The 57,671-nt window shown below is 74.5% G+C and carries 39 protein-coding genes and 1 riboswitch (2 of these 40 cut by a window edge); of the genes, 18 read left to right on the top strand and 21 right to left on the bottom strand.

The window, feature by feature from the left end; genetic code table 11:
* The 13 genes from ACZ52R_RS15930 to ACZ52R_RS15870 form a co-directional block, all read right to left on the bottom strand.
* Window positions 1-5,017, bottom strand: partial view of a non-ribosomal peptide synthetase gene (locus ACZ52R_RS15930; protein WP_465753607.1) — the 5' end (the start) only. The gene continues 8,363 nt to the left of window position 1, outside the view; 5,017 of the gene's 13,380 nt are visible here — the first part of the coding sequence; its start codon is at window positions 5,015-5,017; the stop codon falls past the left edge of the window.
* 74 nt (window positions 5,018-5,091) lie between these two features.
* The gene (locus ACZ52R_RS15925; protein WP_465663370.1) at window positions 5,092-6,087 is read right to left on the bottom strand and encodes a TauD/TfdA family dioxygenase; all 996 of its coding nucleotides are present in this window, start codon (window positions 6,085-6,087) and stop codon (window positions 5,092-5,094) included.
* A gap of 8 nt (window positions 6,088-6,095) precedes the next feature.
* The gene (locus ACZ52R_RS15920; protein WP_465621388.1) at window positions 6,096-6,308 is read right to left on the bottom strand and encodes an MbtH family protein; all 213 of its coding nucleotides are present in this window, start codon (window positions 6,306-6,308) and stop codon (window positions 6,096-6,098) included.
* Window positions 6,309-6,404: 96 nt separating this feature from the next.
* Window positions 6,405-7,589 carry a cytochrome P450 gene (locus tag ACZ52R_RS15915; RefSeq protein ID WP_465621387.1) on the bottom strand — a complete coding sequence of 395 codons (1,185 nt, stop codon included), beginning with the start codon at window positions 7,587-7,589 and terminating at the stop codon, window positions 6,405-6,407.
* Window positions 7,583-8,368 (bottom strand): thioesterase II family protein, encoded by a 786-nt coding sequence (locus ACZ52R_RS15910; RefSeq protein WP_465621385.1) that lies wholly within the window; start codon window positions 8,366-8,368, stop codon window positions 7,583-7,585. The genes ACZ52R_RS15915 and ACZ52R_RS15910 overlap by 7 nt, the downstream gene beginning before the upstream one ends.
* On the bottom strand, window positions 8,365-10,185 hold the full coding sequence (locus ACZ52R_RS15905; RefSeq protein ID WP_465753606.1) for a non-ribosomal peptide synthetase: 1,821 nt from the start codon (window positions 10,183-10,185) through the stop codon (window positions 8,365-8,367). The genes ACZ52R_RS15910 and ACZ52R_RS15905 overlap by 4 nt, the downstream gene beginning before the upstream one ends.
* A 9-nt stretch (window positions 10,186-10,194) precedes the next feature.
* On the bottom strand, window positions 10,195-14,685 hold the full coding sequence (locus ACZ52R_RS15900; RefSeq protein ID WP_465753605.1) for an amino acid adenylation domain-containing protein: 4,491 nt from the start codon (window positions 14,683-14,685) through the stop codon (window positions 10,195-10,197).
* Window positions 14,686-14,717: 32 nt separating this feature from the next.
* Window positions 14,718-19,457 carry an amino acid adenylation domain-containing protein gene (locus ACZ52R_RS15895; RefSeq protein ID WP_465753604.1) on the bottom strand — a complete coding sequence of 1,580 codons (4,740 nt, stop codon included), beginning with the start codon at window positions 19,455-19,457 and terminating at the stop codon, window positions 14,718-14,720.
* Between the two features lie 162 nt (window positions 19,458-19,619).
* Window positions 19,620-20,891 carry a glutamate synthase-related protein gene (locus ACZ52R_RS15890; RefSeq protein ID WP_465621377.1) on the bottom strand — a complete coding sequence of 424 codons (1,272 nt, stop codon included), beginning with the start codon at window positions 20,889-20,891 and terminating at the stop codon, window positions 19,620-19,622.
* Window positions 20,888-21,898: an asparagine synthetase A gene (locus tag ACZ52R_RS15885; protein WP_465621375.1), complete on the bottom strand. Its 1,011-nt coding sequence runs from the start codon at window positions 21,896-21,898 to the stop codon at window positions 20,888-20,890. The genes ACZ52R_RS15890 and ACZ52R_RS15885 overlap by 4 nt, the downstream gene beginning before the upstream one ends.
* 61 nt (window positions 21,899-21,959) lie before the next feature.
* Window positions 21,960-23,252 carry a methylaspartate mutase gene (locus ACZ52R_RS15880; RefSeq protein WP_465621373.1) on the bottom strand — a complete coding sequence of 431 codons (1,293 nt, stop codon included), beginning with the start codon at window positions 23,250-23,252 and terminating at the stop codon, window positions 21,960-21,962.
* Window positions 23,249-23,641, bottom strand: coding sequence for a cobalamin B12-binding domain-containing protein (locus ACZ52R_RS15875; protein ID WP_465621416.1), 393 nt, complete (start codon window positions 23,639-23,641; stop codon window positions 23,249-23,251). Before ACZ52R_RS15875 ends, ACZ52R_RS15880 begins: the two co-directional genes overlap by 4 nt.
* Before the next feature lie 315 nt (window positions 23,642-23,956).
* A complete protein-coding gene (locus ACZ52R_RS15870) occupies window positions 23,957-25,231 on the bottom strand; it encodes a helix-turn-helix domain-containing protein (RefSeq protein WP_465621372.1) in 1,275 nt (424 codons plus the stop codon).
* Window positions 25,232-25,545: 314 nt separating this feature from the next.
* On the opposite strand from ACZ52R_RS15870, the gene ACZ52R_RS15865 reads away from it, so the two are divergent.
* Together ACZ52R_RS15865 and ACZ52R_RS15860 are read left to right on the top strand one after the other, a co-directional pair.
* The gene (locus tag ACZ52R_RS15865) at window positions 25,546-26,529 is read left to right on the top strand and encodes a molybdopterin-dependent oxidoreductase (RefSeq protein WP_465753603.1); all 984 of its coding nucleotides are present in this window, start codon (window positions 25,546-25,548) and stop codon (window positions 26,527-26,529) included.
* Window positions 26,530-26,596: 67 nt separating this feature from the next.
* A complete protein-coding gene (locus ACZ52R_RS15860) occupies window positions 26,597-27,850 on the top strand; it encodes a threonine/serine exporter family protein (protein ID WP_465621369.1) in 1,254 nt (417 codons plus the stop codon).
* Window positions 27,851-27,921: 71 nt separating this feature from the next.
* Here ACZ52R_RS15860 and ACZ52R_RS15855 read toward each other — a convergent pair whose 3' ends face one another.
* The gene (locus tag ACZ52R_RS15855; protein WP_360498981.1) at window positions 27,922-28,635 is read right to left on the bottom strand and encodes an IclR family transcriptional regulator; all 714 of its coding nucleotides are present in this window, start codon (window positions 28,633-28,635) and stop codon (window positions 27,922-27,924) included.
* Between the two features lie 200 nt (window positions 28,636-28,835).
* A riboswitch (SAM riboswitch) is annotated at window positions 28,836-28,978 on the bottom strand.
* Window positions 28,979-29,175: 197 nt separating this feature from the next.
* On the opposite strand from ACZ52R_RS15855, the gene ACZ52R_RS15850 reads away from it, so the two are divergent.
* The 3 genes from ACZ52R_RS15850 to ACZ52R_RS15840 are packed head-to-tail and all read left to right on the top strand — an operon-like array spanning window position 29,176 to window position 34,771.
* The gene (locus tag ACZ52R_RS15850) at window positions 29,176-32,127 is read left to right on the top strand and encodes a hypothetical protein (protein ID WP_465753602.1); all 2,952 of its coding nucleotides are present in this window, start codon (window positions 29,176-29,178) and stop codon (window positions 32,125-32,127) included.
* A complete protein-coding gene (locus ACZ52R_RS15845) occupies window positions 32,124-33,266 on the top strand; it encodes a ComEC/Rec2 family competence protein (protein WP_465663361.1) in 1,143 nt (380 codons plus the stop codon). The genes ACZ52R_RS15850 and ACZ52R_RS15845 overlap by 4 nt, the downstream gene beginning before the upstream one ends.
* A 2-nt stretch (window positions 33,267-33,268) precedes the next feature.
* Window positions 33,269-34,771 (top strand): patatin-like phospholipase family protein, encoded by a 1,503-nt coding sequence (locus ACZ52R_RS15840; RefSeq protein WP_465753601.1) that lies wholly within the window; start codon window positions 33,269-33,271, stop codon window positions 34,769-34,771.
* Window positions 34,772-34,854: 83 nt separating this feature from the next.
* Here the strand turns inward: ACZ52R_RS15840 and ACZ52R_RS15835 are convergent, their stop codons facing one another.
* Entirely contained in the window at window positions 34,855-35,838 is a 984-nt protein-coding gene (locus tag ACZ52R_RS15835; protein ID WP_465621362.1) for an aldo/keto reductase, read from the bottom strand.
* 132 nt (window positions 35,839-35,970) lie between these two features.
* Here ACZ52R_RS15835 and ACZ52R_RS15830 point away from each other — a divergent pair, with 132 nt between their 5' ends.
* The gene (locus tag ACZ52R_RS15830; RefSeq protein ID WP_465663359.1) at window positions 35,971-36,324 is read left to right on the top strand and encodes an ArsR/SmtB family transcription factor; all 354 of its coding nucleotides are present in this window, start codon (window positions 35,971-35,973) and stop codon (window positions 36,322-36,324) included.
* 131 nt (window positions 36,325-36,455) lie between these two features.
* Window positions 36,456-37,850, top strand: coding sequence for an MFS transporter (locus ACZ52R_RS15825; RefSeq protein ID WP_465663382.1), 1,395 nt, complete (start codon window positions 36,456-36,458; stop codon window positions 37,848-37,850).
* Between the two features lie 22 nt (window positions 37,851-37,872).
* On the opposite strand, the gene ACZ52R_RS15820 is transcribed toward ACZ52R_RS15825, so the two are convergent.
* Window positions 37,873-39,678 (bottom strand): acyl-CoA dehydrogenase, encoded by a 1,806-nt coding sequence (locus ACZ52R_RS15820; protein ID WP_465753600.1) that lies wholly within the window; start codon window positions 39,676-39,678, stop codon window positions 37,873-37,875.
* A 186-nt stretch (window positions 39,679-39,864) separates the two neighbouring features.
* Here ACZ52R_RS15820 and ACZ52R_RS15815 point away from each other — a divergent pair, with 186 nt between their 5' ends.
* The 3 genes from ACZ52R_RS15815 (at window position 39,865) to ACZ52R_RS15805 (ending at window position 43,015) form a co-directional block, all read left to right on the top strand.
* Window positions 39,865-40,443, top strand: coding sequence for a TetR/AcrR family transcriptional regulator (locus ACZ52R_RS15815; RefSeq protein ID WP_465621358.1), 579 nt, complete (start codon window positions 39,865-39,867; stop codon window positions 40,441-40,443).
* A gap of 290 nt (window positions 40,444-40,733) precedes the next feature.
* Window positions 40,734-41,768, top strand: coding sequence for an agmatine deiminase family protein (locus tag ACZ52R_RS15810; RefSeq protein WP_465753599.1), 1,035 nt, complete (start codon window positions 40,734-40,736; stop codon window positions 41,766-41,768).
* 77 nt (window positions 41,769-41,845) lie between these two features.
* Window positions 41,846-43,015 (top strand): agmatine deiminase family protein, encoded by a 1,170-nt coding sequence (locus ACZ52R_RS15805; RefSeq protein WP_465753598.1) that lies wholly within the window; start codon window positions 41,846-41,848, stop codon window positions 43,013-43,015.
* Between the two features lie 116 nt (window positions 43,016-43,131).
* Here the strand turns inward: ACZ52R_RS15805 and ACZ52R_RS15800 are convergent, their stop codons facing one another.
* On the bottom strand, window positions 43,132-44,028 hold the full coding sequence (locus ACZ52R_RS15800) for a DUF4436 family protein (RefSeq protein ID WP_360498960.1): 897 nt from the start codon (window positions 44,026-44,028) through the stop codon (window positions 43,132-43,134).
* Window positions 44,025-45,194, bottom strand: coding sequence for an agmatine deiminase family protein (locus ACZ52R_RS15795; RefSeq protein ID WP_465753597.1), 1,170 nt, complete (start codon window positions 45,192-45,194; stop codon window positions 44,025-44,027). Before ACZ52R_RS15795 ends, ACZ52R_RS15800 begins: the two co-directional genes overlap by 4 nt.
* A 472-nt stretch (window positions 45,195-45,666) precedes the next feature.
* On the opposite strand from ACZ52R_RS15795, the gene ACZ52R_RS15790 reads away from it, so the two are divergent.
* The 5 genes from ACZ52R_RS15790 to ACZ52R_RS15770 all read left to right on the top strand — a co-directional run bounded on the left by ACZ52R_RS15790 (window position 45,667) and on the right by ACZ52R_RS15770 (window position 49,890).
* Entirely contained in the window at window positions 45,667-46,059 is a 393-nt protein-coding gene (locus ACZ52R_RS15790) for a DUF302 domain-containing protein (RefSeq protein WP_465753596.1), read from the top strand.
* 36 nt (window positions 46,060-46,095) lie between these two features.
* On the top strand, window positions 46,096-46,938 hold the full coding sequence (locus ACZ52R_RS15785) for a universal stress protein (RefSeq protein WP_465621348.1): 843 nt from the start codon (window positions 46,096-46,098) through the stop codon (window positions 46,936-46,938).
* A 213-nt stretch (window positions 46,939-47,151) separates the two neighbouring features.
* Window positions 47,152-48,612: a diacylglycerol/lipid kinase family protein gene (locus ACZ52R_RS15780; RefSeq protein WP_465753595.1), complete on the top strand. Its 1,461-nt coding sequence runs from the start codon at window positions 47,152-47,154 to the stop codon at window positions 48,610-48,612.
* On the top strand, window positions 48,605-49,183 hold the full coding sequence (locus tag ACZ52R_RS15775) for a phosphatase PAP2 family protein (protein ID WP_465621344.1): 579 nt from the start codon (window positions 48,605-48,607) through the stop codon (window positions 49,181-49,183). The genes ACZ52R_RS15780 and ACZ52R_RS15775 overlap by 8 nt, the downstream gene beginning before the upstream one ends.
* The gene (locus ACZ52R_RS15770; protein WP_465621342.1) at window positions 49,180-49,890 is read left to right on the top strand and encodes a DUF1345 domain-containing protein; all 711 of its coding nucleotides are present in this window, start codon (window positions 49,180-49,182) and stop codon (window positions 49,888-49,890) included. The genes ACZ52R_RS15775 and ACZ52R_RS15770 overlap by 4 nt, the downstream gene beginning before the upstream one ends.
* A gap of 93 nt (window positions 49,891-49,983) precedes the next feature.
* On the opposite strand, the gene ACZ52R_RS15765 is transcribed toward ACZ52R_RS15770, so the two are convergent.
* Window positions 49,984-52,176, bottom strand: a complete 2,193-nt coding sequence (locus ACZ52R_RS15765; protein ID WP_465621340.1) for a HelD family protein — start codon at window positions 52,174-52,176, stop codon at window positions 49,984-49,986.
* A 188-nt stretch (window positions 52,177-52,364) separates the two neighbouring features.
* Window positions 52,365-53,987 carry an ADP-ribosyltransferase domain-containing protein gene (locus ACZ52R_RS15760; RefSeq protein ID WP_465621339.1) on the bottom strand — a complete coding sequence of 541 codons (1,623 nt, stop codon included), beginning with the start codon at window positions 53,985-53,987 and terminating at the stop codon, window positions 52,365-52,367.
* 254 nt (window positions 53,988-54,241) lie between these two features.
* Between ACZ52R_RS15760 and ACZ52R_RS15755 the strand changes: the two genes are divergently transcribed.
* The 3 genes from ACZ52R_RS15755 to ACZ52R_RS15745 all read left to right on the top strand — a co-directional run bounded on the left by ACZ52R_RS15755 (window position 54,242) and on the right by ACZ52R_RS15745 (window position 56,713).
* Window positions 54,242-54,928 (top strand): macro domain-containing protein, encoded by a 687-nt coding sequence (locus ACZ52R_RS15755; RefSeq protein ID WP_465753594.1) that lies wholly within the window; start codon window positions 54,242-54,244, stop codon window positions 54,926-54,928.
* Between the two features lie 249 nt (window positions 54,929-55,177).
* Entirely contained in the window at window positions 55,178-55,774 is a 597-nt protein-coding gene (locus ACZ52R_RS15750) for a DUF1349 domain-containing protein (RefSeq protein ID WP_360498944.1), read from the top strand.
* A 57-nt stretch (window positions 55,775-55,831) separates the two neighbouring features.
* Window positions 55,832-56,713: an N-acetylglucosamine kinase gene (locus ACZ52R_RS15745; RefSeq protein ID WP_465621335.1), complete on the top strand. Its 882-nt coding sequence runs from the start codon at window positions 55,832-55,834 to the stop codon at window positions 56,711-56,713.
* A 14-nt stretch (window positions 56,714-56,727) separates the two neighbouring features.
* Here ACZ52R_RS15745 and ACZ52R_RS15740 read toward each other — a convergent pair whose 3' ends face one another.
* A protein-coding gene (locus tag ACZ52R_RS15740) for an SUKH-4 family immunity protein (RefSeq protein WP_465753593.1) crosses the window boundary here: on the bottom strand, window positions 56,728-57,671 show its 3' portion. 310 nt of this gene lie beyond the right edge of the window; only the last 944 of its 1,254 coding nucleotides appear in the window; its start codon lies beyond the right edge, outside the window — the gene reads right to left on this strand; the stop codon is at window positions 56,728-56,730.

Here is a 57,671-nt window from a genome sequence, read left to right as displayed (position 1 = left end):
GGCGGCCGGTGGAGCCGGAGGTGTGGATCACGTACGCGGCGTCGGCCGCCGAGGCCCGCGGGGCCGGGTTCTCCTCGGCGTCCGGCGCGTCCTCGGCCCCGGTCGTGGCCCCGGCCGCGGCCTCGGCGAGGTCGAGCACCCGGTGTCCGTCGAGCACCTCGGGCAGCGGCCAGCGCCCGTCGGTCAGCACCAGCGCCGGGCGGGCGTCCGCCAGCGTGTCGGCGGTGCGCTCGGCCGGGTACTCGGGGTCCAGCGGCAGGTAGGCGCCGCCGGCCTTGAGGACGGCGAGGATGGCGACCACCGTCTCCGCCGAGCGCGGCAGCGCGAGGGCGACGACGCACTCGGGGCCGATGCCCGCCGCGATCAGCCGGTGTGCGAGGCCGTTCGCCCTGGCGTTCAACTGTGCGTAGGTCAGGGTGAGTTCACCGCAGACCAGGGCCACCGCCGCCGGGGTGTCCGCGGCCTGCGCCTCGAAGGCGGCCGGCACCAGGGGCACCCGCTCGGGCAGTGGCGGGTGGCCCGCCGCGGAATCGGCCTGCTCACCCGCCGGCAGGACGTCCAGCTCGGCGACCGACCGCGCCGGATCCGCCACGACCTGACGGAGAATCAGCTCCAGTGCTGCTGCCAGCTGTTCGGCGGTCTCGCGGTCGAAGAGCTCGGTGGCGTACTCCAGGACGCCGGCCAGCCCCGCGGCGGCGCCGTCGGCGCCCTGCCGCTCGACCAGCCGGAGGGTGAGGTCGAAGGTGGCGGTGCCGAAGTCGACCGGTTCCTCCGCCACCGTCACCCCGGGGAGGGCGGGCCCGTCCGCGGCGGCGCCCGCGAAGGCGAGCATCACCTGGAAGAGCGGGTGGCAGGCGGTCGACCGGGTCGGGTTCAGCTCCTCCACCAGGCGCTCGAAGGGCACGTCCTGGTGGGCGTGGGCGGCCAGGTCGGTCTCCCGGACCCGGGCCAGCAGCTCGCCGAAGCTCGGGCGGCCGGACAGGTCGGTGCGCAGCACCAGGGTGTTGGCGAAGAAGCCGACCAGCTCCTGCGTGGCCTCGTCGAGGCGGCCGGCCAACGGGGTGCCGATGGTGAGGTCGGGGCCCGCGCCGAAGCGGTGCAGCAGGGTGGCGTACGCGGCCCGCAGGACCATGAAGAGGGTCACGCCGTGCTCGGCGGCGAGCGCGCCGAGCCGGGTGTGCAGGGCGGTGTCGAACTCCAGCGGGACGACCGCGCCGCGGTGGCTCGCGACGGGCGGGCGGGGGCGGTCCAGCGGCAGCGGCAGCTCCTCGGGCGCACCGGCCAGCGCCTGGCGCCAGTGGGCGAGTTGACGGGCGAGCAGGCTGTCGGGGTCGTCCTCCGCGCCGAGCAGCTCGTGCTGCCAGAGCGCGTAGTCGGCGTACTGGACGGGCAGCGGCTCCCACTGCGGGGCCGCGCCGTCGAGGCGGGCCGCGTAGGCGTCGGCGAGGTCGCGGTAGAGCGGGCCCAGCGAGGCACCGTCGCCGGCGATGTGGTGGACGACGAGGACGAGCACGTGCTCCTCGGCGCCGTCGGGCCGCAGGTAGGCGTGGATCGGGAGGTCCGCGGCGAGGTCGAAGGTGTGGCGGGCGAGTTCGTCCGTCGGGCGGTCGGTGACGGTGAGCAGGCCACCGGTGGGGGCGTCGAGGACGCGCTGGTACGGGGTGCCGTCCTGCTCGCCGAAGACGGTGCGCAGCGCCTCGTGCCGGTGGACGACGTCGCCGAGGGCGGCTTCGAGGGCGGTGGCGTCGAGCGGGCCGCGCAGGCGCAGGGCGAGGGTGACGTTGTAGGTGGCCGAGGGACCCTCGGCCTGGGCGAGGAACCAGAGCCGGCGCTGGGCGAAGGAGAGCGGCACCCGGTCGGGCCGGGCGGCGGGCCGCAGGGCCGGGCGGGCCGGGGCGGGGGCCTCGGGGGTGCGGCCGGCGAGCCGCTCGACGAGTCCGGCGACGGTCGGGGCCTGGAAGAGGTCGCCGATGGAGAGTTCGATGCCGAGGTCGGTGCGGGCCCGCCCGGTGAGGCGGGTGGCGAGCAGGGAGTGGCCGCCGAGCGCGAAGAAGTCGTCGTCGATGGTGATGTCGTCGATGCCGAGCAGTTCGCCGAAGAGTTCGCACAGGGCCCGTTCGCGCTCGTCGCGGGGGGCTCGGCCGCTGCCGTCGGCGGCGAGGTCGGGGGCGGGCAGGGCCCGGCGGTCGACCTTGCCGTTGCTGTTGAGCGGCAGGGCGTCGAGGAGGACGACGGCGGCGGGGACCATGTAGCCGGGCAGCGTGGTGCCGGCGAAGGTGCGCAGCTCGTCGGGGGTGAGCGAGGGGTCGGCGGTGCAGTAGGCGACCAGCCGGAGGTCGCCGGGGCGGTCCTCGCGGGCGATCACGATGACCTGGCGGACGGCGGGGTGGCGGGAGAGCGCCGCCTCGATCTCGCCGAGTTCGATCCGGAAGCCGCGCAGCTTGATCTGGCCGTCGATCCGGCCGAGGAACTCCACGGCGCCGTCGGCGCGCAGCCGCACGAGGTCGCCGGTGCGGTACATCCGCTCGCCGTCCGCGTACGGGCAGGCGACGAAGCGTTCGGCGGTCAGGCCGGGCCGGTTGAGGTAGCCGCGGGCCAGGCCGGCGCCGGCGATGTACAGCTCGCCGGGCACGCCGGGCGGGACGGGGCGCAGCCGGTCGTCGAGGACGTAGCTGCGCATGTTGTCGAGCGGGCCGCCGATCGGCACCCGGGGGCCGTCGAGGTCGGCGGCGGTGAGCGGGTGGTGGGTGGCGAAGGTGGTGGTCTCGGTGGGGCCGTAGACGTGGGCGAGCAGCAGGTCGGGGCAGGCGTCCAGGACGCGCCGCAGCAGCACGCCGGAGGCGGCCTCGCCGCCGGTGCAGACGACGCGCAGGGCGGCGAAGGTCTCCGGGGCCTGTTCGGCGACGAGGTCGAACAGGGCCTTGGTGAGGAAGACCGCGGTGACGTCGTGGCGGGTGGCGACGGCGTGCAGGGCGGCGGCGTCGAGGGCGCCGGGCGGGGCGACCACGACGGTGCCGCCGGCCAGCAGGGGCGTCCAGATCTCGTAGGTCGCGGCGTCGAAGGCGTGCGGGGAGTGCAGCAGGACCCGCTGGTGGCGGCCGTCCTGCCAGCGCCGGTCGGCGGCGAGGTCGAGGACGTCGCGGTGGCGTACGGCGACGCCCTTGGGGCGGCCGGTGGAGCCGGAGGTGTACATCGCGTAGGCGAGCTGGTCGGGGTGGACGGGCACGCCGGGGCGGTGGGCGGGGGCGTCGGCCTCGTCGCCGGGGCGGACGACCAGGGCCCGGTGCGGGAAGCCGGGGTCGGCGCGGTCGGTGAGCAGCACGGGGGCGCCGGTGTCGGCGAGCACGTCGGTCATCCGCTCGGGCGGCAGGCCGGGGTGCATGGGCACGTAGCAGCCGCCGGCCTTGAGGACCGCCAGGGTGGCGACGATGACGTCGACGGAGCGTTCCATCAGCATCGCGACGGGGGTCTCGGTGCCGACGCCGAGGGTGGTGAGGTGGTGGGCGAGGCGGTTGGCGCGGGCGTCGAGTTCGGCGTAGTCGAGGGTGCCGCCGTCGTGGGCGAGGGCGACGGCGTGCGGGGTGCGGTCGGCCTGGCGTTCGAAGGACTCGGCGAGGGTGCCGGTCCACCGGGGGGCCTCGGTGGCGTTCCAGTCGACGAGGAGGCGGGTCCGCTCGTCGGGGGCGAGGACGTCGAGGGTGGCGAGGGGGGCGTGCGGGTCGGCGGCGGCGCCGGCCAGGAGTCGGCCGAGCCGGTCGGCCAGGGCGGTGACGGTGCCGTGGTCGTAGAGGTCGGCGGCGTACTCGATCGAGCCGGTGAGCCCGGCGGGGGCGCCGTCGGGGCCGTGGTGTTCGGCGATGCCGATGTTGAGGTCGAACTTGGCGACCCGCAGGCCGATCGGCTCGGTGGCGGACTCCAGCCCGGGCAGGGCGAGTTCGGCGTCCTGCCCGTGGTTCTGCAGGACGAGCAGGGTCTGGAACAGCGGGTGGCGGCCGAGCGCGCGGGGCGGGTTGAGCTCCTCGACGAGGCGTTCGAAGGGGATGTCCTGGTGGGCGAAGGCGTCGAGCTGGGCCTCCCGGACGCGGCCGAGCAGTTCGGTGAAGCTCGGGTCGCCGGACGTGTCGGCGCGCAGCACGAGGGAGTTGACGAAGAAGCCGACCAGCTCGTCGAGGGCCTCGTCGGAGCGCCCGGCCAGGCCGGTGCCGAGCGGGATGTCGGTGCCGGCGCCGAGCCGGGTGAACAGGGCGGCGAGGCCGGCCTGCAGGACGGTGAACAGGGTGGTGCGGTGGGTGCGGGCGAGGTCGAGCAGGGCGGTGTGCAGGTCGGCGCCCCAGGCGAGGTCCACGGAGTCGGCGGCGCCGGTGGGGGCGGGCGGTCGGGGTCGGTCGGTCGGCAGCTCCAGTTCCTCCGGCAGGCCGGCCAGGGCGGTGCGCCAGTGGGCGAGTTGACGGGCGAGCAGGCTCTCGGGGTCGGTCTCGTCGCCGAGCAGGTCGCGCTGCCAGAGCGCGTAGTCGGCGTACTGGATGGGCAGGGGCTCCCAGTCGGGGGCGTGGCCGGTGAGCCGGGCCCGGTAGGCGGTGGCGAGGTCGCGCAGCAGCGGGCCGAGGGACCAGCCGTCGCCGGCGATGTGGTGCAGGACCAGGAGCAGCACGTGCTCGGTCGGCGAGAGGGTGAACACCGTGACTCGGATGGGCAGTTCGCGGCTCAGGTCGAAGGTTTCGGCGGCCGCCGCGTCCCGGTGGGCGGGGTAGTCGGCCGGTGCGCAGTCCACCACCAGGAAGCGCGGCTGCGCCTCCTCGACCGGCAGGATCCGCTGCACCGGGACTCCCCCGGCCACCGGGAACACCGTGCGCAGGGCCTCGTGCCGGGCGACCACGTCCGCCGTCGCGGCGTGCAGCGCGGCGGTGTCGAGCTCGCCGCGCAGGCGCAGGGCGAACGGCAGGTTGTACAGCGCGGTGGGCCCCTCGATCTGGTCGATCAGCCAGAGACGCTGTTGGGCGTACGAAACCGGGATCACGGTGCTTCCTCTACTCACGTCTCGGCACGGGGTGTTCGGGGCCCTGGGGGGACGGGCGGCCAGGAACGGGGCGGTCAGACGGCGGCCAGGGTCGGCCGGACGCTGGGCCGGCAGTCCAGGACGTCGACGGGCTGCCCCATCGCGACGGCGATCCTGCGGTCGCCGCGGTACGGGTCCCGGCCGTGCGCGCAGAGCACGTTGTCGACCAGCATCACGTCGCCGGCCTGCCAGCGCTCGCGCACGGTCGCGGCGTGGTACGCCTCGTTGAGGGCGTCGACATCGGCGCGCCCGAGCGGTTCGGCGTCGCCGAACCCGGTGTTGAACGGCAGGCCGTCCGCGCCGAACTCGTCGATCATGGCCTCACGGATGTCCGGGTCGAGCGACCACTCGTTCCAGAACGCGAGGTGGTTGAACCAGACCTCTTCGCCGGTCGCCGGGTGGTGGATGGTGCCGGGGCGCAGCTGGCCGGTGCGCAGGTTGCCGTCGGGCCGCCACTCGCAGGTGATGCCGTTCTCCCGGCAGTAGGCCTCGACCTCGGCCCGGTCCTCGGTGGCGAAGGCGGTGCGCCAGCCGAGGGAGACGTAGTCCGAGTAGTTGCGGGTGAGCGTCCAGCCGGTGGTCCGCATCCGCTCGACCAGTCGGGCCGGCAGGTGGTCCAGCACCCGGCGGCAGTCGGCGGTCGGGGTGGCGCCGCCCTCCTCGGGGGCGATGAGGCAGGCGAAGAGCAGCCGGCCCGGGAAGGTGAGGGTGTAGCTGTTCTCGTTGTGCATCCGGATCGGCTGGGCCGGCGGGAGGTCGGTGGAGGAGAAGACGCCGTTGCCGTAGTCGCTGCGCGGGGTGGCCTTCTCGCGGTAGGGGGTGCGCTCGGGGATGAGGATGTCGCGCACGGCCGCGACGTCCTCGGTGCTCGCGACCGGCAGGCCGCGCAGGAAGATCGTGCCGTGGCGGTGCAGGGCGGCGGTGAGCTCGGTCTCGTTCTCTCGCAGCCACGCGCAGGCCTCGCCGAGGTCGGCGGTGCGCGGGGCGTGGGCGAGGGCCGGGCGGCCGGGGTTCAGTTCCCAGGTCGGCATGGTGGCGCTCACCGGCGGGCGAGGGAGGCGACCAGGCCGGCGGGCCTGATGTCGGTCCAGTTCGCCTCGATGTAGTCGAGGCAGCCCTGGCGGGTGTCCTCGCCGTGGACGGTGGTCCAGCCGCCGGGCACGTCGATCCAGACCGGCCACAGCGAGTGCTGGTTCTCGTCGTTGACCAGCACCAGGTAGCCGGCGTTGTCGTCCTCGAACGGGTTGCTCATGGTGTCCTCCTTGGGTTGATTCGAAGGTAGGGGCGGGCCGGGGGCGGGAAGGGCAGGAGTCCCGGCAGGAACGCGGCAGTTGGGCACCGCCGGTGGTCAGCGCGGGATGAGGCGGACCGGGAAGTGGTCCAGGCCGAAGTTGATGATCGAGCGGTTGTGGGTGACCGGGCCGGTCGGTTCGATCACGGCGACGCGCTCCAGCATCGCCGTGAACAGGGCGCCGAGTTCGGCCTTGGCCAGCGGTGCGCCGATGCAGTAGTGGGCGCCGAGGCCGAGGGCGAGGTGCTTGTTGGGGGCGCGGTCCAGCAGGATCTCCTCGGGCCGGTCGAAGGCCTCCGGGTCGCGGTTGGCGGACCACACCCAGACGGCGACCCGGTCGCCGCGCCGGATGGTGCGGCCGTCGAGTTCGGTGTCCCGGCTCGCGGTGCGCAGGGTGTGCAGCCCGACGGAGGTCCAGCGCAGGAGTTCGTCCAGCGCCGAGTCCATGCCGACCTCGCCCTGCTGCAACTTCCGCCACAGTTCGGGGTGTTGGACGAGGGTGTGGAGGCCCATGGCGGCGGTGTGGCGGACGGTCTGGACGCCGCCGACCACGATGTTGTCCAGGTTGAGGACGACGTCCTCGACCGGCAGCAGCTTGCCGCCGACCCGGTAGGTCGCCATCTTGCTGATCAGGTCGTCGCGCGGGTCGGTGCGGCGCAGCATCACCTGGTGCAGCAGGTACGGGATGAGCTGCTGGTGGCCGGCCCGGCGCTCCTCGGGGGTGTTGCCGAGGAAGGCGACGTCGCAGACCCGCTCGACCATCTCGCGGTCCTTCTCCGGGACGTCCAGGAGGTCGCACATGACGGACAGCGGGAGGGCGGAGACGGCGTCGACGAGGTCCACCTCGCCCCGTTCGACGGCCTGGTCGACGATCGAGGCGGCGAGTTCGCCGATGCCGCGGGCGGCGCCGCGCACCGGACCGGGGGCGAAGAACGGGTTGGCCGGGGCGCGGAGTTCGCGGTGCCGGGGCGGGTCGGTGAGGGCCATCATCCGGCCGGATCCGACCGGGACGTTGCCCTCGCCGGCGCCGAGCAGCGAGCCCTGCTCGGAGCTGTAGAGGGCGGCGTCGCGCAGCACCTCCGCGGAGTGGCGGTAGGAGAGCACCGACCAGACCGGCCCGTCGTCGACGGTGTCGGTGCGGTGGACGGCGGCCTCCCGGCGCAGCTCGGCGACCAGGCCGGGGGTGTCGGGGCGGGCCCACAGGTCCGGGTCGGTGAGGTCGACGGCGGTGGTGGTCAGCATGAGTACTCCGTCGTGGGCTGGGGGGCGGCGCCGGGCCGCGTGATGAGGGAGGTCAGCAGGTCGACCGGGCCGGGCCCGTCGACGGTGGCGAGCAGGTGGCCGCCGGGGACGACGTGGTGGCCGGATCGGCCGCGGGTGTGGGCGGCCCAGCCTTCGAGGCCGCCAGCGGCGAGGAGCGGGTCCTCGACGCCGACGACGGTGTGCAGGTCGGAGCCGATCGGCGGGTGCGGGCGGGGCCGGTAGGTGGCGACCACGGCCAGGTCGGTACGGATGCCGCGCAGCGCGTGTTCCTTCAGATCGGCTTCGCCCTCGACGAGTTCGCCCATGCCGGCGAGGCGGAGCAGGTCGTCGGCGTCGTACCGCGGGCGGTCCTGTCCGGCCCAGGCGGCCGGCGGCGAGGCGGAGGCGGCGACGACCAGTTCGGGTCGCCGCTCGGCGGGCAGTGCCCGGGCGACCTCGTAGCCGAGCAGGGCGCCGAAGCTCTGCCCGTAGAAGCCGAACCGCCCGGTCAGGTGCGGGGTGAGGGCCTCCACGACGGCGTCGACCAGCAGGTCGAAGCTCGCGGGCATCGGGTGGCCGAGGCGGCCGCCGCGCGCGGGCGGGCGCAGGGCCCAGACCTCGACGTCCGGGGCGAGGGCGCGGGCCAGGGGGGTGTAGGCGGTGGCGTCGCCGCCGGCGTGCGGGAAGCAGAACAGCCGGAACGGGCGGTGCGGTTGGGGTACGGGGACCAGCAGCCAGTCCCCCTCGGCGCGGGGTCGCACCCGCGTGGCGGTGGTCATGCGCCGCTCACCCGGGCGCGGGCGGTCAGGGCGGGCCGGGGGGCGGCGGTGCCGGCGTCGACGGCCCGCTCGACGGTGGCGGTGAAGGCGGCCAGGTCGGCCGAGTCGAGCAGGTGGCGCAGCTGGAGCTCGATGCCGAGCCGGCGGCGCAGCAGGTGGACGACGCGCAGCGCGGCGAGCGAGTGGCCGCCGAGCGAGAAGAAGTCGTCGGTGGGCGCGAGGCCGGCCACGCCGAGCACGGTGCTCCAGACCTCGGCGACCTGCGCCGCCAGGCCGGTGGCTTCCTCCGGCGCAGCCTCCGCGACGGCGGTGGGGACGGGGACGACGGCGGGGACGGGCAGCGCCGCCAGGTCGACCTTGCCGTTCGGGGTGAGCGGCATGGCGTCCAGCACGGTGATCACCGAGGGCACCAGGTGGGCGGGCAGGGTGGCCCGCAGCCGCTCGGTCAGCTCGGCGGCGGTCGGCCCGGCGGCGGCCGGCCCGCCGGTGACGTAGCCGGCGAGCCGGCGGTCGCCGGGAGCGGGCTCGTACACCGTGACGGCGGCGGCCTGGACGCCGTCCAGCCGGGCCAGGGCGTGCTCGATCTCGCCGAGCTCGATCCGGTAGCCGCGCAGCTTGACCTGGCGGTCCACCCGGCCGACGTACTCCAGCCGCCCGCCCTCGCCGCGTCGGGCCTGGTCGCCGGTGCGGTACATCCGGGTGCCGGGCTCGCCGAAGGGGTCGGCGACGAAGCGCTCGGCGGTCAGTGCGGGCCGGCCGACGTAGCCGTGGGCGAGCCCGGGCCCGGCCACGTACAGCTCGCCGACGACGCCGGCGGCGACCGGGGAGAGCTTCTCGTCCAGCAGGTGGAGGCGCACGCCGGGCAGCGGCTCGCCCAGGTGCGGCCCGGGGCCGGTGATCGGCGCGGTGACGGCGTCGACGGTGCACTCGGTGGGCCCGTACATGTTGAGGGCGTCGATGCCGGTGTCGGCCAGTTCCCGCCAGGTGCGCTCGGGGACGGGCTCGCCGCCCATGAACAGCCGCGGTACCCGGGCCCCGGTGAGCGGCTCGCGCAGCAGCTCCCAGTGCGAGGGGGTCAGGTCGAGGTCGGTGACGGCGTGCTCGGCGAGCAGGCCGGCCAGCCGGGCCGGGTCGGCGCGGTGCTCGTCGCCGATGACCAGGACGGTGTCGCCGCGGCAGATCCGGGCCCACTGCTGGACGGAGGCGTCGAAGGAGACGCTGGCGTTCCAGCCGACCACCCCGGGCTCGGCGCGGTAGGCGCCGTCGGCCTCCAGGGCCGCCACCAGCGCGGCAACGGCGCCGCGCGGCACCTCGACGCCCTTGGGGCGGCCGGTGGAGCCGGAGGTGTAGATGACGTAGGCCGGGTCGAGCGGGTGGGCCTGCTCCGGCAGGTCGGGCAGCTCCGGCAGGTCGGTCCGGTCGGCGGTGGCGTCCGGGCGCAGCACCGGCACGTCCTGGGCCGCCGGGAGGCCGTCGGCGCTGATCAGGGCCGCGAGCCCGGCGTCGGAGGCCATGAAGGCCAGCCGCTCGGCGGGGTAGGCCGGGTCGAGCGGAACGTAGGCGGCGCCGGCCCGCCAGACGGCGAGCAGGGCGACCGGCAGGTCGGCGGTGCGGGCGAGGTGGACGCCGACCCGGTCGCCGCGGCCGACGCCGCGGGCGCGCAGGGCGCGGGCCAGGGCGGCGGTGCGGCGGTCGAGTTCGGCGTAGTCCAGGCGGGCCGTTCCGGTCTGCCCGGCGGAGGCGGCGGGGGCGAGGACGGCGGTGCGCTCGGGGTGGGCGGCGACGGTGGCGCGCAGGCGCTCCAGCAGGTCGGTCATGACGGCTCCTCAGGACTTTCGGACGGCGGTGGCCATGGCGTGCAGGGCGGCCGTGTAGGTGTCGATGAACTGCTCGGCGGTGCGGTCGGTGACCAGGGAGCGCTGGTGGTCCACGGCGAGCAGCACCCGCTGCGTGACCGGGTCCTGGATCACCGAGGCACCGAAGGCGAAGCTGTTGGGTTCGTGGCGCAGGGTCGGCTCGGTGCCGATCCGGCCGTCCACGATGCGGGCCGAGCTGAGCCGGCCCAGGGCGTGGAAGCGCAGGTAGCCGAACTGGCTGTCCAGCGCGGTGTCGGTCATCAGCCGGGCGAGGCGGGCGAAGGGCACCCGGCGGTGCGGCATCATGTCGAGCTCCTCCCGGTGGACCTCGCGGGCCAGGGCGAGCAGGTCGTCGGTGGGCTCGCAGCTCAGCGGGACGGTGTTGAGGAACAGCCCGTACACCTCGGTGCCGCCGAGCCGTTCCAGCCGGCCGTTGACGGCCAGGCCGGTGGTGACGCGCGGTCGCCCGGTGACGGCGGCGAGGGCGTGCAGGTGGGCGGCGAGCGCGACCGACTTGACGGGCACGGCCAGTGCGTCGGCGACCAGCCGCAGCTGTTCGGGCGCCTCGGGCAGCACCCGCTCGACGGTGCGCGGCGCCTCGTGCACGTCCTCGCTGCCGGGGAACAGCTGGCCGCTGGCGCCGGACAGCCGCTCGCGCCAGTAGGCGAGCGACCGCTCGTCCTGGGCGGCCTGCCGTTCGACGGCCACGAAGTCGCGGAAGGCGGTGCGCGGCGGCGGGGTGGGGGCGCCGAGCGGGTCGGCGGCGAGGGCGGTGTGGCGTTCCAGGATCTCGGTGAGCAGGGAGGTGAAGCTCCAGCCGTCGAGGATCGCGTGGTGTTCGGAAACGGTGAGCTGGAAGGCGTCCTCGGCGAGGCGCTGCACGGTGATCCGGAACAGCGGCGGCGCGGTGAGGTCGAAGGGCGTCCACCGGTGGGTGTCGAACACCTCGCGGATCGCGGTGTCCTGGTCCTGTTCCCCGCGCAGGTCGGCGAACTCGACGGGTGCGGGCAGCCGGCCGTGGACGAGCTGCAGCGGTTCGCCGTAGCCGGACAGGTCGAGGCCGGTGCGCAGCACGGCGTGGCGGTCCATCGCCTCGGCGACGGAGCGGCGGAAGGCCGGTTCGTCGAGGTCGCCGCAGATCCGGTAGGAGTTGACGTTGTGGTAGCTGTCGGTGCCGCCGGCGATCTCCATGTGGAAGACCATGGAGAGCTGCATGGACACCATCGGGTAGGCGTCGACGAGGCCGGGCGGCAGGTCGGCGCGGTCCTCCGGGGTGATCAGGGCGAAGGGCTCGTGGGCCGGCGGGCCCTCCGTGACGGGCTGCGCGAGCGGCAGCAGGGCGGCGACGGTGGGGGCGTTGAAGACGTCCCGCAGGCTCACGCCCCAGCCGCGCTCGTGCAGCGCGCCGGCGAGCTGGACGGCCCGGATGGAGTCGCCGCCGAGGTGGAAGAAGTCGTCGTGGACGCCGATGCCGTCCACCCCGAGGACCTCCGTCCAGACGGCGGCGAAGGCCTCCTCCTCCGGGCTGCGCGGCTCGACGTGGCGGCCGCCGGTGGCCGTGCTGCGCTGGCCGGGGGCGGGCAGCGCGGCGCGGTCCACCTTGCCGTTGACGGTGAGCGGCAGCGACTCCAGCACGGTGAAGCTCGCCGGGACCATGTACGGGGGCAGCGAGCGGCCGAGGAAGGCGCGGACGTCGGCGGGCTCGCGCCCGGTGACGTACGCGGCGAGGCGGTCCTCGTGCACGGTGACGACGCAGGCGTCGACGTCCGGGTGGGCGGCGAGCGCGTTCTCGATCTCGCCGAGTTCGATCCGGAAGCCGCGCAGTTTGACCTGGAGGTCGGCGCGTCCGATGTACTCGAGCCCGCCGCCGGGCAGTCGCCGGGCGACGTCGCCGGTGCGGTAGAGCCGGGCCCCGGGCGGGCCGTACGGGTCGGCGACGAAGCGGCCGGCGGTGAGGCCGGGGCGGCCCCAGTAGCCGTGGGCGAGGCTGCCGCCGCCGATGTACAGCTCGCCGGCCGCGCCGGGCGGGCAGGGCCGCAGCCAGTCGTCCAGGACCTGCACGCTCAGGTGCGGCATCGGCGCGCCGATCAGGCTGCGTTCGAATCCGGCGCTGTCGGCCAGGTCGTGGGTGGTGACGTGGACGGTCGTCTCGGTGATGCCGTACAGGTTGCAGAGGCGGGCCGGGGGCGGCGGCTCGAGTCCGAACCAGCGCTGGACGACGGCCGGGTCCAGCGCCTCCCCGCCGAGCATGATCCACTTCAGCGCGGGCAGGGCACGCGGGCGGCGGCGCAGCACGGGCTCCAGCTGGCGCAGCGCCGAGGGGGTGAGGCAGAGGAAGGAGACCCGCTCCTCCTCCAGCAGCTGGGCGAACTCCTCCGGCGAGCGGCTGGTCACGTACGGGACGACGACCAGGCGGGCGCCGTGCAGCAGGGCGCCCCACATCTCCCAGACCGTCCAGTCGAAGGCGTAGCTGTGGAAGAGCGTCCAGGTCTCCTCCGGGCCGAAGCCGAAGTGCTCCGCGCCGTCCGCCATGAGCCGGCTGACGTGCTCGTGGGCGACCGCGACGCCCTTGGGGCGGCCGGTGGAGCCGGAGGTGAAGATGATGTAGGCGACGTCGCCGGGGCGGCCGGCGGCCGGCGGGCGGGTGTCCGGCCGGGCGGCCAGGTCCGCGGAAGCGGTCAGGTCGTAGGCCTGCCAGGGGCCTTCGGGCACCCGGTCCGGGCGGTCGGTGACCACCAGGGTGACGTCGGTGTCGCCGAAGACGAGCGCGGCGCGGTCGGCGGGGGCGGCCAGGTCGACGGGCACGTACGCGGCGCCGGTCTTGAGTACGCCGAGGACGGTGACCAGGACGTCGGCCGTGCGGTCCAGCAGCAGGCCGATCCGGTCGCCGGGGCCGGCCCCGCGGGCGCGCAGGGCGTGCGCGAGGCGGTTGGCCCGGCGGTCGAGCTCGGCGTAGCTCAGGGTGCGGTCGGGGTCGCTGACGGCGGGCCGGTCGGGGTGGGCGTCGACGGCCCGCTCGAACAGGTGGTGCAGGCAGTGGCCGGGAGTGTCGGTGGCCCGGACCGCCTCGGCGGTGCGGGTGGTCAGCCGCAGCACGGTGGCGTCGGGGTCGTCGAGGGCCGCGGTGAGCAGGGCGTCGAACTCGGCGGCCAGCCGGCGGACGGTCTCCGGATCGAACAGCTCGCTGCGGTACTCGGCCTCGCCGCGCAGTTCGCCGCCGGTGCCGCCGCCGGTGCCGCTCTCGCCGCTGTCGAAGACGGACCAGGTGAGGTCGAACTTGCTGGTGCCGTTGGAGCGCACCCGGCTCTCGGCGGTGGCCGGGCCGAGCGCGAGCGGGGTGCGGTCCTCGGTGTGGGCGCCGAACACCACCTGGACCAGCGGCGGGTGCTGCGCGGTGCGGGCGGCACCGAGGTGGTCGACCAGCTGGTCGAAGGGCACGTCGAGGTAGCCGTAGGCGTCGAAGGCGACGTCCTGGACGTGCTCCAGCAGGTCCCGGAAGCTCAGCGCGGGCGCGAGCCGCAGCCGCAGCGGCAGCAGGTTGACGAAGTAGCCGAGCAGGTGCTCCAGTTCGGGGCGGTCGCGGGTGGTGACCGGGGTGCCGATCACCAGGTCGTCGGCGCCGGTCCAGCGGTTCAGCAGCAGCGCGAAAGCGGCCAGTTGGACGGTGAACGGGGTGACGCCCTCACTCTCGGCCAGGGCGCGGACCCGGGCCGCCGTCCCGGGCGCGAGGCCGAACTCCTCGGTCCGTCCGGCGGCGCCGCGCTCGGCGGGCCGGGGCCGGTCGGTGGGCAGCTCCAGCAGGCCGGGCGCGCCGTTCAACTGCTCTTTCCAGTAGGTCAGGTGCTCCTCGTAGGAGGTGCCGAGCTCCTCCTGTGCGTAGTCGGCGTACTGCGCGGTCAGCTCCGGCAGGACGGCCTCGCGGCCCTCCAGCGCCGCGCCGTACAGCTCGGCGAGCTCGCGACCGAAGACCTCGGCGGACCAGCCGTCCCAGACGATGTGGTGGACGGTGAACAGCACCGTGGTGCGCTCGTCCGCGAGCCGGAAGGCCTCGGCCCGCAGCAGCGGGCCCGCGGCCAGGTCGAAGGGCTCGGCGCAGCGGGCGGCGAGCAGTTCCTCGAGGCGCCCGGCCTGTCCGGGGCTCTCGGCCTGCCCGGGTTCGGCCTGCCCGGGGCCGGCCTGCGGGCGCAGGTCGGTCACCGCGAGCGGCACCCGCAGGTCGTGGTGCACCTGCTGGCGGGGGCCGTCGGGGTGCAGCGCGAAGGTGGTGCGCAGCGTCTCGTGCCGGGCCACCAAGGCGTCCAGCGCGCGCCGGAGCAGCGCGAGGTCGAGCGGGCCGGTGACGTCGACGGTCCAGGGGGTGCAGTAGGTGACGGCCTGCGGGTCGAGGTGGTCGAGGAACCAGAGGCCGCGCTGCAGCCCCGAGACGGGCGCGGTGCGCGCCGGGCGGTCGGACGGGCTCACGGCCTCGTTCCCTTCGTGTGCGGTACGGTCCGTCATCGGGCGGCCAGCCGTTCGGCGATGGCGCTCACGGTCCTGGCTCGGAAGACCAGTTGCGGGGGGACGCGGGTGCCGGTCTCCCGGGACAGCCGCATCGCGACCCGGACGGCGGCCAGCGAGTTGCCGCCGATCCGGAAGAAGTTGTCCTCGCGGCCGACCTCGGCGAGTTCGAGCACCTCGCGCATCGCCTCGGCGACCAGCCGTTCGGCCTCGGTCAGCGGGTCGGCGGCGGCGGCCCGGCGCCCGGCGGGGGCGGGCAGCGCCTTCCGGTCCGCCTTGCCGTTGTGGTTGAGCGGCAGGGCGTCCAGGACGTCGAGGGTGGCGGGCACCATGTGCTCGGGCAGCAGGGCGGCCAGGTGGTCGAGCAGGGCGTCCGGGGCGGGGGCGTCGGCGCCGACGGTGACGTAGGCGGCGAGCCGGCGGTCGCCCGGGGCGGGCTCGTGCACGGTGACGACGGCCTCCTGGACGGCCGGGTGGCGGGTGAGCGCGTCCTCGATCTCGCCGGGCTCGACCCGGAAGCCGCGGATCTTGATCTGGTCGTCGATCCGGCCGGTGACCTCCAGCAGGCCCTCGGCGTTGACGTAGCCGAGGTCGCCGGTGCGGTAGAGGCGCTCGCCGGGGGCGCCGAACGGGGAGGCGACGAAGCGTTCGGCGGTCAGGCCGGGCCGGCCGAGGTAGCCGTGGGCGAGGCCGCCGCCGGAGGCGTACAGCTCCCCCGTGACGCCGGGCTCGACGGGGCGCAGCAGCTCGTCCAGGACGTGGATGCCCTTGCCGCGCAGCGCGACGCCGATCGGCACGGAGCCGCCGGTGACGTCGGCGGGGGTGACCTCGTGGCAGGTGGTCAGGCCGAGGCTCTCGACCGGGCCGTAGCCGTTGGCGACCACCAGGCCCGGGTGGTTCTCCAGGGCCTTGGCCACGTGGGTGACCGAGGCCCGCTCGCCGGCGGTGAAGGCGAGCCCCAGGCCGTCGTAGGTCTCCGGGAACTCCTCCAGCAGGAAGTTGAACAGGCTCGCGGAGAGCTGGAGGCGGGTGACGCCGTGGCGGCGGGTCAGCTCGGCGATGGTCTGCGGGTCCGGCCGCTGGCCGGGCTGCAGGACGCAGGCCGCGCCGAAGCACAGGGCGCCGTACAGTTCCAGCGCGAAGGCGTCCCAGGAGACCGGCGAGCACTGCAGCCAGACCTCCTCCGGGCCGAAGCGGGCGTAGTCCTGGCCGAGGTAGGTGGTGGTGAGCGCCCGGTGCGGGACGGCCACGCCCTTGGGGCGGCCGGTGGAGCCGGAGGTGAACATCACGCAGGCGAGGTCGGCGCCGTCGACCGGCAGGCCGAGGTCGTGCGCCGGGTGGCGGGCGAGTTCGGCGGCCGAGGCGTCCAGGTCCACCTGACTGCGGACGGCGAACGGCACGGTGGCGTGCCGGTGGGTGATCACCGTGGCGGCGCCGGTGTCGGCGACCGCGCCGGCCAGCCGCTCGGCCGGGAAGTCCGGGTCGAGCAGGGTGTAGGCGGCGCCGGTCTTGAGTGCCGCCAGCAGTGCGGTGACCAGGTCGGGCCCGCGGTCGGCCAGCACGGCGACGGTGTCGCCGCGGCCGATGCCCAGGCCCGCCAGGTGGCGGGCGAGCCGGTTCGCGGCGGCGTTCAACTCGCCGTACCCGACGGTCCGTTCGCCGGAGATCAGGACGGTGGCCCACGGGGTGCGGGCGGCCTGCGCCTCGAACAGGGCGTGCACCGGCACCTCGACGGCGGCGGCCAGGGTGCCCAGCCACTCCTCGCACAGGCCGGCCATCGTGGCGGCGCCGAAGAGGTCGCTGTCGTACTCGAAGCGGCCGGTGAAGCCGGTGCCGCGGTCGTCCACCGAGACGGAGAGGTCGAAGCGGGAGACCGGGTTGGAGTGAAGTGCGCGGGTGACCTCGTGGCCGCCGACCGTGAACGGCCGGCTGTCCAGCGGGTGCAGCTCCAGCAGGACCTGGCAGAGCGGGTTGCGGTCCTCGGGGCGTTCGTCGAGCACGGCGTTCGCGATGTCGTCGAAGGGCACCTCCTGGTGCCGGTAACCGCCGATCGACACCTCGCGCACGTGCCGGACCAGCTCGCGGAAGGACACGCCCTCCTCCAGCCTCAGCCGCAGCGGCAGCAGGTTGACGAAGTAGCCGATCAGACCGTCGAGTTCGGCCCGGCCGCGGACGTTCACCGGCGAGCCGAGGACCAGGTCGCGCTGCCCGGAGCGGCGGTGCAGCGTGAGCGCCAGTCCGGCGAGCAGCACCATGAACGGGGTGGCGTCCTCGCTGCGGGCGAGCGCCCGGACGGCCTCGCCCACCGGGGCCGGCATCGCGAACCGGTGGAAGGCGCCGCGGAAGGCCTGCTCCTCGGGCCGGGGGTGCTCCGGCGCCAGCGCCGGGGCGGTCGGCGCGTCACGCAACTGCTCGCGCCAGTAGTCGAGTTGGCGATCAGCGGTGTCGTCCTGGTACTGCCAGGCGGCGTAGTCGGCGTACTGGACGGCGAGTTCCGGCAGCTCGGCCGGGCGGCCCTCGGCCAACGCGGCGTACAGCTCCTGAAGTTCGGCCTCCAGTACGGCCAGCGAGCCCTCGTCCCAGACGATGTGGTGGAGGAGCAGCAGCAGGGTGGTCGCCCCGCCGGCCCGGAAGACCCGCGCCCGCACCAGGGGCCCGGCCGCCAGGTCGAAGGGCTCCAGCGCGGCCTCGGCGACCAGGTCGTCCACCCGGTCGGCGGTGGTCTCGGTGAGCGTGAACGGCAGCTCCACGGCCGGGTGGACGACCTGGCGCGGTCCGTCCTCGGCGAGCTCGAAGGTCGTCCGCAGGCTCTCGTGCCGCTCGACCACCCCCGCCAGTGCCCGCCGCAGCAGCTCGGGGTCGACCGGCCCGGTGAAGCGGAACACCCAGGGCACGACATAGGTCGGCGCGTCCGGGTTCCACTGGTCGAGGAACCAGAGGCCGCGCTGGAACTTGGACAGCGGGGCCTCGACGGCACCCGACCTCGTCAGCTCCGGACGCTCGCCACCCGCCGAGGAGGTCACCGCGGCGGCGAACTCGGCCAGCGTCGGCGCGTCGAAGATGGTGTACGGCGAGATCATGCCGAAGACGTCGAAGACCCGGCCCACCACGCGTACGGCGGTCAGCGAATCGCCGCCCAGGTGGAAGAAGTTGTCGTCGGCCCCGACCTCCGGCACCCCGAGCACGTCCGACCACACCGCCGCGATCAGCTGCTCGGCGGGGGTGCGCGGCGGGCGGCCGGCCGGCTTGCCCTCCGGCGCGGCCTGCGGCTCGGGCAGCGCCCCGCGGTCCACCTTGCCGCCGGCGGTCAGCGGGAACGCCTCCAGGGCGGTGAGCGTCGCCGGGACCATGTGCTCCGGCAGCCGCTCGGCCAGCCAGGCCCGGGCCTCGGCGTACCGCGGCGCGGCGCCGGTCACGTACCCGGCCAGCCGGCCCTCGTACGCCACCACGACGCAGCCGGTGACGCCGGGATACCCGGACAGCACCTGCTCGATCTCGCCGGGCTCGACCCGGAAGCCGCGGATCTTCACCTGGTGGTCGCCGCGTCCGAGGAACTCCAGCGGTCCGTCCTCGGCCGCCCGGCGCACCACGTCGCCGGTGCGGTACATCCGTGCGCCCGGGGTTCCGTCCGGGTCCGCGGACCGGTCCGCGAACGGGTCCGCGACGAAGCGGTCCGCGGTGAGGCCGGGACGGCCCAGGTAGCCGGACGCCAACAGCGGGCCGCCGACGTACAGTTCGCCCGACTCGCCGGGCGCCACCGGCCGCAGCCGCTCGTCCAGGACGTAGAGCCGCCGGGCGCCGAGCGCGGTGCCGATCGGCACCCGGGCCGCCGGCTGCTCCTGCTCGCCGGAGATCCGGTGGGTGGTGGCGGTGACGACGGTCTCGGTCGGCCCGTACGCGTTCAGCAAAGGCACCCCGGTCGCCGCCCACCAGGCGGCGGCGGTGGCGGGCTCCAGCTTGTCGCTGCCCGAGATCATCAGCCGCAGGGTGCGCGGCACCCGGCCGCCCAGGGCCGCCACCACGTCCTGGAAGTAGCCGGCGGCCAGGTTGGCGACCGTGACGCCCTCGGCGTCCAGCAGGTCCAACAGCTCGGCCGGGGAGAGTAGTTGCTGCTCGGGGAGGACCAGGCAGGCCCCGGCGGACAGGGCGCCGAGCACCTGCTCCACCGCCACGTCCACGGTCGGGCGGGCGAACTGCAGCACCACGTCCCGCTCGGTGAGGCCGAAGGCCTCCACCACGGCGTCCAGGTGGCCGGTGAGCGCGGCCGGCGGAACGTGCACGCCCTTGGGGCGGCCGGTGGTGCCGGAGGTGTAGATGACGTAGCCGGCGCCGGCGCCCGTCTCGCCGGTGAGCTCGGTCAGCTCCGTGAGTTCCTCGCCGGCGAGGGCGAGGGAGGCCCCGGCGTCCTCGGCGATCCAGCGGTTGCGCTCCTCGGGGGCGGTCCGGTCCAGCGGCAGGTAGGTGGCGTCGGCCCGCAGGACCGCCAGCAACGCGACCACGTGGTCCAGCCGGTCGCGGCCGGTGACGGCGACCGTCCGCCCGGGGGCGAGCCTTGCCGCGAGGGCGGCGGTCAAGCCGTCCAGCTCCCGGTAGCTGACGGTCCGGCCACCGGTCCGGACGGCCGGCCGCTCCGGGAAGCGGTGGACGGCGGAGGCGAACGGCGCGAATGCGGACGACGGGAATTCGGGCGTCTCGAATTCGGACGTCGCTAGTGCGGACGTCGTGGATTCGGGCATCGTGGATTCGGTGGGGAAACCGCGCGAGGACATCATCCAACCCCAGATCGTGAGAGAAATCGGCGACGAGAGCGACGATAGGGGGAATGCGACGGCCCTATCGGCAGAATGAGCGGAAGGAAATCGGCAGTTTCATCATGCCGCTTTCCGAGCAGGCCAGAGCTACCGGCCGGGGGTGATTCCAAAGCCCTCCGGGGACCATACGTCCTCCCGGTCGAGGGCGTCCGGAGCGTACTTTCCGAGCGCGCTGATCAGCAGCCGGAGTTCCAATGCCAGGCATTCCGTGAAACGTCGGAGCCCGGATTCCCGGTCCTCCGCGACGGCCAGCAGCGCCGCCCGTCCGAGGCCCACCGCCCGGGCGCCCAGCGCCAGGCTCTTGACCGCCCGGGCGCCTTCCCAGATCCGTCCGGAGACCAGCAGGGAGGGCGGCGGATCGGCCGCCAGCCGGCGCAGGCACTCCGCGAGCGGCAGCCCGACGTGCGGCAGGAACACCCCGGGCGCCCAGCCGGTGCCGCCCTCCGCGCCGTCCACCACGACGGCGTGCGCGCCGGCCTCGTGCGCCACCCGGGCGGCCTCGGCCACGTCCCGGCCGGGGTAGAGCTTCACCCAGATCCGCACCCGCGGGTAGTTGTTGCGCATCAGCCGGATCTGCTGGCGCAGGATCTCCGCGGTGAAGGTGCCCGGGGTCGCGGCGCGCAGCACCCGCCCGTCGCCGAACAACGGGTCCAGCCCGAAGCGGTCACCGAGCGCGGCAGCGGCCTCGGCCTCCAGCACGGTCATCCCGCCCAGGCCCGGCTTGGCGCCCTGCCCGACCTTCAACTCGAAGGCCAGGCGCCCGGATTCGAGCAGCGGCAGGGCGGCCGGGTCGCTGTGGACGAGGTTCCACACCTCGGCGTCGGCGTCCTCGGTGCTCTGCTGGACGGCCACACCGCCGAGCCCGTCCGGGAGTTCCTCGGTGTAGGCGCGCAGCCGGCCGAGCAGGGTGCGGTCGGCCGCCTCGCCGAGCCGGCCGTAGCCGTTGACCGGCACCACGTTCTCGCCGATCACCATCGGGATCCCGAGTGCCCCGGCCTGCCGGCTGAGGGCCAGCCCCAGGTCGCCGCCGGCCGCCCGGGTGGACCCGGTCGCGGACACGTACACCGGCAGTGCGGAGGCGAACCCCCCGATGGTGGTGGCGAGTTCGACGTCCCGGTAGTCGGGCTCGCGGCCGAGGTCGATCAGCTTGGCGAGCCGCTGCGGCAGGAACAGCGGTGGGACGATCCGCAGCTCGTCCAGGGCGTCCGGCCGGGCGGGCCGGTCCGTCGCGTCGGGTTGACCGGCGCCGAACAGCACGTGCCCGTACTCCTCGGCGGGCGGGAACGCCGCGGCCGCCCCGGCGCGGGCCCGGCGCCGGACCTCCTCCTCCGGGAAGCCGGGTGCACTCAGGTCGCTCACGGGGACACCACCCCGGCGAGCTTGGGGAACGCACTGGCCTGCCAGACGGCGTCCAGCCCGGCAACGTAGCGGGTGAGCCGCTCGACGCCGATGCCGAAGCCCGCACTGGCCGGCACGCCCTCGCGCACCAGGTCCAGGTACCAGCGGTACTTCTGCGGGTTCTCGCCGGTCTCCCGCATCCGGGTGATGATCTCGGCGTAGTCGTTGGTGCGCTGGCTGCCGCTGCACAGCTCGCCGTAGCCCTCGGGTGCGAGCAGGTCGAAGTTGCGCAGCAGGCCCGGGTCGTCCGGGTGCTCGCGGTCGTAGAAGCCCCGCGAGCCCTTCGGGTAGTCGGTGACGAAGAACGGGCGGTCGCGCCGGGCGGACAGCAACGCCTCACCCTCCCAGTCGAGTTCGGCCTCGGCGCTCTGCGGGTGTCCGATGCCCCGCAGTTCGGCGACCGCCTCCGCGTGCCGGATCCGCCCGAATGAGCCCTTCAGGAGTTCGGCGAACGCCTGCGGATCCCGGCCGAGTTCGGCGAACTCCTTGGGCAGCTCGCGCACCGCGCTGTCGACGATGTGCACCACCAGGTCCTCGGCCAGCTGGACGACGTCGTCCCGGCTCGCGCCGGCGACCTCCACGTCCAACTGGTGGAACTCGGCCAGGTGCCGGCTCGTCCCGGCGGTCTCCAGCGGTTCCAGGCGGACGTTCGGGGCGATGCAGAAGATCTTGTCGAAGGCGAGCAGCGAGGCCTGCTTGTACAGGATCGCGCTGGTCATCAGCTTGTAGCGGTGGCCGTAGAAGTCGATGTCCACCTGCTTGGAACCGCGCGCGCCGGGATCGGTCACCGGGCCGATGATCGGCGGCAGCAGCTCGACGAAGCCCCGGCCGCGCAGGAACTCGCGGGCCGCGGTCAACAGTTGCTGCTGGACGCGGAGCGCGCTGCGGGTGGCCGGCGCGGTCAGGTGGCGGCCCGGATCGGTCGGGGGCATGGGCGTGGAGTCGGGCAGAGGCGTGGAGTCGGGCATGGTCGGGGTCCTGTTCTCTCGCGGAGGGTCTGGTGTCGGGAAGCGTCGGTGCTCGGCCGGTTCAGCGCACGGCGGGAAGGCCCCGGGGTACGGGTGGCTCGGCCGCCCGCGGGTCCTGGCCGTCGTAGCGCCGCTGGACGTGGGAGAGGGCGGCCAGCAGTCCCGCCGAGCCGAGGATGGGCGGGCGCCCGCCCTCGACGAGTCCGGCGATCGGCATCGAGCCGACGGCGGACCACTGCAGCCGCCCGTCCGGGTCCAGCGAGCTGCGCGTCCGCCCGGCGTTGTCGGGGTGCAGGCAGTACGGCACGTCGAGGTAGCCGGCCGCGAACGCCCGCACCAGGGCCCGCCCGAGGTCGGCGTCCAGGTCGAGCACCGCGCCGATCAGCGCCCTGGCCTCCGCCTCGACCCCGGTGTCCGGCGGCTCGGTGGGCCGCGGGCGGGCGCGCTCCGCCGCGGCGGCCGCGGCGGCGGTCTCCAGCGCCCGGACGTTCTCGGCGACGGTCGGGATGCGGTGCGCCTCGGCGGAGGTCTTGACGATCAGCCGGGCGGCGCCGCCGCGCACGGCGAGCCGCGCGGCGTCCTCCAGCAGCAGCCGCGCGCCACCGGGCGAGCGCGGGTACACGCCCATGTACGCGTACACCACGAGGTGCCAGTCGACGTCCGCGAGCAGTTCGCCGGCGATCCGGCCGAGCGCGGCCAGCGCCTCCTCGTCCTGGCGGGCGTTGGTCTGCTGGGCGTAGCTGAGCGAGATGCTGCGCAGGCCGTGCTGGCGGAAGAACAGCGCCTCCAGCACGCTGATGGCGATCAGCAGCGAAGGCGGGCAGAGCTGGCCCATCATGCAGCCGCCGAAGGTCTCCAGGTGCGGTTCAGCGCCGAACTCCCGGGTGGTGGAGAGGAGTTCGCAGCTGCGCCGCCAGCAGGCCACCGCCTCGTGGAGCGGGGTGCGGCCGTACGGCAGGCAGTAGGAGACCGGTCCGCCCTCGGTGGCGTCCAGGCCGGCTGCCAGCAGTGCTTCGAAGATCCGTTCCGGCGAGGCCGAGCCGTGCCGGACCTGCACCGGGAAGCCCGCGTCCGCGACCCCGCGCAGGACCGCCCGGGTGACGGCGACCGGGTGGGTGGCGATCGGGTAGCCGTTGAGACCCGCCCCGACGGCCAGGGCGCGGCGCGCGGCGTCGAGGTCGCCGGTGCGGGTGTAGCTGTCCAGGGTGATGGTGCCGACGGTGACGGCGGACGCCCCCCGGGTGGCGAGCAGGCCCGCCCGCATCGAGGCCGCCGCCGCCATGCCCATCCGGGGCTGGACCACCAGGGCGCCGGCCTCCGCGGCCTGGGCCACGAACGCGCCGAAGCTCGTCACAGCAGGACCCGGGAGTGCAGGCCGTCGACGAACTCACGGAACCCGGCCACCGAGGAGCCCTCCTCGAAGACGGCGTCGAAGCCGGCCGCGAGCAGCGTCCGCTCGCGGTCGGGGTCGTCGGCTCCGGCGATGCCGAGCTTGCCGCCGATGACGGTCGGTGTGCGCCGCAGTTCCGGGCAGGCGCGCAGGGCCGGGATGACCCGCAGACCCTCCTGGTGGCCGTGCCCGTTGACGCTGCTGATCACGATCAGGTCCGGCTCGATCCGGCGGCATTCGGAGAGCAGCAGCGCGTCCGGGACGCATGCGCCCAGATTCGTCACCCGGTGCCCCATTTCCTCCAGCAGGAACTGCAGGAACACCAGGTTCCAGGTGTGCGAATCCGAGGCCATCGTCGTCACGACGACGTCCAGTCCGCCCCGTTCGGCATTTCCGTGCACCACAACTCAGCCCTCATCGGTAGAGATCGTCGATGGAATTCCGCCGACGCCCCGGCCGGCGGCCCGGGAATTCCGGCGCGTCGTCGGCGACGGCCCAGCCCCACGGAGAACGTTAGGAACGACGGGGCCCGGCAAGCGGCAGCTCGGGCGGCAAAAAGCGGCAGAATCGACGCCGGCGGATGCCCGGCCGGGGAGTCACCGCATCGTCAGCCCGCCGGCCCATGGCGGTTCAGCCCAGGGCGGTTCAGCCCGCCGGCTCACGGCGGTTCAGCCCGCGACGGCCAGCAGTGGGACGTCCCCGGCCGTCGGAAGCCGGAGTCCGGGCTCCTCCCGGACGAGGCGCCGGCACAGGTTCAGCACCGTGAAGCGCACGCCGTCACGGGCGGGCACACTGCGGATCAGCCCGCGGGACAGCAGTTCGTGCACCGTCGCCAGGCAGGTCTGCAGCGCCCAGCCGCTGCGCGCCGCCGCGTCCTCCCCCGACCAGTCCCCGGGCTCGTCCACGAGCACCGCCAGCAGGGCGCGCTGACGCTCCGACAGTGTCCGGATGGCCGGCTCCACCTCGTCCCGCACGTCACCGCGCGCGCCGAACACCAGCGGCGGCGCCGCGAGCGTGAACGGGACGGCCCCCAGCCGGGCCACCAGCTGGGCCGTGGACTGCACCAGCGCCCACCCCGCCGCGCGCTCCAACGCGCCCGGCAGGCCGTCCAGGTGGCGGCAGAGCTCGGCGACGGCTGGCGCCTCGGAGCGCTCCAGGGTGTAGCCGGGGCGCAGCCGGCACAGGTGCGAGAGCAGCAGCCGGACGGCGCCGACCTGCGCCAACGCCTCCGGATCGGTGTCGAGTTCGGGGGCCGGGACGGGCAGCGGCGCGAGCGGGATGACCTGGCCTCCGGGCAGCGGCCGGGCCTCCCGGGCGGTGATCAGCACCCGCAGCCCGGGGCAGTGGTGGAACAGCCCGTCCAAGTGCCCGGCGTCCACCCCGCCGTCGGCGCCGTCCAGCACCAGCAGGGCGGGCCGGTCGCCGATGTGCCGGACGATGTCCTCCAGCAGGCCGCGCCAGGGCTGCGGGCCGCCGCCGCAGTCCACCCACCGCACCGACCAGCGGGCGGACAGGTGCAGCCGGCGGGCCACCTCCAGCGCGAGCCGGGTCTTGCCCACCCCGCCGAGTCCCACCAGCGAGACCAGCCGGTCCCCGTGCACGGCGAAGGCGTCGGCCAGTACCTCGGTCTCCATCTCCCGGCCGACGATCGCCCCGCGCGGCACCGGCGGGGCGGCCGGCTCGGCCACCGACTCGGCGACGAGCGGGTGCCGGCGGGCGGCCTCCTCGAAGTCCGTCCGGCTGCGGCCTTCCAGCCGCAGCGCGTCCGCCAGCAGCCGGACGGTCTCGTTGCGGGGCCGGCGCACCCGGCCGCTCTCCATGTCCCGGATCGCCCGCACACTGAGGGTCGCGTGGTCGGCCAGGCACTGCTGCGTCAGCCCGATCCGCTCGCGCCGTAGCCGCAGCAGCTCGCCGAAGCCCGCCGCCGTTCTCACCGCTTGCACCGATTGCCCGCCGTCCATGCCTCGTCTGCCCTTCGTGGTCCGGACTGCTCCTGAGGTCGGGCCGGCGGCGGCAGCAGCACTGGGCACCCGCGCGGCCCGTGGTTCGGCCGTACGAGCCCCGGTGGTCAGGCTGTGGCCTCCGAACCGGTTCCCTCCGGTTCCCGATGCTCCAGGCTCGCCGTCTACGCCCGATCAACGATCGATCACCGGCCCCACCCGCGACCTTCACCCCGGCCTCACATCCCGCCCGACTGTCAGTCCCTCCTTGTACGGTCGGTCCCGGTGACAACGCTGCCGATCCGAGAGTGTGACGCATGTTCAGGACAGACCCGGAGGCGCCCGACCTCTTCATCACCCCGGTCGAGGACGTCTTCATCCGCAACCACCTCGGGCCGCACCCGCGGCTCGAGGCGGCGACCTTCTCGCTCACCGTCGAGGGCCTGGTCGAGCGGCCCCTGCGGCTCGACCTGCACGCGCTCCGGGGCCTGCCGCAGACCCGCTTCACCGCCGTCCACGAGTGCTTCGGCAACCCGCTGCGCCCCGACGTGCCGACCCGCGCCGTCACCAACGTGGAGTGGGTCGGCATCCCGCTCGCCGCCGTACTGGACCTCGCCGGTCCGCGCCCGGAGGCCCGGCACGTCTGGCTGGAGGGCGCCGACCACGGCGCCTTCGCGGGCGAGAGCGGCGTGAACTACCTCAAGGACCTGCCCCTCGACCAGGCGGGCTCCGAGGTGTTCCTCGCGCACACCATGAACGGCGAGCCGCTGCCCCCCGACCACGGGTACCCGCTGCGGGCGGTGGCGCCGCGGATGTTCGGCACCAACTCGGTCAAGTGGCTGACCAGGATCGTGCTGGCCGCCGACCGCCCCGAGCACCTCTTCACCACCCGCCTGTACGTCCGCACGCTGCCCGGCGAGAGCGAGGCTCGGCCGGTCCGCGAGAAGGACGTCAGCAGCAAGCTGCTCACCCTGCGGGACGGGCAGTCCGTTCCGGCCGGGAGCTGTGAAGTGGCGGGCTACGCCTGGAGTTCCACCGAGGTGACGGCCGTCGAGGTCGCCGTGGACGACGCCGACTGGCAGCCCGCCGCCCTGGACGGGCGCGGCCCCGACCCCACCTGGCAGCGCTTCCGCCTGCGGTGCGACCTCGCCCCGGGCCCGCACCGCGTCCGCTGCCGGGCCACCGACTCCGCCGGGCGGGTCCAGCCGCTCACCGGGGACCGGAACGCCGTCCACGAGGTGCACGTGGTGGCCGAGGCGCGGGAGTCCGCCGGGGTCGGCGCGCGCCCGGCCGGGCGGTGATCGCCGGGGAAGCGAACAGACCGGGGCACAGGCGGACCGAACCGGGCGGGATGGGACGATACCTGCCATGTCTAGCAAGTCTCCATCGGTCCAGGGCGCCGGCGCCCCGCCCGACCCGCTCCTGCGTCTGCTGCTCGAACTGGGTGAGGCCCTGTTGGGCGGCGGTCTGCCCGTCCATGAGGTCGAGGAGGAGCTCCGCGGGCTGGGGCGGGCGCTGGGGGCTCCGCAGGCGCGGGTCGCGGCCCTGACCAACGGACTGTTCGTCGCCCTGGGCGCGGACGAGGCCACCCGGTTCCAGCCGGTCGGCGCCGCGCTGCGGTTCGAGCAGACGGCCGCCGTCCTCCATCTGGTGCACCGGCTGCGCGCGGGTGAGCTCGACGGGCCCCGGGCGCTCGCCGAGCTGGACGGGATCCGGCGGGCGCCGGCCCGCTGGCCGGCGTGGGTGGCGGACCTCGGTGCGCTGCCGGTCGGGGTGGGGGTCTGCCTCTTCCTGCAACCGGTCGCGGCGAACGTGCTGGCGGCCGGGCTCGGATCGTTGGTCGTGGCGGGGCTGACCGTGCTCGCACGGCGGTTGCCGTACCTGCGGCCGCTGCTGCCCGTCACGGCCGGGTTCCTGGTCGCACTGCTGGTCCTGTCGCTGGCGCGGGCCTCTCTACTGGACGGCTCGTTGCGGACGATCGTGGCCACGCTGGCGATCCTGCTGCCGGGCGGGCTGCTGGTCACCGGGTTGTCGGAGATCGCCGCGGGTGCGGCCAGCGCGGGTACGGCCCGGCTGGTGTCCGGCGCGGTGCAGCTGGCGCTGTTCCTCGCCGGGGTGGCGGCGGCCGCGAGCGCGATCGGCATGCCGGCCACGGCGCTGGCCAATGTGCAGGTGGCCAAGCCGAGTTGGTGGGTGATCGGGCTGGGTCTGGCGATCGCCGTGGCCGGGGTGGTGGTCAACGTCAACACGCCGCCCTCGGCGATCCCGTGGATCGTCGCGGTGATCGCGGTCAGCGTCACCGTCCAGGTGGTGGTGGGATCGGTGCACGGCGCGGCGATCGGCGGCCTGGCCGGGGCGGTCTCCGCCGCGGTCGCGGCCACCCTGGTGCACTGGGTGCCGGGCGGTCCGCTCTGGCAGGTGCTCTACCTTCCGGCGTTCTGGATCGTGGTGCCGGGCTCCTTCGGCCTGTTGAACACCGCGCAGATCGAGGTCGGCAACGGCGCGCAGCCGGTGCTGGCGGCCGTGTCGGCGGTGTTCGGGGTGTCGATCGGCACCCTGATCGGCTCGGTGATCAGCCGGATCCCCCGCCCCTCCCTCCCCGTCCTGCAGCCTCGAGCGTGAGCCGGACGGCGGGAGAGGCGGCGGGAGGGACGGGGAGGAGCGGGGCGAGGAGGAGCGGCCGACGAACCCGGTCAGGAGTGGCGTAGCGCTTCGGTCAGGCGGTGCGCCGCCTCGGTGACGGCCTGGGAGAGCTGGGCACCGGGGTGGCGGGTGAGCCGTTCGATCGGGCCGGAGACCGAGACCGCGGCGACGACCCGGTTGGACGGGCCGCGGACGGGCGCGGACACGGAGGCGACCCCGAGTTCACGTTCGCCGATGGACTGGGCCCAGCCGCGGCGCCGTACGCCGCTGAGGGCGGTGGCGGTGAAGCGGGCGCCCTGCAGGCCGCGGTGGAGGCGTTCGGGTTCCTCCCAGGCGAGCAGGACCTGGGCGGCGGAGCCGACCTTCATGGGGAGGGTGATGCCCACCGGAACGGTGTCGCGCAGGCCGGAGAGCCGCTCGGCGGCGGCCACGCAGATCCGGACCTCGCCCTGTCTGCGGTAGAGCTGGGCGCTCTCGCCGGTGACGTCGCGCAGGTGGGTCAGGACCGAGCCGGCGGCGGCCAGCAGGCGGTCCTCGCCGGCGGCCGCCGACAGCTCGGAGACGCGCGGGCCGAGGATGAAGCGGCCCTGCATGTCCCTGGTGACCAGGCGGTGGTGTTCGAGTGCCACCGCGATCCGGTGGGCGGTGGGCCGCGCCAGGCCGGTGGCGGCGACGAGTCCGGCCAGGGTGGCGGGACCGGCCTCCAGGGTGGCGAGGATCGAGGTGACCTTGTCGAGCACACCGACGCCGCTCGTGTTGTCCATGGAATGGGTACTCCGTCTCAAATCCCGTGAGCGGCGGGTCGGCGCTGCTCACGGAGGCTCCGGGCGGGGAGCGGGGGTGGTCAGCGAGGACAGGCCGGAGAGGAAGTCGGCCGATTGCCTGCGCCGGGCACGAGACGGGTACGCGAAAGGGCCGGGGCGGGAAGCGCCCGGGCGAAGGACAGCACAGAGAGCACCGTGTCTCCTCATCTTTCCCGCGCCACAGTGGCGACAGGCCGGAGTTGGCACTGATCCCGGACGGCACGGCGCGTACTTCGGACGCCGGGTCGACCGGGGAGTTGCCGGGGCTTCGTAGGGCCGGTCCCTCCACCCCTCTGGATGATTCGCGAAGAACCATACAAGACTCCCCGGGCAGCACGTCAAACCCCCACCCCTCACGCGCAGGCAGCGGCGGGCGGCCCGCCGGCCGGGCCTTCCCCGGCGGGCCCCCCGGTGGGCCCGATTCGTGGGAGAGTGGAGGAGTCGGGAGTTCCGGCCTGAGCGGTGGCCGACCTCCCCCCGGAGACACTCCAGAGGTCTCCCATGACACAGCTGAACGAGATCCGCTCCATCGCCCCGGAGGCCCTCGCCGTCGCGGGTGTGCTGGACCCGCCGGTCGCGGCCGGGGCGGGATCGCGGGGCTACGACGACTTCGTCGACCCAGGCGACCTGCCGGACTCCGCGCAACCGTGGCAGTGGCACTGGTCCCCCGACCTCCTGTCGCGGCTCGCGGAGGACAGCCGGCTGCAGGTGAAACTGGGCTACAGCTGGTTCGAGGCCGCGGGCAGCGCGGCCGGACCGGTGCGACTCACTCTGTACGGGGTGCCCCACCGGAGCCGGCACGCGCTGGCGACGCGCCTGGCCGAGGCCCGTCCCGCGGTCGGCGCGGTCTTCATCGCGGACGACACCCTGGAGCCGGAGCCCCGCTGGCAGTGGCCGCTGCACCTCTGCGCCGTCACGACGGAGGCCGCCGAGGGCCTGTTCGCCGTGCTGGACCACGACGCGGAGGTAGCTCCGGTCATCGACGTGTACACCCTCGGCGAGCAGGACGGGGACTGCGACGTGCTGGCCGTCTCCGGCGCCGCCGAGCTCGACGCGCTGACGGCCGGCGGCGGCCTCAGCGCCGTCTGCCTGGCCTGGTGCGCCCCACAGCCGCCCGACCCGCACCAGCTGGCCCAACTCGACGCGGCCGCGCGCAGGCTCGACGCCTCCGGCTGGGTCGTCGCGGACCTCTCGGCGACCGGCGCGGTCGACTGGCTCGACCGGTTCGTCCGCCATCTCTCCGAGAACCTCGCCCTGGACGAGGCGGCCGGCCGCGCCGGCTCCTGGCTGACGGTGGCCCACCCCGGGCTCGCCGAGCACCACGCGGTGGCCGAGGGCCTGGCGGCCGCGGTCGAGCCACCCCCGGCCCCCGCGGTGCCGCCACCCCCGGTCGAGCCGGCCGAGCTGCCGGCCGGTGGCTCGGCCGAGCCGTACGCCGGTGGCCTCGGCGGGCAAGCGGCGGACGACCTCCGTCTCTCCGACCGGCGGCCGCCGCTCGCGGCCCTCACCGACCGGATCCGCCGCGCGGCCGCAGGCGTCCGGTTCAACGGGATGCGACTCGGCGGGGTCGTGGCCGACGCCGTCCGGGAGGTCCGCCAGGCCGGAGCGGCGCCCGGCGTGACCAACGACCGCTACCTCCAGGCACTCGTCAGCGACCAGCAGACGGGCAACCGGCTCCTGCACGCCTTCCACGCCGGCGCGGTGAACGAGATCCACCTCCGGGTGGGTCCGCACAGCGCCGAGTGGCACCAGATGGCGTCCGCGTTCCCCGAGCAGGGCCTGGAGTTCCGGGGCGGGGCGGCGCGCCTCACGGTCGCCTTCGACGAGGAGCGGGACCAGGCACTCCTCCACGAGCCCGTGGAGGTCTTCCTGCCCCGGCGGGGCGCCTCCAGCGAGGCCGTCTTCCCGGTGACGGTCGGCGCCCAGGAGCGGGAGATCCGGTGCACCGCGCGCGTCTACTACCGCAAGCGCCAGCTGCAGCGGCTGGTGATCAGCGGCCCGGTCGCGGCGTCCGACGACCCCGTGGACGGGCGGGAGATCGCGATCAACGGCGAAGCGTACGACTCGCTCGCCGAACCGCCGAGTCGGCACGACGACACCGACACCGGCGCGGGCGCGGGCGCGGGCGACGCGGCCGACAGCACGGCAACCGACGCCCGCTCGGCGACGATCCGGATCGTGAGCGACGAGGTCCTGGTGGTCGGCACCGGCGAGAACGGCCCGGTGCGGATCCCGGATCTCGACCGGTTCCGGGCCGGAATCCGGGGCCTGCTCAACCAGTCCGTGAACGAGGACGCCGCCGCCACCGGCGCCGGCCCCGGCCCCGGCTCACCCGCACCGGTCGGCCTGCTCCGCGGCCTCGCCCAGCAGGGCAGCTCCCTCTACCAGCAGTTGGAGCAGCAGGGGTGCGGCGGTTTGAAGGACGCCGCGTCGCTCCAGCTGGTGTCGGCCGAGACGGCCGAACTCTGGCCGCTGGAGTTCGTCTACGACTACGGGTATCCCGCCGACACCGCCAAGCTCTGCGACGGCTGGCAGCACGCCCTCGAAACCGGGATCTGCTCCTGCCGCCGCCCGGACCGCTCCGGCCTCCTCAGCCGCAGGACCATCTGCCCGCTCGGCTTCTGGGGCCTGCGCATGGTGATCGAGCGCCGGGTGGAGCGCGCCCAGCTCGACCGCAGCGTGGTCGAACAGGCCCCGCAGGGCACCCGCAGCACGCTGCGCCCGGTCGACGGCGCGCTCTTCGCGGCGAGCAGGATCGTCCGCAAGGCGGACCGGGACCACGCGGTCGGCACCCTGCTGGACTCGTTCGGACCCGACGCCCTGCACACGGCCGACAGCTGGAAACGCTGGCGGCAGGTGGTCAAGACCGAAGGTCCCCCGCTGCTGCTGGCCGTTCCCCACCACGGACACGACCAGGGGGCGACCCCGGTCCTGGAGATCGGCCGGGCGAGCAAACTGCCGTCGCTCCTGATCGACCGCCGGGACATCGTCTCCGACCTGCACGATCACGAGGTCGGCCCGGTCGTCATGCTGCTCGGCTGCAACACCGCCCAGGAGGACGTCAGTTGGCAGAACGTGGCAGCGAGGTTCCTGGAGAAGAGCGCCCCGGTCGTGGTGGGGACGCTGGTACCGACCCTCGGTCGCCAGGCGGCGGTGATGGCGGGCATCGCCGGCGTGATGCTCGCCGGGAACACCCGCGAGGACCTGACCATCGGCGAGTTGGTGCGCGACATCCGGCGGCAGCTGCTCCTCCGGGGTTGCACGCTGGCCATGGCAGTCGTGGCCTTCGGCGACGCCCGCTGGCTGGTCGGCAACCGACCGCCAGTGACCGACGACGGGCCGGCAGCGGTCGGTGGTGGGGGTGGAGGTGGGGGTGGGGGTGGTGGGGATGGTGGTGGGGGTGGTGGCACACCGGAAGCCGCACCGCAAGGCGCACCGGGAGGCGGATCGTGATCACCATCGAGATGCTGCCCGCCGCACACGGCGACGCACTGTGGGTCGAATGGCCCGGCAGCGGAACGGACGTCCACCGCATGCTGGTCGACGGCGGCCCGAGCCCCGTCTACCCGGCGGTCTTCGCCCGGGTGAAGGCACTGCCGGCCCGCAGCCGCCACCTGGACGTCCTGGTCGTGACCCATGTGGACGGCGACCACATCGAGGGCGTCGTCCGCCTCCTGCAGGACCGCGCCGCGCTGAACCTCGCGATCGACGACGTGTGGTTCAACGGCTGGCCGCAGGTCTCCGAACGGACCGACCTGCTCGGCGCCGCCCAGGGCGAGATGGTCCAGGCACTGATCGACCGTCAGAAGCTCTCCTGGAACGCCGCCTTCGGGCTTCCCCACGCGGGGAAGGCACCGCCCGCCCTCTGCCTCGCCGACCGGGGAGCGCTGCCGACCGCCGAACTGCCCGGCGGCGCCCGGGCGACCCTGCTCTCCCCCGGCCGGCCCGAGCTGGACGCGCTGCTGCGGGAGTGGGGGCGGACGGTGAGGAGCCTCGGCATGACCCCCGGCGACCCCGACCAGGCCCTCGCCCTCCTGGCCCAGCGGAAGAACCTGCGCGGCCTCGGCACCGACCTCCTCGGCGGCGAACGGCTCGACACCTCCGTGCCGAACGGTTCGAGCATCGCCTTCCTGCTGGAGCACGACGGACACCGGCTGCTGCTCACCGGCGACAGCCACGGGGACGTCCTCGGGCGCGGCCTGGACCGGCTGCTGAAGCAACTCGGCGGGACCAGGCTCACGGTCGGCGCCCTCAAGGTCCCGCACCACGGCAGTGCGGCCAACACCACGGACGGCCTGCTGTCCCGGCTGGACACCCGCCGCTTCCTCGTCTCGACCAACGGCGACAAGTTCCACCACCCCGACGCGGCCGCGATCGACCGCATGATCGCGGCGGTGGACCACCTCGACGCGGCGGACGGCGGCCCGGTGGACGGCAGCACGGCGGACGGCGGCGCCGCTCCGGCCGAACTCGTCTTCAACTACCGCAGCCGCACGACGGAACCGTGGGCCGACGCCGCGCAACAGCGCGAGCGCCACTACACCGCCGTCTACCCGGCGGCGCCCGCGACCGGCACGACCGTGGAGGTCTGATCATGGCCAGCATCGGTGTAGCCCTCTCCGGAGGCGGCTACCGCGCCACCATGTGGGGCATCGGCGCCCTGCTGTACCTCGCCGACAGCGGCCGACACCGGGACGTCGTGGCGATCTCCTCGGTGTCCGGCGGCTCGGTCGCCAACGGAGTAGTCGCCCACGAGACCGACTACCGGCAGGACCCGGGCGCGGACTTCGCCGAACGCGTCCGTCCGCTGATCCGCCACTGCGCCCGCGTCGGCCTGTTCTTCTGGGGGCCGTCCACCAACCGGTACGTGCGCTCGCTCTTCGCCCTCGCCGGCCTGGCCGTGCTGACCCTGCTCGCCGGGGTCGCCGCCACCGCCGTCGAGGGTCTGCGCCTGCTCTCCGGCGTGCTCCTGGGGGCAGGGCTGCTGCTCCTGGCCGGTGCGGTGGTGGTCTTCGAGCGGCGCAGCGCCGTCGTGGACCGGGCGCTGGCCCGCGAGTTCTTCCACGGCGACGGCGACGGCGCCGCGACGGACCTCTCCGCCGTGCGGCGCTCCGTCGACCACGTGTTCTGCACCACCGAGTTGCAGAGCGGCGACCACTTCTACTTCTCGCCGGCGTTCGTCTACGGGTTCCGGTTCGGCACCGGCGTTCCGGGCGGCCTCCCGCTCTCCACGGCGGTCCAGTCCTCGGCCTGTCTGCCGGGCGCGTTCGCCGCCCGGCGCCTCCCCACCGCCCGCCACCGCTTCCCGCCCCCGGGCGGTCCCACCGAGGCGGCGACCGATCTGGTGCTCACGGACGGCGGGGTGTACGACAACATGGCCGACGAGTGGCTGGTGGGGCTTCCCGAGCGGGCGCGGCGCCCCGACCACCCGCCGGCCGCCTACGACGTCGACGAGATCGTCGTGGTCAACGCCTCGGCCGGGATGACCTGGCAGCCGTTCCGCGCGTCGCGGGTTCCCGCGATCGGCGAACTTCTCGCGCTGGCCCGCATCAAGAGCGTGATGTACGACGTCACCACCAGCCACCGGCGCAGCGAGCTGGTCCAGTGGTCCGACCGGGCCGGACGGACCGGCGGCCCGGTCGGCGCGCTGGTCCACATCGCGCAGTCGCCGTACCGGGTGGCCGACGCCTACGCGGGCGCGGCCGACACGGGCGGCGGAAGCGGCGGGAGCGCCGGGAGCGGATCGGGTTCCGGCAGCGGGACGGCCACCGGGAGCGGGACGGCCACCGGCGGCGCGGCCGGCACCGGGTACGGCCCGGACCTCGCCGCCCGGGCCGCCCGGGCCAAGGAGGTGCTCGACCTGCTCGGCGACGACCCGGGGCGGCGCGCCGTCTGGGAGGAGCGGACGACCAGGAGCCGCACCACCAGGACCGTGCTGCGCAAGCTCGGCGCCGACACCACCGCGGACCTGCTCCTGCACGCCTACACGCTCACCGCGTGCAACCTGCACGTCCTGCTCGACTACCCGCTGCCGGCGGCCCTTCCGGACCGCGGGTACTTCCTCGGCCTCACCACCGGCCCAGGTACGCGGAGTTGACACCGGGGCGACACCGGGGCACGCCGAGGGCCACCGACGCCCGCCGGCCCGCCGCGGCCCGCGGCCGGGTCAGGGCACCGCCGTCACCAGCGGTCGTGCACCTGCGGCCGGATCCGGCGGTCGTAGAGTTCCCGCACGGCGTCCAGGGTGGCCGTCGGCAGCGGCGCCGACCCGGCAGCGGCCGCGTTCGCCCGGGCCTGCGCCACGTTGCGGGCGCCGGGGATCACCGTGGTCACGCCCGGCTGCTGGACGATCCAGCGCAGCGCCGTCTGCGCCGCGGTGGCGCCCTCCGGGGCGAGCGCGGCGAACTCAGCCGCCGCCTCGACGCCGGTCGCGAAGTCCACGCCGGAGAAGGTCTCGCCCTGGTCGAAGGCCTCGCCGTGGCGGTTGTAGGTGCGGTGGTCGTCCGGCGGGAAGACGGTGCGTTCGCTGTACCGGCCCGAGAGCAGGCCGGAGGCCAGCGGCACCCTGGCCAGGATCCCCACCCCGGCGGCCTCGGCGGCGGGCAGCACCTGTTCCAGCGGCTTGAGCCGGAACGCGTTGAGGATGATCTGCACGCTCGCGACGCCCGGGCGCGCGATCGCGGTCAACGCCTCCGCGCAGGTCTCCACGCTCACCCCGTACGCGGCGATCCGCTCCTCCGCGACCAGGGTGTCCAGCGCGTCGAAGACCTCGTCCGAGGAGTAGACGGGCGTCGGCGGGCAGTGCAGCTGCACCAGGTCGAGTCGCTCCACCCCCAGGTTGGCCCGTGAACGGTCCGCCCAGGCACGGAAGTTGGCGAGCTGGTAATGCTCGGGGCGCTGCTCGACCCGGCGCCCGAACTTGGTGGCGACGAACACGTCCGCGTCCGGGCGGTCCTTCAGGAAGCGGCCGATCAGCCGCTCGCTGCGGCCGTCGCCGTAGACGTCGGCGGTGTCGAAGAGCGTGACGCCTGCTTCCACGGAGGCCTCCAGCACGGCGAGGGCGTCCTCCTCCCGGACGTCACCCCAGTCCGCGCCGAGCTGCCAGGTGCCGAGTCCGATGATCGAGACGGGCCGACCGGTGCGGCCGAGTACGCGATGTTCCATGGGGCGAGCCTCTCACGCCGCTCACGTCCGCCCCCGCAGCCGTCGATCCGCGCGTCCGGCTCGCGGCCTTCCGATGGCGACTCCGTAGGCGCATGTACGCACCTGCGCACGGGAACGCCCTACGATGGGCGAATGAGCACCGGCAGCCACCTGGCAGATGCACACCGCTCGCAGCAGCGGGCCGAGCAGCGCCTGGACGTCGCCGCGTCCGTGCTGACGCTGTTGGCCGACCGGACCAGGCTCGCCCTGCTGGAGCGGCTCGGTCGGGGCGAGGCGGATGTCACCACGCTGACCGAGGCGACGGGCGCCGCCCGGCCGTCGGTCAGCCAGCACCTGGCCAAGCTCCGGCTCGCCGGTCTCGTCGCCACCCGCAAGGAGGGGCGGCGCGTCGTCTACTCGCTGCGCCACGGCCACCTGCGCCGGCTCGTCGACGAGGCGCTGAACGTCGCCGACCACCAGATCGGCCACCTGCCGCCCCACGACTGACCCGCACGGGCGGGCCGGACAGCGGGCGCGCCGGACAACCGGGGCGGGTCGGCTTCCGACGAATAGGTGCACACGTACGCACCTGTTCCTATGATGGGTTGACCACCCCACTGCCGACCGGGACGGGGCCCATGCTGTCCGTGCTGCGCAACCGCGCCTACCGCCACCTCTTCACCGCCCAGGCCGTAGCCCTGGTCGGCACCGGCCTGGCGACGGTGGCGCTGTCCCTGCTGGCGTACCGGATCGCCGGCAGCGACGCCTCGGCGGTCCTCGGTACCGCGCTGGCGATCAAGATGGTCGCCTACGTCGCCATCGCGCCGATCGCCGGCGCACTCGCCGGGCGACTGCCCCGACGGACGCTGATGGTCGCGATGGACCTCACCCGGGCCTGCGTCGCGCTCGCCCTGCCGTTCGTCGACCAGGTCTGGCAGATCTACGTCCTGGTCTTCCTGCTCCAGGCCGCCTCGGCCGCCTTCACCCCGACGTTCCAGGCCACCATCCCGGACGTCCTGCCCGCCGAGCGCGACTACACCAACGCCCTGTCGATGTCCCGGCTCGCCTACGACCTGGAGTCGCTGTTCAGCCCCGCGCTCGCCGCGCTGCTGCTGTCTGCGGTGTCGTACGACTGGCTGTTCGCCGGGACGGCGGTCGGCTTCCTCGCCTCCGCCGCCCTGGTGGTCTCCGCGGTCCTGCCCAAGCCCGCCCCGGTCGAACGCGCGGGCGGCGGCCACGCCAAGGCCGCCTTCGGCACCCGGCTGTTCCGGGCCACCCCCCGGTTGCGTGCCCTGCTCGCCCTCGACCTCACGGTCGCCGCCGCCGGCGCGATCGTGTTCGTCGACACGGTCAACGTCGTCCGCGACCACTTCCACCGCCCGGCCGGGGCCGTCTCGCTCGCGCTCGGCGCCTACGGCGTCGGCTCGATGCTCACCGCGCTCCTCCTGCCCCGCCTCCTCGCCCGCACCGGCGACCGGGCGATCATGCTGCCCGCCGCCTTCTCCCTGCCGGCCGTCCTCGCCGCCGTCACCGCGATCTCCGCCGTCCGGGCCGGCACCGGATCGTGGGTGGCCCTGCTCGCCGCCTGGGCCCTCGTCGGCGCCGGCAGCTCCGCCGTGCTCACCCCCGGCGGACGCCTCATCCGTCGCTCGGCCGCCGACGCCGACCTGCCGGCCGCGTTCGCCGCCCAGTTCTCCCTCTCGCACGCCTGCTGGCTGCTCACCTATCCCCTCGCCGGATGGCTCGCCGCCGGCGCCGGACTGCCCGTCACCGCCGCCGTCCTCGGCGTCGTCGCCCTGGCCGCCGCGACGGGAGCCGCCGCCCTGTGGCCGGCCCGCGACCCCGACGTGCTGGAGCACCTGCACACCGATCTGCCCACCGGCCACCCCCATCTCGCCGACGCGCACGCCACCGCCACCGGCGCCTGGCGGCACGGCCACCACTACGTCATCGACCGCCACCACCACGCCTGGCCCCACCCGACCGCCACCGGCACCCGCACCCGCACCCGCACGCGGGCCACGACCGGCTGACCCCACCCGGGGAAGCGGATCGTCAGAACCACTCGGGGCGGCACTCCCCCGCCGTCCGGTCGAGGCTGTCGAGCAGGTCGAACTGCGGCCCGGTGCGCGGTAGTTCGACCCGGAAGAAGTACCGGGCCGCCTGCCTCTTGCCCTGGCGGAAGGCGTCCGTGCCGGCGCCGAGCGCGAGGAACTGCTCCAGCCAGATCCAGGCCAGCACCACATGGCCGACGGCTTCCAGGTAGACGGTGGCATTGGCCAGCGCGGCCGCCGGGTCCCCGGCGGCCCACAGCGTGGCGGTGGTCCGTCCGATCCGGGCCGCCGCGGCGTCCAGGCGGGCGGCGAGGTCGGCCGCCTCGCCGCCGGCCGCCGCGGCCCGCGCGGTGGTCGCCGCGAGGGTGTCGAGGAGCAGCCGCAGTCCCGCGCCGCCGTCCATCACGACCTTGCGGCCGAGCAGGTCCAGTCCGTGGATGCCGTGGGTGCCCTCGTGGATGGGGTTGAGCCGGTTGTCCCGGTAGAACTGCTCGACGTCGTACTCGCGGGTGTAGCCGTAGCCGCCGTGCACCTGGATGGCGAGGTCGTTGGCGGCCAGGCACCACTGCGACGGCCAGCTCTTGGCGATCGGCGTCAGGACGTCCAGCAGCAGGTGGGCGCGGGCCCGGTCGGCCTCCTGCTCGGCGGTGGCCTCCTCGTCGAGCAGCCGGCTGCAGTACAGGCCGAGGGCGAGCGCGCCCTCCACGTAGCTCTTCTGCGCCAGCAGCATCCGACGTACGTCCGCGTGCTCGATGATCGGCACCTGCGGGGCGTGCGGGTCCCTGCCCCCGAGCGGGCGGCCCTGCGGGCGGGTGCGGGCGTAGTCGAGGGCGTGCAGGTAGCCGGTGTAGCCGAGCGCCGTGGCGCCCTGGCCGACGCCGATGCGTGCCTCGTTCATCATGTGGAACATGTACGCGAGCCCGTGGTGGGGCTCGCCGACCAGGTGGCCGACCGCGCCCGGGGCGCCGCCGGGGGTGTGCCGGCCCTCGCCGAAGTTGAGCAGGGCGTTGGTGGTGCCGCGGTAGCCCATCTTGTGGTTGAGACCGGCGAGCACCACGTCGTTGCGCTCCCCGAGCGTGCCGTCCGGCCCGACCAGGTACTTGGGCACGATGAACAGCGAGATGCCCTTCACGCCCGCCGGACCGCCGGGGATCTTGGCCAGCACCAGGTGGACGATGTTCTCGCTGAGCTCGTGGTCGCCGCCGGAGATCCACATCTTGGTGCCGGTGATCCGGTACGTGCCGTCGGTGGCCGGCACCGCCCGGGTGGTGATGTCGGCCAGCGAGGACCCGGCCTGCGGCTCCGACAGGCACATGGTGCCGAAGAAGCGGCCGTCGACCATGGGCCGCACATAGGTGTCGATCTGCTCCCGGCTGCCGTGCGCCAGGAGGAGGTTGGCGTTGCCGACGGTGAGCAGCGGGTAGGAGGCGGTGGCGATGTTGGCGGCCTGGAACCAGGCCCGGCAGGCGTTGGCGACCACGACGGGCAGCTGCTGACCGCCGAGGTCGTAGTCCATGGAGGCGCCGACCAGGCCGGCCTCGGCGTAGACCCGCAGGGCCTGCCCGACCTCCGGGATGAGGTGCACCCGCTCGCCGTCGAAGCGGGGCTCCTCGGCGTCGTTCTTCTTGTTGTGCGGGGCGAAGTGCCTCGTCGCGATGGACTCGCTGAGCTCCAGCACCGCGTCGAAGGTGTCCCGGTCGTGGTCGGCGTAGCGGGGGCGGCGGGTCAGGGCGGTGACGTCCAGCCAGTCGTGCAGCAGGAAGTCGAGGTCGCGGCGGGAAAGCAGGAGGGAGTCCAAACCAGGCATCCGATCGACAGCGGGACGGCGGGACAGGGGGACGGCGGGGCAAGGGGACGGCGGGACAGGGAGCCGACGTACGGGGCACCCGGCATCTTCCCGCCTGCCGCACCACCGACACAACGGTCGGCGGCTGACCTGTTTCTCAGACGACGGGCCCGATCCTGTCGGTACGCACGGGTAAGGTGGTGGACCGTGGCCAGTCGTAAAACGTCGATCTTGGAAGCAGCTGCGCGGGTGATCGCCCGGCGCGGGGTGCGCGGGCTGCGGGTGGAGGAGCTCGCGGCGGAGGCCGGCGTGTCGACCGCGCTCATCTACTACCACTTCAAGGACCGTACGGGGATCCTCCGTCAGACCCTGGAGTTCATCAACGACCGGGCGGAGCGCTACACGACCGAGCGCGCCGCGGACGCACCGCCGCTGACGCCGCGCGAGGAGCTGGAGCAGACGCTGCTGCTGGAGCTCCAGGACACCGTCGAGGTGCGGGAGAACAGCACCGCCTGGGGTGAGCTGCGGGCGAGCGCGGTGTTCGACGACACGCTGCGCGAGGACCTGGCGCGGGCGACCCGGATCTGGGTGCAGGAGATCGCCGAGCTGCTCGGCGTGGAGCGGCCGATGTCCTCGGCGGTCGTGCTGGCCGGAGCGGCGGAGCGGCTCACCGCACTGCTGGAGGGGCTGAGCACGCGCTGGCTCAGCGGCAGCCTGCCGCTGGCACACGCCCGGACGCTCATGGTCGACGCGATCGACGCCGAGGTGGCCCGGCTCGGCTCCTGAGCCGCCCGGATCCACACCGATCCGCCCGATCAGCCCCGATCCGCACCGGTCAGCACCCATCGGCACGGAGCGCCCCGGGCGCGTCACACTCCGCACGGCAGCCGTCAAGGATGCGTCAGGGCACGCCCACGCGTTTGACTGATTTTTCAGTCAGTGCGAGCCTGAAGCCGCAGGGCAGGGTGTCGGCCGTCGGCCCCGCTCCGTGGTGCGCCGGTGCGTCGCGGCGCGAAGAGTGGAGCCGGCGGCCCCGCGCACCCCTCCCGGCACCGTCGCACGATCTGGAGACCCTCATGACCCACGACCGCGATGACCGTTCCACCGGGCCGTACTGGGTGCCGGCGGACGACGTCCCGCACGCGCGGACCTGGATGTCCTGGCCCTCCCGCCGGGGTGTGTGGGGACTGCGCCTGGGCGGCGTCCAGGAGGACATCGCCCTGATCGCCCGCACGATCGCCGAGTTCGAGCCGGTGGTCATGTGCGCCCCCGACGACTGGACCGCGGGCAAGGCCCGGTCCCGGTGCGGCTCCGCGGTGGAGGTGATCACCGCCATCCCGACCGACGACCTGTGGATGCGCGACATCGCGCCGGTCTTCCGCCGCGACGGGTACGGCGGTCTGGACGCCGTGATCCTCAACTTCAACGGCTGGGGCAACAAGCAGGTGCACCACGACGACGCCCAGGTCGCCGAACTCCTGGCCACCCGCCGGGGCCTGCGCCACTCCTACGCGGACTTCGTCGGCGAGGGCGGCGCGATCGAGACCGACGGCGACGGCACGGTGATGGCCACCGAGAGCAGCCTGGTCAACAAGAACCGCAACCGCGGCATGAGCCGGGACGAGGTCGAGGAGGCCGTCCTGGAGACCTACGGCGCGGACACGATGATCTGGCTGCCCGGGATCAAGGGCCAGGACATCACCGACGACCACGTGGACGTCACCTCCCGGTTCATCCGGCCCGGCGTGGTGATGGTGCAGCTGCCGCCGGCGGACCGCAACGACGCCTGGGCGCGCGACGCCCGCGAGCAGTTCGCCATCCTGTCCGCCGCCACCGACGCCCGGGGGCGCCGTCTGCAGGTCCTCCCCGTGCACGGCCCGGACACCGTCCGCTCCCGCAGCTCCAAGTTCGTCGACTCCTACCTCAACTTCCACGTCGTCAACGGCGGCGTGATCACCGCCCAGTTCGGCGACGCGTACAAGGACGCCGCCGTCAGGGAGGCGCTCGCCGCGGCCTTCCCCGGCCGCGAGGTGGTGCAGATCGACGTCGACCGCCTGATGGCCGGGGGCGGCGGCATCCACTGCTCGACCATGCACGAGCCGCTGCCGTAGCCGTCACGGCAGCCACAGCCAGAGCCACAGCCACCGAAGCCCCCTCCACCGCCCAGACCCTCAGCTGGAGTTCCCGTATGTCCAACGCCCTGTCCCGCCGCACCCTGATGCGCTCCCTCGCCGGTGTCGGCGTCGGTGCCCTCACCCTCGGCCTCACCGCCTGCGACCCCAACGGCGTCGAGGACGTCGACCCCACCGTGCCGCCCCAGCAGCCCGGCGGCGCCCCCGGCGGCACCCCCGGGGTGCGCCGCTTCGGCGCCGAGTGGGACAAGCACCTGCGCACGGTGATGTCCTGGCCGGCCTCCGAGAACGTCTGGGGCGACCAGCTCCCGGACGTCCGCCGGGACGTCGCCGGCCTGGCCCAGGCCATCGCCGCCCGTGAACCGGTCGTCCTGATGGCCCGGCCCGAGCAGAAGGACGCCGCGCAGAAGGCCTGCGGCTCGGCCGTCGAGGTGGTGCCGATCGCCGTCGACGACCTGTGGGCCCGGGACACCCTGCCGGTGTTCGTCGAGGAGGGCGGCAGGGTCAAGGGGGTCGACTTCAACTTCAACGGCTGGGGCGGCAAGCAGCAGCGCGGCAACGACTCCAAGGTCGCCCGGGCGGTGCTGGCCAAGTACGGCGTCGAGCGGATCGAGACCCGGCTGGTCGCCGAGGGCGGCTCCTTCGAGACCGACGGGCAGGGCACCCTGATGGTCACCGAGAGCTCCGTCGTCAACGACAACCGCAACCCGGGTATGAGCCGGGACCAGGTCGAGGCCGAGCTGAAGAGGCTCCTCGGCGTGACCAAGGTGATCTGGCTGGCGGGTGTCAAGGGCAAGGACATCACCGACGCCCACGTCGACTGCCTGACCCGCTTCGCCGCCCCCGGCGTGGTCCTGCTCGACCAGGCCTTCCCCGGCAGCCCGGCGGACGTCTGGTCCCGCTCGGCCGACCAGGCGCGCGCCGTCTTCCGGGACGCCACCGACGCGACCGGCAGGAAGCTGCAGGTGGTGGAGCTCCAGCAGCCCGACCCGGACCGGATCACCGGCCGCGGCGACGCCTTCGTCTCCTCGTACATGAACTTCTACATCGGCTCGAAGGGCGTCTACCTGCCGAAGTTCGGCGACGCCAGGGCCGACGAACGGGCGCAGCAGATCCTGAAGCAGTACTTCCCGAGCCGGGAGATCGTCCCGGTGAAGATCGACGCGATCGCGGCCGGCGGCGGCGGCATCCACTGCGCCACCCACGACATCCCCGCTCTCGGCTGACCGGACGGGCCGGCGCGGGGGCGTGCGGACGGGCTCCGGGACCGGCCACCGTTCGGGGCAGGGTCCGGTCGGCGGACCGGACCCTGCCCCGTCGAACCGGCCCGGAGCGTCCCCCGTCACGGGCCGGAACCGGCCGCGCCCGCCGCCTCGGCCTCGGCCTCGGCGCGCTTGCGGCGCTCGACGCGGGTGCAGGCCACGACGGTGAACGTCAGGCACGCCGCGATGATGCCCTCAGCCCAGAAGAAGGCCAGGTAGTCGATGAGCGAACCGATCGGGGGCGAGCCGGGCGCGGCGTTGCGCATGCCGATGAGCGCGAAGAGGGTCGCGGCCATCCACCCGAGCGAGGGCCACACCATCCCCTGCCGCCCCCGGTAGAGCACCTCGGCCCCGGCCATCACCGCCAGGGCGAGCGCCCACATGGCCGCGATCATGAACCAGGCCAGGATGAAGGTGCTGCGCGCCCTGGTGACCGTGCCCTCCAGGACGATCGCTCCGGACGGGTGCGGGGTGCTGGTCGGGTGGACGACGAAGAACGGGTCGGCGTCCACGAAGACCACGCCGACGGGGATGCCGCCGGTGGTGTCCGCGGCCGCGAACGACAGCGCGAAGTGGTGGCGGTCGAAGGGGTAGTCGGTCACGGTGCCGTCGTAGAAGTTGGCCGGCACGGGCTGGGGCGTCGCCGCCTCCCCCGGCGCCGCCCGCAGCTCGGTGCGGACCGCCGACTGGACGGTGATCACGACCTGCCGGCTGAAGGCGGAGGTGCCCGGCCCCGCCGCGAGGCCACCGTGCGGGACGGGTACGACGAAGAGGGTGAGATCGCCCGTCCCGGGGTTGATGTCCTGGGAGGTGACGTCCAGTTCGATCCAGTCGCTGACGCCCGGGAGGGCCAGTTCATGGGCCTGCTGCCGGGTGTCGCGCTCGTTCAGGTACAGCGCGACGCCGGCCGAGCACAGCACCGCCACGATCAGCAGGGCGAGGAGGAGGCGGTTGCCGCGCCGCCGCGACGCGCTCACGCGCCGGTGGCCGGCTGCTGCTGGGTGGCGCAGTGGATGCCCCCGCCGCCGGCGGCGATGTGGTTGATGCCGACCAGGGTGACCTTGCGGCCCGGGTGGAGGTCGCCGATGATGCCGGCCGCCTGGTCGTCGGCGGCCTGGTCGCCGAAGCGCGGCACGATGACGCCGCCGTTGCAGACGTAGTAGTTGATGTAGGTGGCGAGGAAGTTCTTGCCCGCGCCCTGGATCAGGTCGACGTCGGGCTCGGGGAGGTCGACGACCTTGAGCGTGCGGCCTTTGGCGTCGGTCGCGGACCGGAGCACCTGGAGCGCCTGCGCGGAGGCGGCGGTCCAGACGTCCGGCGGGGTGCCGGCGGCGGGGCGGTGCAGGACGACGGTGCCGGCCTCGGCGAAGCGGGCGAGGGCGTCGACGTGGCAGTCGGTGATGTCCTGCCCGGCGACGCCCTTGAACCAGATCACCTTCTCGACGCCGAGCAGGTCCTTGAAGCTCGCCTCGATCTGCTCGCGGGACTTGCCGGGGTTGCGGTTGTCGTTGACCCAGGCGCTCTCGGTGGCCATCAGGGTGCCCTCGCCGTCCACCTCGATGCCGCCACCCTCACCGGTGATCGGCGCCTGGAGGCGGGTGGTGCCGTAGTGGGCGAGGAGGTTGCGGGCGACCTGGCCGTCGTTGGCGTGGGTCTGCTTGTTCCCCCAGCCGTTGAAGTCGAAGTCGACCCCGGCGAGCCCCTGCGGGCCGGTGACGAAGGTCGGGCCGGTGTCCCGGGCCCACAGGTCGTCGACCGTCAACTCGAGCACCTCGACCGAGGGCCCGCAGGCCTGCCGGGCCTGGTCGGCCTGGTCGGGGCGGGCCAGCAGGACCACCGGTTCGAAGCCGGCGACGGCCTGGGCCAGGCCCGCGATGTCCTGCCGGACGCCGGGCAGTTGGTCGCCCCACACCTCCTCCAGCGCGGGCCAGGCCATGAAGGTGCGGGTGTGCGGCTGCGACTCGGCCGGCATGGTCCGCCCGGCGGCGGCCGGGCTGCCCGCCGGGGCCGCGCCCGAGGCCGTGGCGCTCGGGCCGGGCTGCTCATCGCCGCCACCGGAGGAGCAGCCGCCGAGCAGGGCCAACGCGGCGAGCGCGGCCCCGGATTGCAGGAGCGAGCGGCGGGACGGCCGGGGGTGAGCCATGAGTCCTCGTTCCGTTGGGTGTCGGCTTCGGCTCCGCACGCTACTGACAGGAAGGTCAGGATCCGGCGCGGCACGCATCCGCCGTTCGGGGGAGTCCGCTCCCGGGGTGAACCAGGCGAGGACGGAGGTGTTGCGGGACCGGGGCCGTTCTTCCGGGCCGTCCTTCCGGAGCCGTCGAGCCTGGTCACCCTCGACGGCACCCCGCTCCACTCCGAACCCGCCGACACCGTCCCGCTGAACCGCCTCTACTTCCTGTGAGGCGAACGCCTCCCACCGGGATCGAGGAGCCGCTCGGCGGCACCCGGCCGGCCGACTCCTCGAGCGAGGACCGTGCATCCTGTCCGCGCGGGCGGCCGGCCTACCCATCCCCGCCGCGAACCCGGCCGGAGGAAGCGGCGGCGGCCGGGCCGAACCCGAGAGGCGGTGGGCCCGGCCGCCGCCGATACTGGGGCCGCGACCCCCGGGAGGAACCATGGACTACGGGATCGGAGTACGGCTCGACCGGCCGTACGCACAGACGGTCGAGGCGGTCACCGCCGCCCTCAAGGAGCAGGGCTTCGGCATCCTGACCACCATCGACGTCCGGGCGACCCTGCGCGAGAAGATCGGCGCCGAGATCGAGGACTACCTGATCCTCGGCGCCTGCAACCCCGCCCTCGCCCACCGGGCGCTCGAGACCGACCGCCGCATCGGACTGCTGCTGCCCTGCAACGTGGTCGTCCGCGCGGACGGCGACGCCACCGTGGTGGAGGCCGTCGACCCGAAGACGCTGGTCGCGCTGGCCGGCCCCGACGGCGGACTGGGCGAGGTCGCAGACGAGGCGGCCCGGCGGCTGGGCGCCGCCCTCGACACCCTGCGCGGCTGAGGGAACACATCATGACGCCGATGTAGGGAGCAGACCATGACCGGACCCGTCGTCGTCGGCTTCGACGGCTCACCCGAGAGCCTCACCGCCACCGCCTGGGCCGCCCGCGAGGCGCAACGCCGCGACTGCCCCCTGCGCCTCCTCCAGGCCTGGCCCTGGCCGCACCGGGACGTGGCCGGCAGCGAGCGGACGCACCAGCGATCGGTGGAGCAACTCGCCGCCCGAGAATCCGAGTTGCGCGCCGCCGTCGAAGTCCCGGTCAGCTCCTCGCACGTCCCCGCCGCCCCGGCCGAGGCCCTGGAGGACGCCGCGCGCGACGCCGTCCTGCTCGTGCTCGGCTCCCGCGGCCTGGGCGCCGTCCGCGGTTTCCTGGTCGGCTCGGTGAGCCAGGAGGTGCTGCGCCGGGCCGCCTGCCCGGTGGTGCTCGTCCGGGCCGGCGAGGACGAGCCGGACGGCCCCGTGCTGGTGGGCCTCGACCTCGCCCATCCGGCGGACGACGTGCTCGCCTTCGCCTTCGACGCCGCCGCCCGACGCTCGGCCCCGCTGCGCGTCGTGCACGTCTGGTCCCCGCCGGTCGGCACCGAGTACATGGCCTTCGACGCCATCGGCGGCCTCCAGGAGGAACTCTCCTCCGCCGAACGGACCCGCTTCACCGAGCTGCTGGAGCCCTGGCGGGCCCGCCGCCCCGAGGTGGAGGTGACGACCGACCTGATCCGCGGCAGCGCCGGCGTCGCCCTCGTGGACGCCGCCGCCACCGCCCGTCTGCTCGTCGTCGGGCGGCGCGTCCGGCGCACCCTGCTCGGCACCCACCTCGGCCCGGTCGCCCACTCGGCGATCCACCACGTGCACTGCCCGGTCGCTCTCGTCCCGCATGACTGACCCGACTGCGGGTAACCGGGCCGTGGGTCAACCGCACGGTGGGTGAACCGAACCCTCGACCGGCCTGCCGACCGGCCCGCCCCGGGGCTCACCCGGACAGCCTGGCCGGAATGCCCGCCGTGACGGAAGTGCGCAGGCTGCTGACACGGACCGGGCTACGCGAAGAAGCCCGGGACACGGCTCAGGGAGGACGACATCGACGGGACACGGCAGGTGGGCTCCGACGGGGGCGGGACCGCGCGGGTGCTCGCGCGGTGCGCGCTGCTGGCCGCGGTCGGTGCCGTGGTCGTGCTGCTGCTCGCCCTGTGGGACGGCGGCCTGGAGGTGGTGGTGGCCGGGTTCGTGGAGCTGGTGGTCTGGGCGGCCGGCGTCTGGTGGTTCCTGGCGTACCGGGGCGCGGTGCGGGTGGTGGGCGCGCTGCTCGCGATCTCGGCGCCGATCGCCGTCGTGGTGCTGTTCGTCTACCACGACCTGTGGCCGACGGCGCTGCTGCTGATCTTCTGCTGGGGCACGGCGCTGGTCCTCGGCCGGGTGGCGCTGCGCCGCGCGCGCCCGACCGAGACGGCGCGGGCGGCCGCCGCGCCCCGGCCCCAGCGGCCGGTGCTCATCATGAACCCGAAGTCCGGGGGCGGGAAGGTCGGCCGTTTCGGGCTGGCCGAACGGGCGGAGCAACTCGGCGCCCGGGTGGTCCTGCTCGACCCCGACGCCCACGCCGACGTCGCCGCGCTCGCCCGCGAGGCGGTGGCCGGCGGTGCCGACCTGCTCGGCGTCGCGGGCGGCGACGGCACCCAGGCCCTGGTCGCGGCGGTCGCCGCCGAGCACGGACTGCCGTTCCTGGTGATCTCCGCCGGCACCCGCAACCACTTCGCCATGGACCTCGGCCTCGACCGGTCCGACCCGGCGCGCTGCCTCGACGCGCTGACCGACGGCGAGGAGCTGCGGATCGACCTCGGCGAGGTCGCGGGCCGGCCCTTCGTCAACACCGTCTCCTTCGGGGTGTACACGGACGTCGTGCAGCACCCCGAGTACCGCGACGCCAAGGCGGGCACGGCGCTGAACCTCCTGCCGGACCTGCTGGTCGGCGAGGGCGTGCGGCGGGTCGACGCCCGGGCGGACGGCCCGGCGGACAGCCCGGCGGACGGCCCGGCGGACGGCACCGCGCCCACGGCGCTCTCGGACCAGCAGGCGCTGCTGGTCAGCAACAACCCGTACGGCTCCCCCGACGACCTGGACAGCGGCGGCCGCCGGCCCCGCCTCGACACCGGCGAGCTGGGCGTGGTGGGCCTGCGGGTGGAGGGCGCGGCGCAGGCCGCCGACCTGGCCGTACGGGGCTCGCAGTCCACCGGCCTGACCGTGCTGACCGCGCGTCGGGTCGAGGTGACCTCCGACGAGAAGGAGATCCCGGTGGCCGTCGACGGTGAGGCGCTGCGGTTGCCCACGCCGGTGGTGTGCACGACGCGTCCCGGGGCGCTGCGGGTCCTGGTGCCGCGCAACCGCCCCGGCGTCGTCCCCGTCACGCCTCGGGTGGACTGGCGGCAGCTGGCCACGCTCGCTTTCGGCCACGGCGAGCCGGACTCCGTGGGACGGGACGCCGAAGAACGGGACACGGCGGCACGGGACACGGTGGGACGGGGCGCCGAGGAGCGCGACGGCGAGGCGAGGTCCCGTGCCTGACCGGAACGCCTCTGCGGCGGGGGTGCTCACCGACCTCCGCGCGATCGACGGGGCCCTGTACGCGGCGGTGGCCGCCACCCCCACCCCGGCCCTGGACTCCGCGCTGCGGCGGCTGTCCCGCGCGGCCGACCACTCGAAGATCTCGCTGACCGTCGCCGCCGGCCTTGCCCTCCTGCCCGGCAGGCCCCGGCAGGCGGCCGTGGTCGGGGTCACCGCCGTCGCGCTGGCCTCCGTGGCGGCGAACCTGCTCGGCAAGCAGGTGGTCCACCGGCGCCGGCCCGACCGGGAGCGGGCCCAGGTGATCGTGGCACGGCAGGTGAGGATGCCGAAGTCGGCCTCCTTCCCGTCCGGGCACACGGCGTCGGCGACGGCCTTCGCCACCGCCGTGGGCGTGGTGCTGCCTCCGGCGGCGGTCCCGCTCGGGGCGCTGGCGGTCGCCGTCGGCTACTCCCGCGTGCACACGGGCGTGCACTACCCCGGCGATGTCGCGGCCGGCGCGGTCCTCGGCTTCGCGGCCGCGGCGGCGGCCCTGGCCGTCGTGCACGTGCCGCTGCGGCTCGCCGGCCAGTGAGCGACCCGCGCCCGGAGCCGTCCGACCGGGACGAACCGCCGTCCTGGCTCTCCGAGCGCCGCAGGTCCTCGGTGAGTGCGGCCGTCGCGGCGGGCGCGGCAGCGCTGCTCCTCGGCGTCGACAGCAGCTGGGACCTGCTGTCGGGAGCGGACACGGGCGTCCTGGTGCTGTTCGCCTACCTCCTGCCGTACCTCGTGCTCACGTCCACCGCCTTCTCGACCGCGTCGCCGGAGCGGGTGCGCGGCTGGGCCGGGGAGGAGCGGGGCACCGTACTGCAGCGCTACCTCCTGGGGACGGCGCCCGGGCCGGGCGTCTCGCTCTTCATCGCCACCGCCGCGCTGCTGGTCGCGGTGGCGTGGCTCCCCGGGCACCTCGGGTCCGGGCTCGGCCCGGTCCCCCGCGCCCTGGTGGCGCTCGCCCTGGTCGCCCTCGCCTGGGTCTGCGTGGCGGTGTCCTTCGCGGTCGCCTTCCAGGCCGACAACCTGGTGGAGGACGAGCGCGCCCTGGAGTTCCCGGACAGCTGGGAGGCCCAAGTCTGGAGCGACTACATCTACTTCGCGCTGGCGATCATGACGACCTTCGGCACGACCGACGTCACGGTGGCCTCCCGGGAGATGCGCCGCACCGTGGCCGCCAACTCGGTCATCGCCTTCGTCTTCAACACCGTCACGGTGGCCAGCCTGGTCTCCGCCCTGAACGGCCTCTGAGGCCGTCGCCCGGCGCCCCGTTCGCCCCGTTCGCCCCGTTCGCCCCGTTCGCCCCATCGTCCTGTCGCCACAGTTGTCGGGCCGAAAGCCCGGTCACCCGCCCAGCGGCGCGGGCAGCGGCCGGGAGTGCAGGATGTCCAGCCGCGAGACCGCCCGGGTCACCACGACGTAGAGCCGGTGCAGGCCGCGCGGTTCGGCCTCGACGATCGCGGCCGGCTCCAGGACCACCACGTGGTCGTACTCGAGTCCCTTGACCAGCGAGGCGGGCAGCACCGTCACCCGGGCGGTGGTGCCGACCTGCTCGGCCGAGGCCGTCGGGATCCCGGCCGCCCGGAGTGCCTCAGCGGCCTGCGCCACCGCAGCGTCCGCCGCGATCACCGCGATCGAGCCCTCGCGCTCCGACGCGGCCCGCACCGCCTCCACCACCGCGCCGCCCAAGTCGGCGGCACCCCGCGGGCTCGCCGCACCGCCCGAGCCGGCCTCGCCGTCCTGGCTCACCCCGTCGACCCTGCGCACCGTCAACTCGCCGTCCCGCCGCAGCGAGACCGCCTGCGGCACGTCCACGTCCAGCGCGCCCAGCACCCGGTTGGCAAGCGCCATCACGGCGGCCGGCACCCGGAAGCCGGTGGTCAGCGCCACCACTGCGGCCTCCGGCTTGCCGAGGTGGGCGAGCTGCTCGGACCAGCTGCGCGCGGCCCAGGGAGCGGTCGCCTGGGCGAGGTCGCCGAGGACGGTAAGGGAGCCGAAGGCGCTGCGGCGGGCGATCGCCCGGCACTGCATCGGGGAGAGGTCCTGGGCCTCGTCCAGGACGACGTGGCCGAAGCCGGCCGGGCGCTCGATCAGGCCGGCCACCTCGTCCAGGAGCATCAGGTCGTGCTCGGACCACTTCGCGCTCTTCTCCGAACGCGGCGGCCGGCGCCACAGGATCGCCGCCTGCTCCTCGGGGCTGAGCACCCCGTCGGCGGCCTCGGCCAACACGGCGGGGTCGCCGAGCAGCCCGGCGACCACGGCCTCCGGGCGCAGGTTGGGCCAGGCCGCCTCCACGAAGGCCGCGACCGGCCTGCAGCGGCCGACCTTCCGCTGCCACACGCCGGACATCACGCCGGCCCGCCGTTCCGCCTGGTCCTGCAGCATCGCCACCACGCGGGTGCGGACGCTCTCCCGGCCGATCGCGTACGGCGGCGCCTGCTCGCGCAGCTCGGCGACCATCCGGTCGAGCCGCTCCGGCGACACCCGCCACCGGTAGGAGCCGTCCGGGACGACGAGCGGCTGCGCGCCCACCGTCCGGATCCGCCCGTACAGCGCCCGGCGCAGCACCGTCGCCATCCGCGCGTCCTGCTTGACCGCAGCAGCCCGCTCGTCGTCCACGGCGGTGACCGGCCGGGTGGCGACCAGGTCCTCGACCGTGCACTGGCCGACGTCGATCTCGCCGAGCGCGGGCAGGACCTCGGCGATGTAGCGCAGGAAGGTCCGGTTGGGGCCGATCACCAGCAGGCCGCCGCGCCGGATCCGCTGCGGGAAGCTGTAGAGCAGGTACGCGGCGCGGTGCAGGCCGACGGCGGTCTTGCCGCTGCCGGGCGCGCCCTGCACGCAGACGGACTCGCTCAGCCCGCCCCGCACCAGCTCGTCCTGCTCGGGCTGGATGGTGGCGACGATGTCCCGCATCGGGCCGGTGCGGGGCCGCTCGATCTCGGCGGCGAGGATGCCGGCCGGACCGCCCCCGGCCGCGCTCGCACCGCTCTCCGCCGTGCCCGTACCGCTGCCCTCCCCGCGCGGCCCGGCCCCGTCGAGGGGTTCGTCCTCCAGCCCGGTGAGCTCCTCCGGCCGGCCGACGCTCCACGGCGCCCAGCCGAACCGGCGGCGCCGCGCGAGCCCGAGCGGATCGTGCGCGCCGGCCTGGTAGAACGCCCGGGAGACCGGGGCCCGCCAGTCGACCACCAGGGGCGGCACCGTCGGGTCCTCGGAGATCCGCTGACGGCCCACGTAGTAGCGCTGCCGCCGGTGGTCCCCGGCCTCCGGGGTGTCGGCGAAGTCGAGGCGGCCGAAGAACGACGGGCTCTGCGGCAGCTCCTTCATCCGCTTGGCACGCGTCCGCAGGTACCGGCCGAGCGCTTCCGCGCTGGCGCCGTCGCCGGAGACGTCCTCTCCGGCGACGACCTGGTGGCTCGCGTCCTCGACCTGCCGGGCCATCGCCGCCCGGCAGTCCTCGACGTAGGCCCGTTCCCGCCGCAGCTCGCCGTCGAGGCCCTGGGCTTCCGGCGCCGCCTGCTGGACTTCCGAGGTCATCGTTCGCGTCCCTTCCCTCGCCACGGGCGCACCCGCTCGTTCGGAATCCAGCATAACTGAACTCAGTAAAGATATTGACTCAGTTATGGATTTGGCGGCGTTCGGGTGTCCGGCGTCCGGCCGTCCGGGTGTCCGGCCGTTCAGGTGTCCGGCGTCCGGATTCCGGGACGAGGGGCGGCGAGGCCGGTTCAGGACACCAGGGGCGCCTCCGCCAGCTCGGTCAGCGTCACGGTGCACAGGCCGCCGCGCTCGGCCCGGACGTCCGTGACCTCCAGCTGCGTGCCCGGCAGCAGAATGAACTCCTCCTCGCCGGTGAACGCCGAGAACCTCTGGATGCCCGCGGCCCGGGCGGGGCGCACCTCGAAGAGCGTCCGCTTGCCGCGGCTGCCGAGGAAGGCCTGCGCCACCCCGAGCTTGGACGTGCAGGAGGAGACGCCCCACCACGTCACCGTCTTGCCGAGCGGGTACTGCCGGCGCAGGTCCAGCGAGACGCCGCGCCAGAGCGGCTCGGTGCGGACGGGCAGCCGCGACACCGCCGCGAACAGCAGCCGCAGGTACGGGAGGTAGGGCACCAGCCGGCCGCGGTCCGGCGAGCGCAGGACGGCGTTGATCTCCCGGTAGAACGCGGACTCGCAGGTGTACAGGTACAGCGCGGCGATCTCGTCGGCGGACAGACCGGCGGCCGCCTCGTCCGCCCGCCGCTTGCCGAAGTCGTGCGACAGCGCCACATGCCGGTCCAGGCCGCGCAGCACCTCGGCGACCGGGGCCGCCGCCTCCCGGAAGCCCATCAGCGGGGTGTCGAACACACCGGTGATGGCGGGCAGGACGAGGCCTTCGTCCTTCACGCTCGCGAGGCGGTCCAGGTAGAGCTGGTGCAGCTCCATGGTGGAGGCGATGAAGGCGCCCATCCGCTCGGCGACCGCGCCGTCCGCCCCGCCACCGCCGTCGGCCGAGTGCGCGTTCCACCCGGTGCTGGGCAGCCAGTCCACCTCCTCGGCGCCGAGCGCGGCGAGGGCCGCGTTGACCGTCGCGAAGTGCTCGCCGTCGCAGAAGATGTCGCCCTGGGCGGCGGGGTTGGCGTGGTCGATGTGCCGGACCTCGACCTCGGGGTACTTCTTCTGCAGCCGCAGCACGACGTTCTTCAGGTTGCGCGCGTGGGCGCCCCACCACGCGAAGACCACGTAGCGGTCCTCCTCGGCGGCCTGCTGCTTGGCCCGGAGGATCTCCTCGACGATCCGCTCGGCGACCGGCCGCCAGAACGCGGTGTGCTGGTCCGGCCCCATCGCGCCGTCGCTGCTGGCGGTCAGCGCGGCGTTCAGCAGCAGCACGCCCTGGGTGAGCATCGCCTGGAACCACTCCGGCGGCTGGACGGTCTCCTGCTCCTTCAGCAGCGCCCGTATGTCGGCGATCGGCGTCTTCTTGGGGATGCCGTACTTCCACATCGCCGCGGCCTTGATGATGCAGCGGATGCTGACCACCCGGCCGAACTTGCTGTCCTTCCAGTCGTGGAAGGTGTTGTCGAACATCGCGATGCCGGTGGCGCTCTCCGGCCGCGGGTACGGGTTCTGACCGAAGACCACCACCTTCCACTTGTGGGGCGCGTGCGGCTTCAGCGCCTGGAAGGTCAGCTCGCGGACGGGGACGACGTCCGGACCGCGGCCCGGGCCGATGAACGAGGCCGCGCCGGACTGTGCCTCGATGACCGGCTTCAGCAACGGGAGCCACGGCTCGCCGCCGCCCGTGAACAGCTCCGCGAGGGCGAGCGGGTCGTTCGGGTCGGGCTGGGTGGCGGGGGTGTCGACAGCGCTCATGGTGGTGCCCTAAGGGTGTGAGGCGGCCCGGCTGGTCGGGGCCGTACGAATGACAGACGGGTGGCAGGCGAACGACAGATGACGATCCGTCAGGCTCCTGGCGGACACCACAGTCCTACCAGCCGGGAGTGACAATCCGGGCCGCCCGGGGCGGCGGCCGGGCGGGCGCCGGTCGGCGCCGACGGATTGTCAGTGGCGCGCGCTAGCTTCGTCGATGTCAGCAGGAACCACCCCCGAACGACAGGAGCTTCAGCATGACCACGGACCGTGCGCAGTCGCCGCTCAAGGTGGTGTTGACCGACCTCAACGCGACGGTGGTCGAGTCCTGGCGGGCGGCCTTCGCCGACACCCCCGGGATAGAGATCCGGCACGCCTCGATCCTCGCCACCAAGGCCGACGCCTGGGTCAGCCCCACCAACTCCCGCGGCCGGATGGACGGCGGGACGGACGCGGCGATCAAGCGCCACCTGGGCGCGGGCATCCAGCTGCGGGTGCAGAAGGCGATCCGCGACGGGCACGCCGGCTCGCTGCCGGTCGGCAGCGCGGTGTGCGTCCCGTCCGGAGCCGTCAACCCGCGGTTCCTGATCTCGGCCCCGACGATGCAGACCTCCTCGCAGAACGTGAGCGAGACCTTGAACGTGGCGCTGGCCTGCGCCGCCGCCTTCCAGGCGGTCCACCGGCAGAACCGGCTGGAGCCGGGCTCCATCCGGTCGGTCGCGCTGGTCGGCCTGGGCGCCCAGACCGGCCGGGTGCCGGCCCGGATCTGCGCCAACCTGATGTGGACGGGCTACACCCTCTTCAACGACCACCACTTCGAGGACGACGACGACCTGCGCGCCACCATCCTCGCCCAGCTGGACGACATCGAGCGGGCCCCCGCCACCGAGCGGGTCCGCATCGCCCCGCCCGCACGCCGGAGTGCCTCGACCCGGACCTCCTAGACTCCGGGTTCGTCGACCCCGGTTCCTCGACCCCGGTTCCTCGACTCCGGTTCCTCGACTCCGGGTTCCTCGACGCGAGTTCCGCTGCCTGGGGGTGTCACGACCGGTCGGCCGGCGTCGATCCGGCGATTCCCGATCCGTCACGTGCCGAAGCCCAGACAAACCTCCCCAAGCCCACCCGGGCGGGTGTTGAATGGCCCTTTCTGAAAATTGCAGCCATCCGCTGGCAGACCGGAAGGAAGGCCTCCCATGCACCCGCCCCGCGACATCGCCTGGCACGAGGGCAGCTGGCTCAACCAGCCCGAGCAGGCGCGGACCGACGGGACCGACCTCCTGGTCACCGCCCGCGGCCGCAGCGACTTCTGGCGCACCACCAGCTACGGCTTCGTCCGCGACGACGGGCACGCGCTGCTCACCGGCTTCCCGCCGGGCAGCGCGACCGAGGTCACCTTCGTCGCCGACTTCGGCGCCCTCTACGACCAGGCCGGCCTGCTGGTCCGGGTCGACCCGCAGACCTGGATCAAGGCCGGGGTCGAGATGAGCGACGGCCTCCCGCACCTGGGCGCGGTCGTCACCCGCGGCGTCTCCGACTGGTCGCTCGCCCCCGTACCCGAGTGGCACGGCAGACGGGTCACCGTCAGAGCCAGCCGCAGCGGGGACGCCGTGACGGTCCGCGCCCGCTGCGAAGACGGCCCCTGGCGCCTGGTCCGGCTGGCGCCGCTGCCCCCGGGAGCAGCGGCGGCGGCCGGACCGTTCTGCGCCTCGCCCGAGCGGGACGGGCTGCAGGTCCGCTTCACCCGCTTCGCCCAGGGACCGGCGGACACGGCACTGCACCTGGCAGACTGACCGCCGATCAGCCAGCCCCAGCGCGGCCGGCCCCCTCCGCCCACCGGAGCCGCCCCCGTGACCACCCTCCAGCTCGGCGTCGACGCGGGCGGCAGCCGCACCCGCGCCGTCCTCCTCGACACCGTCGGCACGCCGCTCGGCCGGGGCGAGAGCGGCGGCGCCAACCCCGCCGGGCAGGACCCGGCCCGCACCGTCGAACACCTGGCCGCCGCCGTGTCGGCCGCACTCGGGCGCCGCGATCCGGCCCGGGTCGCGGCCTGCCTGGTCGGCCTGGCCGGGTACGGGGCGCTGGCCGACCAGGACGGTTTCGCCCGGCGGACCCGCGCCGCCCTCGGCCTCCACTGCCCGGTCCGGCTCGTCCCGGACACCGTCCCCGCCCTGGCCTCCGGCGGCGTCACCGACGGCCGGGGCGCCGTGCTGATCGCCGGGACGGGCACGATCTGCGTCCGCTTGGACGGCACCCGCACGCTCGCCCGCCACGGCGGGCTCGGCTGGCTGCTCGGCGACGAAGGCGGCGGCTTCTGGCTCGGCCGGGAGGCCCTTCGGCACGCGCACGCCGACCCGGACGGCCCGCTCGGCACCGCCGTCCGCGCCCACTGCGCCGCCGACTCCCCCGACGGGCTGCTGCGGTGGGCCTACGACGGCCCGCCGCGCCGGCTCGCCGACCTCGCCCCGCTGGTCTCCCGGCTGGCCGCCACCGGCGACGCCACCGCCCTCGCGATCGCCCGCACCTGCGCCGGCCACCTGGCCGCGCTGGTCCGCGCCACCGCCGTGCCCGCCGAACCGCTCGTCCTCACCGGCTCGGTGGCCACCTCACCCGGCCCGATCCGGCAGCACCTCCTCCACCACCTCGCCGACCTCGCCCCGCGCCTGCCGAGCACCGACGCGGCCACCGCCGCCGCCCGCCTCGCCGGCCGCCTGGCCCGCCGAACCCCCTGATCGCCCGCCCGCCGCTACTCCAGCAGGCTCCCCATGTGGCCGTCGTCGATCCGGATCGGCCAGAAGTGCGTCTCGGACGCGAACGCCTCCGGGTCCAGCGCGCGCAGGGCTTCCTCGGCCGCACAGTCCAGCAGTTCCCGCGGGTGGAAGGCCTCCCAGGGCACCGGTGCGTGCCCGCCGTCCCAGTGGCGCCGGTCGGCGCGCAGGCGCTCGTACGTCCAGACCACGTAGAGCATGGCCGAGACGTCGCGGTGCAGGTACGCGGCGGGCTCGCCGTCGTCGAACCAGGCCGGGAGTTCGAGGCGGCCGGTGGCGCCGTCGAGCGCGATGGTGACGTCGTACGGCCAGTCGCCGAAGGCCAGGAACTCGCCCTGGTAGTCGCGGCGGTACTCCTCGCCGTACTCGGGGTCATCGGGTTCGAAGGAGTCCGGGAAGGTCTCCGCCATCGTGAACAGCGGCCCCACCGGGTCGATCCGGAAGATCCCCCGGGTGGAGACCGGCAGGCCGAGCCCGGTGAGCAGCCGCCGGGTCGGGGCGTGGCTGAGCACCGCCGGCAGGTCGTCCTCGTGGAAGCGCCGGACGGTGCCGTCGGTGAGCACCGCGAGGTCCTCGACCAGGGCCGCGTCGATGGCGTACCGCAGGCCGTCCGGCTCGCCCGGCAGCGCTCCCCAGGCGAGGGCCCGGACCCGCGTCGCCGTCTCCCAGTGCGCCGGCCGGTCGTCCGTCCGCCGGAACAGCTCCGGATCGGCCTGGCGCATCCGCTCCAGGGAGATCCGGACGGCCTCGGCGACCGTCTCCGGGCCGCGCGGCTCGAACTCCTCGCCGTCCTCGGGCTCGTACGGTTCGTCGGCGCCGGCCGTGACGGCCTCGACCTCGATCATCAGGGCGACCAGCGACTCCAGACCGCTGGCGAGCAGGTCTCGCCGCAGGGCACCGGAATGGTCCTGGCAGGCCAGGT

The organism is Kitasatospora sp. NPDC034023 (assembly GCF_055575795.1).
Note: the sequence above shows the minus strand (reverse complement) of the source record. Positions and strands in the feature narration are given on the sequence as shown.

Excerpts from the sequence above, each read along its gene's own strand:
- ACZ52R_RS15925 (WP_465663370.1), bottom strand. The coding sequence starts at position 6,087 with ATGCCGACCTGGGAACTGAACCCCGGCCGCCCGGCCCTCGCCCACGCC.
- ACZ52R_RS15920 (WP_465621388.1), bottom strand. The coding sequence starts at position 6,308 with ATGAGCAACCCGTTCGAGGACGACAACGCCGGCTACCTGGTGCTGGTC.
- ACZ52R_RS15915 (WP_465621387.1), bottom strand. The coding sequence starts at position 7,589 with ATGCTGACCACCACCGCCGTCGACCTCACCGACCCGGACCTGTGGGCC.
- ACZ52R_RS15910 (WP_465621385.1), bottom strand. The coding sequence starts at position 8,368 with ATGACCACCGCCACGCGGGTGCGACCCCGCGCCGAGGGGGACTGGCTG.
- ACZ52R_RS15905 (WP_465753606.1), bottom strand. The coding sequence starts at position 10,185 with ATGACCGACCTGCTGGAGCGCCTGCGCGCCACCGTCGCCGCCCACCCC.
- ACZ52R_RS15895 (WP_465753604.1), bottom strand. The coding sequence starts at position 19,457 with ATGCCCGAATCCACGACGTCCGCACTAGCGACGTCCGAATTCGAGACG.
- ACZ52R_RS15885 (WP_465621375.1), bottom strand. The coding sequence starts at position 21,898 with ATGCCCGACTCCACGCCTCTGCCCGACTCCACGCCCATGCCCCCGACC.
- ACZ52R_RS15875 (WP_465621416.1), bottom strand. The coding sequence starts at position 23,641 with ATGGCCTCGGATTCGCACACCTGGAACCTGGTGTTCCTGCAGTTCCTG.
- ACZ52R_RS15865 (WP_465753603.1), top strand. The coding sequence starts at position 25,546 with ATGTTCAGGACAGACCCGGAGGCGCCCGACCTCTTCATCACCCCGGTC.
- ACZ52R_RS15860 (WP_465621369.1), top strand. The coding sequence starts at position 26,597 with ATGTCTAGCAAGTCTCCATCGGTCCAGGGCGCCGGCGCCCCGCCCGAC.
- ACZ52R_RS15855 (WP_360498981.1), bottom strand. The coding sequence starts at position 28,635 with ATGGACAACACGAGCGGCGTCGGTGTGCTCGACAAGGTCACCTCGATC.
- ACZ52R_RS15850 (WP_465753602.1), top strand. The coding sequence starts at position 29,176 with ATGACACAGCTGAACGAGATCCGCTCCATCGCCCCGGAGGCCCTCGCC.
- ACZ52R_RS15840 (WP_465753601.1), top strand. The coding sequence starts at position 33,269 with ATGGCCAGCATCGGTGTAGCCCTCTCCGGAGGCGGCTACCGCGCCACC.
- ACZ52R_RS15835 (WP_465621362.1), bottom strand. The coding sequence starts at position 35,838 with ATGGAACATCGCGTACTCGGCCGCACCGGTCGGCCCGTCTCGATCATC.
- ACZ52R_RS15830 (WP_465663359.1), top strand. The coding sequence starts at position 35,971 with ATGAGCACCGGCAGCCACCTGGCAGATGCACACCGCTCGCAGCAGCGG.
- ACZ52R_RS15825 (WP_465663382.1), top strand. The coding sequence starts at position 36,456 with ATGCTGTCCGTGCTGCGCAACCGCGCCTACCGCCACCTCTTCACCGCC.
- ACZ52R_RS15820 (WP_465753600.1), bottom strand. The coding sequence starts at position 39,678 with ATGCCTGGTTTGGACTCCCTCCTGCTTTCCCGCCGCGACCTCGACTTC.
- ACZ52R_RS15810 (WP_465753599.1), top strand. The coding sequence starts at position 40,734 with ATGACCCACGACCGCGATGACCGTTCCACCGGGCCGTACTGGGTGCCG.
- ACZ52R_RS15805 (WP_465753598.1), top strand. The coding sequence starts at position 41,846 with ATGTCCAACGCCCTGTCCCGCCGCACCCTGATGCGCTCCCTCGCCGGT.
- ACZ52R_RS15795 (WP_465753597.1), bottom strand. The coding sequence starts at position 45,194 with ATGGCTCACCCCCGGCCGTCCCGCCGCTCGCTCCTGCAATCCGGGGCC.
- ACZ52R_RS15790 (WP_465753596.1), top strand. The coding sequence starts at position 45,667 with ATGGACTACGGGATCGGAGTACGGCTCGACCGGCCGTACGCACAGACG.
- ACZ52R_RS15785 (WP_465621348.1), top strand. The coding sequence starts at position 46,096 with ATGACCGGACCCGTCGTCGTCGGCTTCGACGGCTCACCCGAGAGCCTC.
- ACZ52R_RS15765 (WP_465621340.1), bottom strand. The coding sequence starts at position 52,176 with ATGACCTCGGAAGTCCAGCAGGCGGCGCCGGAAGCCCAGGGCCTCGAC.
- ACZ52R_RS15760 (WP_465621339.1), bottom strand. The coding sequence starts at position 53,987 with ATGAGCGCTGTCGACACCCCCGCCACCCAGCCCGACCCGAACGACCCG.
- ACZ52R_RS15755 (WP_465753594.1), top strand. The coding sequence starts at position 54,242 with ATGACCACGGACCGTGCGCAGTCGCCGCTCAAGGTGGTGTTGACCGAC.
- ACZ52R_RS15750 (WP_360498944.1), top strand. The coding sequence starts at position 55,178 with ATGCACCCGCCCCGCGACATCGCCTGGCACGAGGGCAGCTGGCTCAAC.